Source organism: Nonomuraea turcica (genome assembly GCF_030718205.1).
In the GTDB taxonomy this organism is placed as follows: Bacteria; Actinomycetota; Actinomycetes; order Streptosporangiales; family Streptosporangiaceae; genus Nonomuraea.
Genome location: NZ_JAUZQF010000002.1, coordinates 1 through 56519, shown reverse-complemented (window position 1 = coordinate 56519; position 56519 = coordinate 1). Strand labels below are relative to the sequence as shown.

Here is a 56519-nt window from a genome sequence, read left to right as displayed (position 1 = left end):
CATCGTCTTCCCGCGCTAACCCCTCTCCGCCCACAGGTCCGGCAGGTACTCGCATCCGTGCCGTTCGAAGAGCTCCCGCAGCCGTTCCCCCGAGCGGTCCGGCACCGAGTGGACCTCCTCGATCAGCCGCACCGTCCCCGGCGACATCACCACCAGGTATCGGGCCGGCGAGCGCGACGGGTTCCAGAACGTGTGGGGCACCCCCGCGGGCCCCACCACCGCCGCTCCCGCTTCGGCCTCCACCTCGTCGTCGCCCAGCCGGAACCTCAGTGTGCCCTCCAGCACGTACCAGATCTCGTCATCGCGTAAATGCCGGTGCGGCGGGGCGATGTATCCGGGGGTCGAGCCGGGGTCGCTCCACTCCGCGACCAGGAACGACCCCTCCATCCGCCCGGCCGTCTGCCCGAGCAACGCCTCCGCTTTGAGCAGGCTCATGGCCGGTACGTTCCGAACCACCAGCTGTTGCCGTGCGGGTCCGTGCAGCCGTACTCGCGCGACCCGTACGGCTGGTCGACCAGCTCCATGGTGATCGAGGCCCCCGCCGCCTTGGCACGGTCATGGTGGGCATCGACGTCGGCGACCGCGACGTAGATGCCGGGCCCGCCGGGCCGCCCTTCGCCGATCATGATCAGGTCGTTGCCGACGAGCAACTCGGCGTGGTTGACCTTGCCTTCGTCGTTCTTGGACGCTTCGTGCACCCGGAACCCGAACGCGCTGGTCAGGAAGTCGATCGCGGCCTGGCAGTCCTCGTAACGGGCTAGTGCGTAAACGGTTCGCTCCATGACGCTCAGGATGCCCGGCCCGCACCCTCCGGTCTTGGATAAATCTGACCTGGCGTCGTGTCCCCGAGCACCCGGAACTCCCGGTTCATGTGCGCCTGGTCGTAGAAGCCGCACTCCGCCGCCACCTGCGCGATGGGGGTGCCGGAGTGCAGCATGCGCATGGCCCGCCCGAACCTGATCACCCGGGCCACCGTCTTCGGCGGCAGCCCGATCTGGTCCTGGAAACGCGCCACGAGGTGCCGGTGGCTCCAGCCGAGCGACTCCGCCAGCGAAGCGGCGCTCAGCCGGCCGCCCGATGCCAGCAGCCGCGCCCACGCCCACGGCACCTCGGGCCCCAGCGGAGGCTCCTCATGGATGCGGGCCGTGAGCAGCCGGTCGGCCAGCGCCAGCCGCTCCCGCCACGACGGCGTCTCGGCCAACCGGCCCACCACCATATCCGCCCACGGCCCCAGCAGGTCCCCGACCGGTACGGTCAGGTTCGTCAGATGCCGGAGCGGCAGGCCGTAGAGGCGCCTGGCCCCGAACGGCGTGAGCACCACCTCCACGCCCTCGCAGGGCCCGCTCACGCGGGTGACGGTGAACCGGTCGCCCAGCCCGCCCGTGAACGCCGTGAACCGCTCCCCGCCCACCTCCATCGGCGCGCCGAACGCGAGGATGAGCACGGCCCCCGGCATCGCGGCCTCCGACCGCGTGATCGGGGAGCCGTAGTGCTCGCGGTAAGCGCACAGCCGCGTCACGTAGGGGCGCAACGCAGCGCTGGGGGCGGCCTCCACCATGGCCGGCCCCAGCGTGCTCATGTGTCCAGACTAGAGTCCGGTGTGCGTGGCGAGGAAGGTCAGCGTGTCGGCCGACAAGTCGACCGTGCGGCTCACCGCGCGTGCCCCGTGCCCCACCTCGGCCTCGTTACGCAGCAACACCGGCCGCTCCGCCGTGGAGACATGCTGGAGCGCCGCGCACATCTTCCACGCGTGCAGCGGGTGCACGCGCGTGTCGGACTGGAAGACGGTGAACAGCGTTGCCGGGTACGTCACCGCCTCCTGGACGTGGTGGTAGGGCGAATATCCCAGCAACCAGCCGAATTGCTCGGGGTCCTCGGCGCTGCCGTACTCGACGTTCCAGGTGGCGCCGAGGCCGAACTGCTCGTACCTGATCATGTCGAGCAGCGGCGCGGAGCACACCACGGCCGCGTAGAGCTCGGGGCGCTGCGTCAGCGCGGCGCCCACGAGCAGGCCGCCGTTGGAGCCGCCGGAGATGCCGAGCTGGGCGGACGTGGTCACCCCGGTCTCGATGAGGTGCTCGGCGGCCGCGTGGAAGTCGTCGAACACGTTCTGCTTATGGGCCAGCATGCCCGCGCGGTGCCAGTCCTCGCCCTCCTCGCCGCCGCCGCGCAGGTTGGCGATGGCGTAGACGCCGCCGGCCTCCACCCAGGCCAGGACCGACGCCGAGTAGCCGGGGGTCATCGACAGCCCGAAGCCGCCGTAGCCGTAGAGGATCGTGGGCCGCGGGCCCGAGCTCTCCTCAAGTGGAGAGATGATCAGCATGCGGACGTCCGTGCCGTCCTTCGACTGATAGACGACCTGCCGGGTGCGCACCTCCGGCACCTCGACGGCCCCCGGCGAGGCCGCCCACAGCGTCGTCTCGCCGGTCCTGGCGTCATAGCGCTGGATGGTGGGCGGCGTGGTGTTGTCGGTGTAGCCGAACCAGGCCTCGTGGCCGCCCTCGGGGCGCTCGGAGATGCCGCCGATCGTGCCGAGCCCGGGCGTGGGCACCTCGCCGACCCGCTCGCCGGTCTCCAGGTCGTGGACGGTGATCTCGCTGATCGCGTGACGGGTCCAGCCCACCAGCATGACCGGGCGTTCGAGGTCGTCGAGGATCGCGAAGTCGCTCAGCACCGCCTCGGGGTCCTCGGGGATCAGCTCGCGCCAGGTGTCGTAGCCGGGCGTGGCCGGGTCGGTGACGCACACCCTGGCCCTGGACGCCTCGCGATCGGTGTGCACGTAGAGCCTGCCGTCGCGGCCGAAGGCCAGCCCGGTCTGCGCGTCCACGCCTTCCTGGACCACCGTCAGCTCCGGCCGCTCCAGCGGGGAGGCGGTCAGGTCGGCCACCCAGAGGTCGTTGCGCGGCGCGGTGCCCTCGTGCGCGGACACCTGCAGCCAGCGGCCGTCCCGCGAGACCGAGACGCCGTAGTAGTTGGTCATCTTCAGCCCCTCGCCGAAGATCATCACGTCGTCCTCGGTGGAGGTGCCGACGCGGTGCAGGTAGACGCGGCGGTGGAACTGCGTCTCGTTCTCCGGCACCTCGGTGCTCGGCAGCCTGCGCACGTAGTAGAACGCCTCGCCGCCGGGCATCCAGGCGATGGGGGAGTAGCGGCAGCGGTCGATCGGGCCCTCGACGCGCGTGCCCGTCGCCACGTCCATGACGTAGAGCGCCGACTCCTCGTCGCCGCCGACCGAGATCTGGTAGGCCAGCAGGCGCCCCTCCTTGTCAGGCTGCACGGCGTCGAGCGTGGTCAGCCCGGACGGGTCGATCCCCATGGGGTCGACCAGCGCCCGCTCGGTCCCGTCCGGCTCGACGACGTAGTAGACGGCGTGCTCCTGGTCGGGGGTGCGGCGGCTGAAGAAGCAGCGTCCGCCGCGCCAGGCCGGCGTGCCGACCGAGCCGGACCTGAGCAGCTCGGCGATGCGGCTCTTGAACCGCTGCGGGCCCCTTCCGCGGGAGAACAGCTCAGCCTGCGCGAGGAGCCATCCCTTCGTCTCCGGACTGTCGGGGTCCTCAAGCCACCGATAGGGATCCGGAACGGGCGTTCCGTGCAGGATGTCGACGGTCTCTTCGCGGCGTGCAGTTGGATACGGCTCTCGCGTCATGCACGGAACCCTACTGCCAATGGGGAGGGGTAAAGCGCTGGTGAAGCGGGCATAAAACGTATCGTGCGTCCCTCTAGTCATTCCGGACGGATGTTTTTGGGGTGGCGGGGACCACGGTGCAAACGCCAGACTTGGTGACAGGACGGTGCCGTGGTGACCATCCGCTGGGCCGTCCGGCGGAGGTCCACGTGACGGAAGCACGAGTGCCCCAGGAGGGGCCGACAGGCGGGACATGCCGCGGCATGTCCCCTTTGATACGCGCGCAGCAGGGAGAGGCACGATGACGCGCCAAGTCCTGCTGCTCAATGCCACTTACGAGCCCATGACCACCCTCTCGCTGCATCGTGCCATCGTGCTCGTGCTGCGGGAGAAGGCCGACATCGTGCATCGCGACGGCAGGGGCGCGGTGCTGCGCTCGGCCAGCTGCACGCTCGATGTGCCCTCGGTGATCAGGCTCCGCAGATACGTCCGCATCCCCTATCGGTCGCGCATTCCCCTGACCAGGGCGGCGCTCATGCGTCGTGACAACTACCGCTGCGCCTACTGCGGCCAGCGGGCCGAGACCATCGACCACGTCATCCCACGGTCCCGGGGTGGCGCCCACACCTGGGAAAACTGCGTCGCGTCCTGCACGACGTGCAACCATAGGAAGGCCGACAAATACCTGGAGGAGCTGGGGTGGACGCTACGCGTCAGCCCTGCGGTGCCACGGGGCGCCCACTGGAGGCTGATCGGCGCGTCGCTCGTCGGAGACCCCCTGTGGGCGCCCTACCTCGAGGCCGCCGCATAAAGGGGCCTCGAAAACGGCTTTGAACGAGGCGGTCCCGGCCTGGCACCATGCCAGGCATGTGGACCTTCACCTCGGACGTCGAGGCCTACGCCGCGGTCGCCGAGCCCTTCCTGCTCGGCGACCCGGTGGGCAACACCGTCGCGCTGACCGTCCTGGCCAATCTGAGGGCCGGCATGTCCGCCAAGGACGCCCGTTTCGGCTGGTGGACGGTGGACGGCGAGGTGCGCGGGGCGGTCTTCCACACCCCGCCCTACCCGATCGGGCTCGCCGTCATGCCGGTCGAGACCGTCGCGCCGCTGGTGGAGGCGCTCGATCGCGACATCCCCACGCTCGTCGGCCCGGTGCGGCTCACCGACGAGGTCGCGCGCCTGATGGGGCCGCCCAGCCGGGTCCTGTCCGAGCGGCTCTACCGGCTCGGCACGCTGCGGATCCCCGGCGTGCCCGGCCGTGGCCGGCTCGCCACGCCCGCCGACTATCCGCTCCTGGTCAGCTGGCATCAGGCCTTCGGCGAGGAGGTGGCGCTGCCCGATGGCGATGCCGCCGACCGCGTCGCCCGGCGGATCGCGGCCCGGGAGTTGTTCCTGTGGGAGGCGGACGGCGTGCCGGTCTCGCTCGCCGCGCTCTCGCCCGCGGCCGGCGGCGTCTGCCGCATCGGCCCCGTCTACACGCCTCCGTCGTGCCGCAAGCGCGGCTACGGCTCCGCCGTCACGGCCTATGCCAGCCAGGCCGGGCTGGAGGAGCGCTGCGAGCAGGTCGTGCTCTTCACCGACCTGGACAACCCCACGAGCAACGCCATCTACCAGGCGATCGGCTACGAGCCCGTGTCCGACTACGCGCATATCGCCTACGCTTAGTCCATGCCGCGTTACGACTTCCGCTGCCGCGCCTGCGGCTCCACGTTCGAGGTGTCCCGTCCCATGTCGGCCTCCGACGACCCGGCGGCCTGCCCGGAGGGCCACGACGACACGGTGAAGCTGCTGTCCACCGTGGCCATGACGGGCGGCGCGGCCGCGCCCCGGGCGACCGGAGGCGGCTGCTGTGGCGGCGGCTGCTGCTCCTAGGACGAGACCGTCGTCTCCGCCCGGGTCGTCAGGGCGCTGACCGCCACCTTGGCCAGGTGTTCCACGGTGGCGACGCCGGTCTCCATGTCCGGGCTGCGCTCCGACAGGACGGCGATCAGCAGCTCGTCCCCGCGCACGCGGAGCCGTCCCACGCTGTTGATCGTCCACAGCCCGCCGTGCACGTGAGCCGGCAGCCATCCGTTCTTCAGCGCCTCGCCGCCGGCCGCGCTGACGCCCCACGCCTGCTCGGGCACGACCGATGACATGAGCTTGAGCGCATACCGCCGGTGCAGCTCCGACAGCGGGCCGCTCGGGTCCGTGAGCCGCTCCAGGACCTTCACCTGGTCGGACGGGCGGCTGCGGGTCGATCCCCAGGAGAGCCCCGCCCCGGGCCGCGTGTGCTGGACACCGAGCGTGCGCAGCACCCGGGAGAGCCCGTCCTGGCCGCCGATCATCATGTAGAGCTCGTGCGCGCAGTCGTTGTCGCTGTTGCGGATCATGCGGTCGGCCAGCCGGTGCTCGTAGGCGGTCAGCCTCCGTCCCTCGCGCTGCTTGTCCAGCAGGAACGCCAGCAAGATGTCCACCTTGGCCACGCTGGCCAGCATGTACGGTGTGCGCTCGCGAAAGGCGTACCTGATGCCGGTCGTCTTGTCATAGACGGCCACCGAAGCCCGGCCGGGCCGCTGGCGCAGGTAGCGCTCCAGCGCCCGGTCGAGGGCGCGCCGCCTGTCCGGCGGCAGCGCGCGCTCGACGACGACAGGCGCCTGCGCACGGGGCACCACGGTGACCGGGTGCGGTGTCCCGGACGACGGAGCGGCGCACCCGGGCGCCATGATCAGTAGGGCAAAGGGCCAGATCCCCCGTACGCGCATGGCGGGAGCCTGTCACCCCCGACCCCAAAGGCCGGGGGTGCGAACGGTCAAGAGCAGGCCAGTTTCTTTACGCGGCCCTGCTGCGCCGGCGGCGCTGGAACGGGAGGAACCGGTCGGCGAGATGCGGACGGGACGGCGTGAGCGTGGGCTCGACCGCGATGATCCGGTCGAACCGGAAGGCCCTGATCGCCCGGCGCATCCTGCACACCCCGACCAGATACCAGTATTCGCGGTGGACCAGACACGTCACCGGCTCGACGTCACGGCTGGTGACGACGCCCGAGGCGTCCTGGTAGTGCAGGCGGATCATGAGGCGGCTGGTGATGGCGTCGGCCATGAGCCTGGCCCTGGAGGCGATCTCCACGGGCAGCGGCTCGGTCAGCGTCGTGAGCGTGGTGGTGATGACGTCGTCGTCGAGCTCCAGGTGCTCGAACGCGTGCTGGAGGCCGCGCCGGGCGGTGACGGCCTGGGGGCCGGCTCCGAGGTGGGCGAGGGAGAGTGCGAGGGCGGCGATCTCGGCGGTCGTCAGCGGGCGAGTATCGTGCTTCACGACTGTCGTCATACCCCAACAATAGGGATGACCACCGACATTTTTCGAAAGTCTGTGCGGCAGGCGAGAACCCTGTCACCTGCCGCACAGGCCGCTCTTACTTCGACAGCTGCGACAGGTCGCGGGAGGCGCCCGTCGAGGCGGACGTCGTCATCGCCGCGTACGCCTGCAGCGCCACGCTCACCGGCCGGTTGCGCTCCCGCGGCCGGTATCCCCCCAGGTCGGCCAGCAGCCGCTCGCGCCGGGCCGTCAGCTCGGCCTCCGGGACGCGCAGCTCCATCGACCGGTTGGGGATGTCGATGTCGATGATGTCGCCATCCTCGACCAGCGCGATCGCGCCGCCCTCGGCCGCCTCGGGCGAGGCGTGGCCGATCGACAGCCCCGACGTGCCGCCGGAGAAGCGGCCGTCGGTGATCAGCGCGCAGACCTTGCCCAGGCCCTTGCCCTTCAGGAACGAGGTCGGGTAGAGCATCTCCTGCATGCCGGGCCCGCCCTTGGGACCCTCGTAGCGGATGACCACTACGTCGCCCGCCTTGACCCGGCCGCCCAGGATGCCCTCGACCGCCTGCTCCTGCGACTCGAACACCACGGCGGGCCCGCTGAACGTCCAGATCGACTCGTCGACGCCGGCCGTCTTCACCACCGCGCCGTCCCGCGAGATGTTGCCGTAGAGCACGGCCAGCCCGCCGTCCGCGGTGTAGGCGTGCTCGAGGTCGCGGATGCAGCCTGCCGCCCGGTCGAGGTCGAGGTCGTCCCAGCGGTTGTCCTGCGAGTATGCCTTGACGGTGCGCACGTTGCCGGGCGCCGCGTGCCACAGCTCCACGGCCTCGGGCTTCGCCGACGGCGACTTCACGTCCCAGGCGGCCAGCATGTCGGCGAGCGTGCCGCCGTTCACGGTGGGCACATCGCGGTGCAGCAGCCCGGCCCGGTCGAGCTCGCCCAGGATGGCCGGGATGCCGCCGGCGCGGTGGACGTCCTCAACGTGGTACTTGTTCGTGGCCGGGGCGACCTTGCACAGGCAGGGCACGCGCAGCGAGATCTCGTTGATCTCCTTGAGCCCGAAGTCCACCTGCGCCTCGCGGGCCGCGGCCAGGATGTGCAGGATCGTGTTGGTCGAGCCGCCCATGGCGACGTCGAGGGTCATGGCGTTCTCGAACGCCTCGCGGGTGGCGATCGAGCGCGGCAGCACCGACTCGTCGCCGTCCTCGTAGTAGCGGCGGGTGATCTCCACGAGCTGGCGGCCGGCGTCCTCGAAGAGCGTCTTGCGCGCCTTGTGCGTGGCCAGGATCGTGCCGTTGCCGGGCAGCGCCAGCCCGATGGCCTCGGCCAGGCAGTTCATGGAGTTGGCGGTGAACATGCCGGAGCAGGACCCGCACGTGGGGCAGGCGCTCTCCTCCATCTCCAGCAGCTCGGCGTCGGAGACGGAGTCGTCGGCGGCGGCGATCATCGGGTCGATCAGGTCGAGCTTCTTGCCCGGGGTCTTGCCGGCCTCCATGGGGCCGCCGGAGACGAAGATCGTCGGGATGTTCAGCCTGAACGCCGCCAGCAGCATGCCCGGCGTGATCTTGTCGCAGTTGGAGACGCAGATCAACGCGTCCGCGCAGTGCGCCTCGACCATGTATTCCACGGCATCGGCGATCAGCTCGCGCGACGGCAGGGAGTAGAGCATGCCGCCGTGGCCCATCGCGATGCCGTCGTCCACGGCGATCGTGTTGAACTCGCGCGGGATCGCCCCTGCCTCCCTGATGGCCGCCGAGACGACGTCGCCGACTTCCCTGAGATGCACGTGACCCGGCACGAACTGGGTGAAGCTGTTGGCCACCGCGATGATGGGCTTACCGAAGTCGCTCCCGGCTACGCCGGTCGCCCGGAGCAGGGCCCGGGCACCGGCCATGTTCCTGCCGTGGGTGACTGTACGTGACCTGAGGGCGGGCATTGGGCTTCTCCCATCGCTAGCAAGTCTTCACATGTTACGACCACCGCCCGGCAACTGAGACAACCGTCCACGCATCGGACGGCCGGTTACCGGATCGTGGCGCAACCGAAGCCAGGCCAAGATGACGCCGCGCACGGTGGGAGTGCCGGACGCGTCGTGGGGAGTGGTCAGTCCTCGCCGTAGCGGGCGGGAAGCTCCCTGGCGGCGATGTCGTAGATCCGGTCGATCTCCATGGCGGTCAGCGCCCGCTCCCGCTTGGTGATCCATTTGCGGGCGCGGTCACCCTGGTAGACGTCCACGCCGCGGATCGTCATGATCTTCCAGGGCACGGCCGGGCCGTAGATGGCGAGCGAGGGCACGACCGACACCTCGCGGCCGAACGACCTGCTGATCAGCTCGCCTGCCTGCGACGCCTCCCACTTGGCCTCGTTGAGCCTGGCCTTCTGGTCGAAGGGGCCGTGGAAGAGCTTTTTGCCCATCTGCACGCGTACGGGAAGGCGTTTGTCCCACTTCTCGGAGTCGACCGCGTACACGCCGGTGGGGCCCACCACGAGGTGGTCGATCTGGGCCTCGCTGTTCGGGATCGCCCGGGCGTGCAGCGTGCGGTAACCCAGGCGCTCCAGCTTGCGCAGCTGTGCCTCGGTGCGTCGCTCCGCCACGGACGCGCGCCGCCAGGCGGGCACGGAGGAGTTGGAACGCGCGCGGTAAACCGCCTCCAGGATCGCCGCGACCACGCCCGCGGTCACGCCGACCCGCCAGTCCCCCACGAGGAAGCCCACTACCAAGGCCACGCCGACGGCCGCCAGCAGGCGGTTGCGCAGGCGGCGGAAACGCGGTTGCTGCAGCAGGCTACGCACGGACGCGCGCTCGACGGGCGCGTAGGTGGAGGTGGGCGCCGATGGCTTCGCGGCGGCGGTCTGCTCGCTTTCTGGCCGGTCGCTCACCCAGATAGGTGACGCGTTGTGACCGTCTTCTCGCTGTTTGTCGGAGTCCACGTCACTCACCGTAGCCCGCACATCTGACTGATTCCTAGTGTTGCCCTGTCCATAGTTTTATGGCCCAGCTCATCGTGTTCTACGCCCGGTTTCGGGGTATTACTAACGTTCTTCTCTAGAGAAGCTTACGGGTCGTACAAGATCCTAACCCTTCGCCCGTATGGGGTCTGGCCGGACTCGCTCACGAGGTTTACGTTCATGGTGTGGACGGCGCGGCAGAGATCCTGCTCTTTCTCTTCGGGGTTTCCATGGGGCTGTTCGTGCTGATCAGCCTGCTGGTCATGGTGCCTGGACGCAGCGTGCAGCGGAGGGTGGAGTCCGGCCCCGTGTGGCTGGGCGGCCCGTCGGGCAGCGAACGCGGCGTGAGCACCTCGGGCCTGGTGCTGGCCGACCGGGTGGCGCACTGGGCCACCGTTCCCGAGGCCGACTGGGTGGCCGCGGCCGAGACGGCGGAGCCGGGCCGGCACGTCGGCGGCGCGTCCGCCGGATGGTGAGGCTGACGATGCGAGGACTGACCACCGCTCAGGCGGACGACATCAGGAAGGCCCTGCGGGCTGCCGAGCAGCGCAGCGGGCTCCGGTTCGGGCTGTTCCTCGGGGAGCCGGTCGGCGGGCGGCGGCACTTCGCCGAGCGCCTGCACGCCGCCCTCGGCGAGGAAGCGGACGACGCCGTGGTGATCCTGGTGGACGTCAAGGGCCGAGGGCTGGAGATCGTGACGGGAGAGCGCGCCAGGCGGCGGCTGAGCGACAACGCCTGCCGCCTCACCGCCATGTCCATGGCCACCGCGTTCAGCGTCGGCGACGTGATCGGTGGCATCTTGTACGGCATCGCGTCTCTCGGCGAAGCATCGACATCTCGCCGCCCCTAACCCAAACCAGCATTCGTTACGGTCGCCCAGCGTCACCGCGCGCCTGAGAACAACCATCCTTTACGGTCGCCCAGCGTCACCGCACGCGCCGTAGCCCCTGCCGTCTGTCATGGCCGGTCGTGAAGGCTCACGGGTTGCTCGCCGTGACGGAGCGTCTAGTTGACCGGCTCCGTGGTTCAGAGCCGCTCCAGCAGCGTGACGATGTGGCTGCTCACGCCGTTCAGCAGTGTGGCCGGCTGGATTTCGGCGGCGGCGATCGCGGAGAAGAGGGACGGCAGGCCTGGCAGGGGGAAGCCGTCGTCCTTCATGGTGGCACCGCCTATCGGGTTCTTGTCCAGGGCGGTGCGGCTGCGTTCCCAGGCGTCGAGGACCTCTTCGGGTGAGGGGACGCCGAAGCCGTGGCCTACCGGTGCCGCGTGGCGCAGCCTTACCAGCGGGGTGTCGGCGAAGGACAGGGCCGTGCGGGCGCGCAGCTGGAGGTCGGCGTAGGGTTCCGGGGCGATCCAGTCCATGGCCGTGCACGGGTTGCGGCAGGCGGCGACGCATACGGCGAGTGCTCCGGCCACCTGGCTGTGCTGGCGGTCGAAATACGCGCGCCAGCCCTCGTTCGGCTCCGTGGAGACCCGCAGCGTCCGGTTGGTGGCGGACTGCTCGGACTTGGTGTGGTCGCACTCGCGGTCGCCGATCACGCCGAACCTGCTGCCGGTCGCGCTCAGCCCTTCGGGCCAGCGGGCGGGGTCCCCGGCATGGCCGAGCTGTGGCTCGAACGCCAGCAGCGGCAGGTATTCGCTGGCGATGTGCACGGCGGCGATCATCGGGCTCAGCTCGCGACGGTGCCAGCGTACGGCGATCACCTCGAGCAGCAGCCCATAGGCCGGCCGCAGGGACTCCAGCGCCCCCCGCGGCTGCTCGCGCGGCGTCTGCGGCATGTGGCAGGCCCGCGCCCGCCGCCGCAGCTCGGCGGGCACCACCTTCGCCTCGACCGCGAAGTCCTCCGCGTCGAGCGAGAGCAGCCGTTGCCCGAACTCGCACACCTCGGAGATCTCCGCCGCCGGCGCGAGCGCTCCGAGGTCGGCGAAGGCGTAACGGCGGGCGAGGGCGATCAGGAGGTCACGAGTGGTATCCACGCGACGACTTTCTCACGAGCGAGAAGCGATTACGGACATGGCTCACGTATGCACTGAATGTCGCTCGTCGGCTTGCCCTCGGTGGGCTCGGACGACGGTTCCTCGGGCCCGGGCGTGGTCGGCTCCTGAGACGGCTCCTGCGTGGGCTCGGACGTCGTGGGCTTGGAGGTGGGCGAGCTGGTCGGCTTGGTCGGCGTGACCGTCGCCGAAGGGCTCGGCGCCGGGGTCGTCCCCCTGGTCGGCTTGGAGCCTGGGGCCCGCCTGGTCGGTGGTGCGGACTGTTGCCTCGTCGAGGGCGGCGTGGTGGGCGCGGCCGTGACCGAGGTGCCCCGCACGGTCGGCGGCACCTCGTCGAGGACCGTGGGCGTGACCGGGCGCAGCCAGACGGCGCCTGCCACGGCGGCCGTCACGACCACGGCGGCTGCCGCGGTGAGCGCCGCCCTCATGGCACGGCCGCGGCGCGGCGCGGGTGCCGTGCCGGGTGTGGCCAGCGCCCTGCGCGCGGCCTCGGCTATCAGCGCAGCCGATGGCCAGCGCCGGTCCGGCGCCTTGTCCAGCGCACGCTCGACCACCTGCCGCGGCCCCGGCGGCACCTCGGCGGGCAGGGGCGGCACGGGAGAGTTGAGATGCTTGAAGATGATCTGCACGGGCGTGTCGCCCTGGAACGGCAGGCGACCGGTCAGGCACTCGTAGGCCACCACGCCCAGCGCGTAGACGTCCACCGCCGGCGTCACCTCGCTGGCGGTGGCCATCTCCGGCGCGCAGTAGCCCGCCGAGCACAACATCGTGCCGGTGGCCGTCAGGTGGCCTGCCGAGACCGAGTGGGCGATGCCGAAGTCGGTGAGCGCCACGCCGCCGTCGGGCCTGATCATGAGGTTGGCGGGTTTGACGTCGCGGTGCACGATGCCCTGCGCGTGCGCGGCGGCCAGCGCGTCGCCGACCTCCGCGACCAGGCGCATGGTGGCCTCCACGCCCAGCGGGCCACGTCGCAGCACGCGGTCGAGCGACTCGCCCGGCACGTGCTCCATGACCAGGAAGCTCACCTGGCGGCCGTTGACGTCGGCGATGCCGTAGTCGTAGACGTCGACCACGCCGGGGTGGGTCAGCGTGGCCATGGCCCTGGCCTCGTTCTGGAAGCGCTGGGCGAACGTCGGGTTTTCGGTCAGGGCCGGGATGAGCACCTTGACGGCGACGGCGCGCCGAAGAACCGTGTCGTCGGCACGCCACACCTCGCCCATGCCCCCACCGCCGAGGCGGTGGGCCAGCATGTAGCGGTCATTGAGGGTGGTCCCCGCGCCTAGCACGCCATCGAGGCTAACACCGGGCGTTCGCTGACATGGCCAAACTCGGGGGAGCGTAACGGCGATGTGGCCGTAGGTTTCAGAAGGAGCCGGTGGTCGTGCCGCCGTTGCCGGTGGCGGGGGTGGTGAAGGAGGTGTTGGCGCCTGGTTCCCACAGGTCAGCGGTGTCGGGATAGCCGGATTCCTGGCGTTTGACGCACTTCCACTCGACGGCGGTGCTCGGCGGCAGTGTGCCGATGGTGCCGGTCCAGGTCGGATATGCCGTGGGTGACAGCTTGACCGCGCTCGCCACGGACCAGGACCCGAGCTGTGGGGTGCTGCCGACGGCGTAGACCGACTGGCCGGGAGCGGTGGTGCCGTTGTCGCACCTGAACGTCATCGACGCCGGCGCCTGGCCGAGCGTGAACGCGAACGTCTTGGCCGTGGTGACGCTCGCGCTCGCCGCCTTGGCGACGATGAGGTTGCCGCCCGCGTTGTACCAGCCGCCGGCGGCCGCGTCGAAGGCGGTCTTGGTGGCGTGCTGGGTGAGCGGGGAGCCGTTCAGCGTGACGGCCGACGCCTGGGTGCCGGCGACCAGCTCCACCACGGTCGGCCTGCTGGACGGCGCGCCGCTGTAGTCGCCGCTGGAGGCGGCGACGGTGACGGTGGCCGTGGCGCCGCTGAGCTGCTGGCTGATCTGTGTCGTGCGGACGGAGCCGCTCTGGTACGCCGTCGTGGCCCCGTCGTCCTCGTGAAGGGTGAAATCGGTGGACGTGGTGTCCGGGTACACGCGGGCGATCAGCTCGTTCCTGGTCGTGCCGTCGGTCCGCTTGCCCATCGCGTTCATGGTCTTGTCGTCGACGTGCGCCTTCGGGATGATCGCCCCCGCCCGGGCGAAGGCAGGCAGCCGGAACACCCCGTTGACCCACAGCGGGCGGTCGGTGAACCACTGGCCGGAGCTGGTGAGCTTCTCGCCGGTGGCGTAGTCGTACCAGGTGCCGGCGGGCAGGTAGACGTCGCGGTCGCGTTCGCCGGCGCCTGCCACGACGCCGACGAGCAGGTCACGGCCGATGAGCTTCTGGTGGCCCATCTCGCGGACGTTCGGGTCGTTCTGGTGGTAATGCACCAGCGGCGGCACCACGGGCTCGCCGAAGCGGTGGGCGCGGTGGGCCAGCGAGTAGTAGTAGGGCGCGAGCTCGTACCGCTGGCGTAGGTTGGCCAGGTTGCTGGCCTTGTGGCCGATCTTGTCGGGCGAGGTCTGGGCGCAGTTGCACAGGTTCTCCGTGTGCGGGCGGACCGGCACCTCGAACCAGGCGCCATTGGCGAACCACTGCGTGTAGAGCTCGTTCAGGTCTGAATTCAGCATTTCCCTGCGGAAGCCGCCGATGTCGGAGCCGAAGTAGTCGATGCCCGACATCGACATGTGCATCTGCACGTTCTGCTGCTGGGCCAGCGCGGTCAGCTTGGAGCCGATGTCGGCCGACCACATGGCCACGCCGTGCCGCTGGATGCCGGCCGCGCCCGAGCGGGCGAGCATGAACGGTCGCTTGGTGCCGGAGGCGTATCCGCGGGCCACGCTCTCGGCCCACTTGAGGTTGTAGACGTTGTGGTAGTCGGCGTGGGCGTGCTTGCCGGGCAGCACGCCGGAGGTCCAGTCGCCGGCGTCGTACATCTCCGGCTCGCCCAGGTCCAGCCAGTGGCCCTGGACGCCCTGGTCGGCGAGGGGTTGCCGCTTGAGCGTGTGCCAGTAGTCGGCGGCCGCGTCCTGCGTCCAGTCGATCATGCCGCCCCGGCCCCACCAGTCGTTGGTCGTCAGGTAGACGGGGGCGCAGCCCGGGCAGCCCGATCTGACGAGATAGCCGCGCGCGGCCAGGTCGGCGTGTTCGGGCAGGTTCTTGCCGACGTACGACTCCTCGATGGTCATCAGGCCGATGCCCTTGTTCGTCGCGTAGTCGTTGATCGTGGCGGAGGTGTTGGGGAAGGCGGTCGGGTCCCACGAGAGCGTGCCCATGCGGGTGTTGTCCGACCCGGCCGTCACCCCGCCGAACCACGGCAGATCCAGCACGAACCCGTCCACCGGGAACGTGTCCGCCCGCAACCCCGCGAGCCGGTTGTCGATCTCGGCCCAGTTGTCGTAGCCGAACTCCGACACCCACATGCCGAACGCCTTCTTCGGCGGCACCGGCGGCCTGCCGGTCAGCTCCATGTAGTCCTTGCGCAGGTCCGGCAGGTCGGGCCCGGTCATCGTGTACCAGCGGAGCTGGTCGCCCCAGGTGTCCACCGTCCAGGGGGAGCCGGTCAGGTTCCACTCCTGCTTGTAGACCTGGTCGAGCAGGAGGCCGTAATTCAGGTTCGACGCCCCCACCGCGAAGAGCACCGGGATCTGCGTGTTGCCGACCGGGCCGTTGTCGGTGTCGAAGACCATGGCGTTGCCGTAGGCGCCGCCGGGGGAGCGGGTGCGCCCCACCCAGTCGCCATCGGCGCTGCCGCCCATGAAGAACTGCTCGCCCAGGCCGTAGGCGTTCTGGATCGAGCCCTTGGTGATGCTCAGGCCCTTCCACGCCTGGGCGAGGTTGCGCGGGCACGCCTCGTAGAGCAGCCTCGCCGGGTCCGAGACCTTGACGCACAACGTCCCGGCCGTGACTTCGACCTTCATAGCGGGCGTGGTGAGCGTGTTGCCCGACTGGGTGAAGCTGGACGGGCCCAGGTAGTCCTTCTTCGCGACCTGCGGCGTGGTGAAGATCGAGTCGTTCACGCCGGGGCTCGTCCCGTTGGCGAGCTCGAAGTGCACGAGGTCGTCGTCGAGGAACTCCACGATCAGGTACGCCGGCCCGCTGGTGAACTCCACCCGCTGGACCGCCGCCTGCGCGGAGGACGCCACGAGGGAGGGCATGAGCAATGCCGCTAAGAAGACGAGCGCGCGGGTCATGGCGCCCCCCATCATCGGGCCACCACCAGGTTGTCGAGGTTGATCCCGCCGGTGTTCGCCGTGTCATAGGCGATCTTGACGGTATGGGCGCCCGCGGTCAGGGACGTGGTGAGCGTGGCGGTGCCCCACGTGTCCCAGTTCGCCAGCGCGGGCAGTGACAGCGTGCCGGCGGACACGCCGTCCACGTAGACGGTCCTGGTGGCGTTCACGGTGGTCGAGTAGCGGAACGTGAGCTGGTGGCTGCCTGCCGCGTCGGCCCTGACCTGGAACGTCACTGCGTCGCCGGAGGTGGCGAAGCCGTCGGCGAAGCCGGTTCCCGTGTAGCCGGCGTGGTCGGTGTTCGTCGAGGTGCCGCTGCCTGTCGCGAACTCGGCCTCGTAGGCGCTCTTGTTCACGCCGTTGAGCGTGATCGTCCGGGTGGCGGCGGCGCTCGCCAGCTTGACGTGGGTGAGCTGCTGGACCGGGTCCCACCACCAGCCCTCGGCGGCGGCCTTGAGGTCGGCCAGCGAGGCGCGGGCGCCGAGCTCCGTCGCGCCCGTGACGGAGGCGGGCTTGGTGCTCGCCACCTGCAGGGTGCTGGTCGTGGTCAGCGGCGGCACGGTGACGGTCACCGCGTGCCCGGCCCAGTTCTCCGCCGAGGTGAGGGTGCGGGTGGCGTTCGCGCTGTCCTCGAAATATGCGTACGAGGTGGTGCCCGACGGATATATCCGGAAGGTCAGGTTGGTGTAGGTGTCCACGCTGTTGCCGATCTCGCCGCCGAGCTGGTAGTCGGCGTCGAGGTTGAGCGGGATGATCGCGCCCGGCTTGGCGTAGACCGGGATCGTGTCCAGGCCGGCCTGGTAGGTCTTGGTGCCGGGGCCGGTGAAGCGGCCGCCGTTCCACAGGTCGTACCACTCGCCGGCGGGCACGTACACGTTCTTCGAGGTCGCGCCCTGAGCGGTGATCGGCGCGACGAGCAGCTGCGAGCCGAACATGTACTGCTGGTCCAGGGCTGCGGCCGTCGCGTCGCCGGGGAAGGCGAAGCTCATCGCGCGCATCATCGGCACGCCCGTGGTCGCGCTCGCCTTGGCCTCGGTGTAGAGGTAGGGGATCAGGTTCATCCGCACGTTGGCGAACCTGCGGAAGGCCGGCACCACGCTCGCGTCGCCGGTGCGGGCCTGCACGTTCCACGGCGTGCGGGCCTCCGACGTCCCCGGATCGGCCTTCTCCGAGTGATACTGCATGATCGGGGAGAACGTCGCCTGTGCCGCCGAGCGCAGGTAGAGCTCCGCGCTCGGGAAGGTCCCGGTGAAGCCCGCCAGGTCCCAGGCCGTGTACGGCACCCCCGACTGGCCCGCGCTGAGCTGCGCCCTGACCGCCTCCTGGAAGGCGGAGAAGCTGGAGTTCTGGTCGCCGGCCCAGAAGATCGACCTGGTCTGGGCGCCTGCCGTGCCAGCCCGGCTGAAGACCGCGCCATCCGGCCGCTTGCCCTTGACGTAGGTGTTGTATGCGCCGGTGTAGCTGTTGGGGTAGGCGTTGTGCATCTCGTCGCCCTTGCGGCCGTCGGCGAACTGCACGCCCCTGCCGAAGACGGCCTCGCTGCCGTCGGTTTTGAAGCCGTCGATGCCGATCTCGTCGATCAGGTAATCGCGTTTGCTCATCCACCAGGCGGTCGCGGCCGTGCTGGTGAAGTCGGGGACCATGCTGTCGCCGAACCACTGGCCGGTCGGGATGCGATAGGGGCCGTTAGCGGGATTTTTCGCGACGTAGCCCTGCGATTCCGCGTATGCCTTGTCGTTGAGGTGCTGCTGCGGAGCGGTCGGCGGATTGGTGTCGAAGTTCTCCTTGAACACCGGGATCTGCCAGAGGATCATCTTGATCCCCTTGCTGTGGGCGTTGTCCACCATCGCCTTCGGGTCCTGCCACGCCGTGCCGGCAGGGAAGATCAGGTCGCCGTAGGAGAGCTTGCCGCTGCCCGGCTTGGGGGTGTACGTCGCGCCGTGCCACACGTAGAAGGTGGCCTCGTCACTCCACTGCTCCAGCACCATCGCCGTGTGCGGGATCTTGTACGCCGCCACGTTGGCCAGCGCGGCGTTCACCTCGGCCTGGGTGTTCCACTCGTTGGCCGACATCCACACGCCGAAGGCCCACTTCGGCGGCAGCAGCGGACGGCCCGAGGTCGCCGTGTAGTCGTCCAGGATCTCGGCCGGCGTGCCCGCGTAGAAGTGGTAGTCCAGCGTCGAGTCGAGGCCGCCGCCGGTGTCCACCGTGAATCCGGCCAGGTCGGGCAGATGCGTGCTGAGGTTGAAGATCGCGTACCGGCTGGTCGGGAGGTAGACGCCGTAGCCGGCCGAGTTGAGGAAGAACGGCACACTCAGGTAGGTGCGCCGGGTGGCGCCCTGGTCCCTGTACTGGTTGTAGACATAATTGTGCACATCGGTGCCGCGCTGGTCGAGCCGGTCGTAACGCTCGCCGAAGCCCTCGAAGCGCTCGCCGGCCGGGGACATGAAGTGGTCCTCGATCTTGGTGATCGTGGTGGCGCCGTCGCTGGCCCAGCCGATGTTCCTGAACGTCGCGGGATCGTACTGGCGGGTGATCAGCGTCGTGCCGTCGCCCTTGTAGACCGACAGCCGGTACGGCGACTTCTGGATCTTCAGGACGAGCGAGCTGGTGGAGATCATGAGCGTGCTCGCCGAGTCGGTCACCGTATAACCGGATACTCCGGAAATGTTCAGCCCCTGCCCGCTGGGGGCGATCTGGGTCCTGAACCGGTCGAGCGCCGGGAACGCGAAGCGGATCTTCGGCGTGAAGCTCCCCGCGCTGTCCCCGGTCGTGACGTCCACCGACGTGCCGTTGTTGGTGAAGCCGGTCACGTTCGTCACCGTGCTCCAGGAGGTGACCGTGAACGTGAACGGGCCGACGCTCTTCTGCCCGCCCCCGTTCACGTCCGCGTTGACCGTGTAGGAGATCTTGTCGCCCCGGGCGAACGTGCCTAAGTTGATCTTCCAGTAGCTGTTGCCGCCGCTGTTGTAGTCCCAGGCCGCGCCGATCGGGGTCTGGTTCGCCCCGTTCTTGGTCCACGTGACCCAGACCGTCTGGCCCGGCTCGATCGGCCAGGTCGTGGCCTTGATCTGGACGGCCTCGCCGGCCATCGGGTCACGCGGCACCCGTTCCGTCGGCTCGGCCGAGTAGAGATCGTCGATTCCGGTCGGACTGTGGTGCACCCCCGCGAGCGCGAGGGCGGCGGGGACGGAGACGAAGGACGCTGACAAGGCGATCACCACCACGATGACGGCCGACCGTAACCGGCTCACGGATACTCCTTCTCAGGCAGCGAACACGGGGGAGAGGCGGGACCAGTGCTCGGCGGCACAGAGGACGGGCGGGCGGTCGAGCGGTGCGGGCAGGCGTACCTCCCTGCCTCCAGAGAGGGCACGTCCTGTCCAGACGTCGATCCACTCGCCTTCTGGTAGATAGACGGAAATTTCCGAAACGTCAGGCTCGGTGACGGGCGCGACGAGCAACGTGTCCCCGAGCTTGTACTGCAGCGGATAGCGCCACACGTCCGGGTCGTGCGGGTGGTCGAAGAACAGCCCGCGCATCAGCGGCGCCCCGCCGCCCACGGCCTGCCGCGCCTGCTCCGCCAGGTACGGCACCAGCCGCTCGCGCACCTCCACGAGCCGCCTGAACACCGGGATCACCCGCTCGTCCCCGGTCCGGTCGGCCACGTTCCACGGCGTGCGGTCCCTGATAGGCGTGCGGTGATGGTTGAACTCCGAGTGGTACTGCATGATCGGCATGAACGCCGCCGCCCCGGCCGCCCGCAGGTACAACTCGGCGTCCGGCACCTCGCCGGAGAACCCGGCCAGGTCCCATCCCCAGTACACGATCCCGCAGGCCGAAGCCGTGATCCCGGCCCTGACGGAGGACCGGAACGCCTCCCACGTGGAGTCCTCGTCCCCGGCCCAGAAGGCCCCGTGCGGCTGCGACCCGGCGAACCCGGCCCTGCTGAACGTCACCGGCGCCTTCCCGCACGCCCGCAGCAGATCGCCGAAGGCGCGGGCGTAGTGGACGGGGAAGAGGTTGTTGCCTTCCGCGCCGTCCCGCCCGTCGGCATACCGCAGGTCGTGCCCCCAGGCGTGCTCACCGCCGTCGGTCTTGAACCCGTCGATCCCGACCTCCTCGACCAGATAGCGGCGCTTGGCCGTCCACCAGTCGCGGACCTCCTGCGACGACAGGTCGGGCATGAGCGCGAGCGGGAACCACCACCCTCGGTTCCGGTACGGCCGGCCGTCCGCCTCCCGCACCCCGTACCCGTGCTCGACGAGCTGCCGGGCGTCGACGGCGGCCTGATGCCGGGGATGCGGGCGCATCTTCTGCAGCGGGATCTGCCAGAGCAGCACCTTGATGTCGCGCTCGTGCAGTTCGTCCACCATGCCCTTGGGGTCGGGCCATGGGCCGTCGGCCGGGAAGGTGTAGTCGGCCAGGCGATGTGGCTCCTCCGACGCCTCGTACGCGGCCCCGCGGAAGGCCGTGAACGTCGTCTCGTCGCTCCACGCCTCGATGACCAGCGCGCCGACGGGGATCCCGTGCTCGCGGTGCCGGTCCATCTCGGCCATCACGCGTTCCTGCGTGTTCCACTCATTGCCGCTGGCCCAGAGCCGGAACACCCACGACGGCAACTCGGCCGGCCGCCCGACGTCGTCCAGGAACCCGCGGAGCACGTCCGCAGGCTCGAGCCCGTCGTGGAAGCGCACGCCGAGCGTGCCGTCGCGCCCCACCTCTGCCTCCACCAGCAGCCGATCGCCGACGTCGTACCAGGTGCGCCGCGATGTCGCCACGTGCAGCCCCCAGCTCACCTCCCCGCCCACGACCAGCGCGAACGGCATCGGCAGGTAGGTGCGCCCGTGCCGCCCCTGCGCCTTGTACTGCTCGAAGACGACCGCGTCGAGCCGAGCTCCGTCGCGCCCGCGCTGATCCACGGCGTCGAACCGCTCGCCGAACCCGACCACGTGCTCCTCGGGCGCGAGCGCCACCTCGAACCGCACCCGCAGCACGCCGTCGGCGTCGGCCAGCCACCGCACGCTCCCGGGCACGATCCGGTCGGCGCCCCTGACGTCCAACTTCCCGCCGTCGTCCGACCAGCTCGCCGCCGATACCTCGAACCACCGGCTGGTACGGCTCCCGCCGCCGGCCAGGGTGGACCGGAAGCGGTAGGAATAGCGGCGCCCTGCCTCTAGGACCGGCGTCCGCACGGCCCACGATCCGGCGGCGGCGCGAGCGGCCCTGGCCTGCGCGGCGGCAAGATGCCCGCCATCGACCGCTCCGTCGGCCCCGCCGGCCCCGCCGACCGCGCCAGCACCCAGAGCACCGCCAGCACCGCCAGCACCGCCACCTTCAGCACCGAGGCCGTCAGCAGCGAGGCCGTCAGCACCGATAGCTCTATGAGCGCCGCCAGCCATGCTCGGCGCGCTAGCACCGCCAGCCGTGTCCGGCGCGCCAGCACCGACAGCCATGTCGGGCGCGCCAGCCCCAGCCGTGCCCGGCGCGCTGGCGCCCGGCTCCGCCTGCGTACCCGCGTCCTGGCCGGCCTGCGGCTCGGCGTTTCGAGGGTGCAGCGACAACTCCAGTGGCGCGCCCCCGTCCACGACCCACTCGCAGACGACCGCCTCAACACCCGCCGAGGCCCGCACCCGCAACTCCACCGCCTCGCCGTCGAGCGGCCGGGCGGGCACCCGCTGGTCCTCGGTCGTCGCGTACGGATGCCCCGACCCGAACGGCCGATGCCTCATGCTCATGCCCGCACCCCCAGCTCGTCCGCGAGGATCAGGTACATCCCGTGCGACCACAGCAGCGGCGTCGCCACCGGCCCCCACCGGTCGAGCCACTCCTGCAGCCGCCCAGGCGCCAGCAGCAGGTCCGACACCTGCTCGGGCAGATCCCCCTCCTGTGTCGCCTGAGCCGCCATCCAGTCCAGATAGCGGCGGGCCTCGGCAGGCCGCCCCGCCGCCGCGTGGTTCCAGCCGAGGAACCCGGCAAGCAGCACCCACCGGCCCCCGCCGTAGAAGGTGTCGGCGAGGTAGCGGTACACGCCGCCGTCCCTCGCCAGCTGCCGCTCGACCTCGGCAACCGTCGCCGCCCCGACCGGATGCCCGGCCGGATACAGCCCGAACGGCTCCACGCACGCCAGCAGGCTGCCGTCCACGGCGTCGCTCCCGAGCCACTTACGCAGCCGCCCGCCGGTGACACCCTCCCGCTCGACCAGCTCGGCGACGCCCTCGACCGCCTCCAGCGCGGCCGCCTCCTCCGCCGAGCTCAGCACGCCGAGCGCGACGGCGGCCCGCAGGCCCCCATGGATCGAGCCCAGCGTGGCCACGTGCCGCTGCTCCACGTGCTCCTCCCACCAGTCGTAGCAGGGCAGATGCCAGAACGCCGTTAGATACCTAGCCGCCGCCCTGACCCCCTTCTCGACCCCGGGCACCGCCCTGCCGTGCCGTACGGCGTGCTCGCGCAGCGCCCAGAGCCAGGTGCCGTACCCGTCGAGCTGGAAGTCCCACCAGTCGTCCGCGCCGTCCATCCCGTCGAGCGTGAAGCGGGTCGGCAACATCTCCGAGACGAGCACGCTCTCACCGCGCGCGGCCCGGGAGACCAGCGAGTCCACCTGGCCCGCCCGGTCGCCGACCACGCGGGCGCACCAGGCGTGGAAGGCGTCCGCCCCGGCCACGTCACCGTGCCTGCTCACCCCCTCGGCGATGAACGCCCCGTCCCGCAGCCAGGAGTAGCCGCGGTAGGCGGAGAAGGTGGGCGAGGCCGGATAGGCCCCGGTGGGCGACTGCAATCTCGTGATCACGTCGAGGCTGTGCGCGACGAGGGACAACAGGTTCTCTCCTTACCAAAGCGCGTAGCGCGGACCCAGATCCTTCGCCATCTTGAACAGCTCGCGGCGTCTGCGCTGGGGGCTCCCGTCGATGGCGGGACGGGAATCCTCGTCCTTCACGGTGAGGTGGAGGTCAAGAGAGCAGGGCGTCGACGTCGGCGGCCGCGGCCTTGAGCGCGTCCTCCACGGACGTGCGGCCGGCGGCGGCCTCGGTCAGCTGCTTGGTCACCGCGTCCTGCATCTCCTGCTGACGCTTGATGACCGGCGGCAGCGCGATCGACTTGAGGGAGTCGAACACGGCCTGCCGGTTGGCCGGCTTCGGGTCCTTGAGGTAACCGGAGAGCACCTGCTGGTCGGCGACCGGCGGCAGCTCCCAGGACGACTGGATGCGGGTGGTGGCGGCGACGTTCGACGACGACAGGAAGCGGGCCCACGCGTAGGCGTCCTTGCCGGCCTTGGTGCCGGACGAGACCGCGACGGCGTTGTGGAAGACCGCGCTGGCCTTGCCGGCGTCACCGGGCTCGACGACCACGTCCCACTCGAACGGCACGTCCTTCAGGCCCGCGAACTGCCAGATGCCGTTGTGCCACATGGCGAGCTTGCCGGACTTGAACAGGTTCGTGTCGTAGTCGGCGGTGCCGCCGATCTCGGCCTCGGTCGGCATCGACTTGCCGACCTTGCCGATCAGCCACGTGGCGGCCTTGACGCCCTCGGGGCTGTTGAAGGCGGACTTCTTGCCGTCGGCCGACAGGAACTCGCCGCCCGCCTGCTTGAGCGTCTTGTAGAACTCGAAGAACTGCACCGGCTGGAAGTCGCCGTACACGCCCTTCTTCCTGTCGGTCAGCTTGGCCGCGGCGGCCTGCTCGTCGGCCCACGTCCAGTCCGCCGTGGGCTCGGCCACCCCGGCCTTCTTGAAGAGGTCCTTGTTGTAGAAGAGCACGACCGTGGAGAAGGAGGCGGGCAGCGCGTATTGCTTGCCGTCCCGCTTGAACGCGTTGAGCGACTCCTGCGCGTAGACCAAGGTGTCGCCGTCTCCGCCCACCGTGCCCAGGTCGAGCAGGGAGCCCGCGCTGGCGTAGGTGACGAAGTTCTCGTAGTTGAGCTCGAACGCGTCCGGCGCGGTGCCGCCGGCGATGCTGGTCTGGAGCTTGGTGAAGTACTCCTCGAAGGGCGCGGTCTCGACGACCACGTCCACCTTCGGGTTCTCCTTCTCGAAGGCCTTCTCGATCGTGTCGAGGTCCTTGAGATGGTCGGGGGCCGCGGAGAAGGTGAAGTAGCGCACGGTGGTCTTGCCGTCGGCGCCGGAGGGCGCCCTGGTGGCCGACCCTTGGGAGCAGGCGGAGGCGAGCAATGCGAGGGCTGCCACGGTGGCGATGGTGACTTTTCTGGTCATGGGGGGATTCCTTTACTTGAGCCCGCTCTGCGCGACGCTGGCGATGACGTGCTTCTGCGCGAAGACATAGAGGATGAGGATCGGTACGACGCTGATCACCGACCCCGCCATGACCACGTCCCACTGCGTGGTGAACTGGCCGTGCAACGTGGCCAGGCCCAGCGGGAGCGTCATGAACTCGGGCGACTTGATGATGATCAGCGGCCAGAGATAGCTGTTCCAGCTGGCCATGAAGCCGAAGATGGCGAACGTGGCCAGCGCCGGCCGGATCAGCGGCAGCACCACGTACAGGAAGATCCGGAAATGGCCGGCGCCGTCCAACACCGCCGCCTCGTCGAACTCCCGCGGCACCTGGTTGATCGCCTGCCGCAGCAGGAACACCCCGAACGCCGAGGCGATCGTCGGCGCGAGCAACGCGAAGTACGTGTCGACGAGACCGAACGTGCGCATCTCGATGAACAGCGGCACGACCAGCACCGGCAGCGGCATCATCAACGTCGCCAGGTATACCGCGAACAACGCGCCCCGGCCGGGGAACGGCAGCCGGGCGAACGCGTAGGCGGCCATCGCGCTGGTGATGAGCTGCAGCAGGGTCGAGGCCGCGCCGATCCAGGCGCTGTTGGCCACGATCCGCCAGAACGGCAGCGTCTCGAGCAGCTTGCCGTACGCGTCCAGGCTCGCGCCCTCGGGCGTGAAGTCAGGCGGTACGGCCAGCACGGCGTCGCCCGGCGTGATGGAGGTGATCACCGCCCACGCGAACGGGAACAACATCACCAGCGCGCCCAGCCCGACCAGCAGGTAGCGGAGGATCCTACCCATACGTCACCCACCGCTTCTGCACCCGGACCTGCACGATCGTCACGATCAGCACCACCGCGAACAGCAACCAGGACAGCGCCGAGGCCGCGCCGGCCCGGCCGTACCTGAAGGTGAGGTCGTAGATCTGCGACACGACCACCTGCGTCGCCCCGCCGGGCCCGCCCCCCGTCATGATCTTGACCTGGTCGAAGACCTGGAAGCCGTTGATCAGCGAGATCACGACCACGAAGAACGTCGAGGGGGACAACAACGGGAGCGTGATGTGCCGGAACCTGCGCCACGCCGTGGCGCCGTCGACCATGGCGGCCTCCTGGTACTCGCGGGGGATCGCCTGCAGCCCGGCCAGCAGGATGATCATCACGAAGCCCAGGTCCTTCCAGGCCGAGGCGAGGATGATCGACGGCATCGCCCAGTCAGGGTCGGTCCACCAGCCGGGGCCGCTGACCCCGAACAGGCCGAGGGCCCAGTTGACGATGCCGCTGGCCGGGTTGAGCAGCCACTTCCACATCAGCGCCACGACGACCCAGCTGGTGATCACCGGCAGGAAGTACACCCCGCGCAGGAGGCTCCGCCCGGCCATCGCCCGGTTGAGCAGCACCGCCAGGCCCAGGCCGCCCACATAGACGAGCGGCAGATAGCCGGCGATGAAGTACAGCGTGTGCAGGAAGGCCGCCCGGGTCTCCGGATCGCCGATCAGCTCGATGTAGTTGCCCAGGCCGACCCAGCGCATCTCGGTGATGAGGTCCCATTCGTGCAGGCTCGTCCAGAGCGAGCCGAGCATGGGGATGATCGTGTAGAGCGTCAGGGGGACGAGGCTCGGCAGCAGGAACACCGCGACTGTCCCGGCGTACCGCCAGCCCTTGCGCGGTTTGGCCCGCTCGTGCGTGGCCCGCGCTTTCGGCGGGGCCGCGGTGAGGGTCATGAGGTCGTCTCCTCGCTCGTGCGGGCGGATGGGGCGCTCATGGGGTGGCTCCGATCAGCCGGGCACGCACCAGGCGGCCCTGCTCTCCCGCCGCGCCCGCCGCGTCGAACGGGGTCGCCAGCACCAGCGCCGCCGCCCCCTGCGCCCAGCTCGTGTCGTCCCAGCTCTCCACCTCGACGGAGATGTCGCGCCGCCCCGGGTAGAGCTGCGCCCTGAGGGCCTGCTCGAAGCCGTCCCGCCAGAGCGGCCAGTCCGCCGTGCCCTCGCCGAGCACGACCACGACCTCCGGATCCACGACGTTGATCAGCCCGGCGGTGGCCCGCCCCAGGATCGCGCCGGCCTCCTCGAACACGGCACGAGCCACCGGGTCGCCGCCCGCGGCGGCCCGCCCCAGCGCCGCCACCGCCCCGAGCGGATCATGCCCGCCGCGCCCGTCCCTCCCGTCGGGCGCGGCGGGTGCGTCCGCGCGATCGCCGGATTTGGCGCGGGCCGCCGCGAGCAGGCCCGCCGATCCCACGAACGCCTCCAGGCAGCCGCGGGCGCCGCAGCCGCACACCGGTCCCTCCGGGTCCACCGGCAGGTGGCCGAACTCGCCCGCGCCGCCCCGCGCCCCCCGGTACACCCTGCCGTCGGTGACGATCGCCGCGCCCACGCCGCGGCCGATCGTCACCACGAGGAAGTCCCGGTGCGTACGCCCCCGCCCATACAGCCGCTCGGCCACCGCCAGCGCGTTCACGTCGTTCTCCACCAGCACCGGGAGCCGCAGCCGCCGCCGCAGGCGCTCGCCGACCGGCATCGCCTGCCACCCCAGCGTCGGCGCGTTCACCGTGCCGGCCGCCTGGTCCTCCACGCTGCCCGGCACCCCGACGCCGACCCCCAGGAGCGGTGGACCGTCGCCCGGCACCGCCGACTCCACGGCCGCCGCCAGCTCGTCCAGCGCATCGGGCCCGGACGGGTCGAACGGCCGCTCCCACGACCCCAGCACCTCGCCGTCCAGGCGAACGTCCACCAGCACCAGATGATCGGCCGTCACCTTGACGCCCAGCGCCCGCCCGGCCCCGCCCACCAGCCCGAGCCGCACGGCGGGCCGCCCGCCACGCGACGGCTTGAGGTCGAGCTCCTCGAGCATCCCGTGCCCCATGAGCTCGCGGGTGAGCTGCGTGACGGTGGCGGGGCTGAGGTCCAGCTCGCGGGCTATCTCGGTCCGGCTCAGCGGCCCGCCGGTGCCCAGCAGGGCCAGGATCGCCGTCCTGGTGAGATCGCCGCGGTCAGTGGCTGCCATGAAGATTCGGGACTTTCTTTAGAAGTAAAGTTAGTACCGAAATATTGTCGTCCGGGCGCGCCCTGTCAAGAGCCGGAAACATCACGGAAACGCAAAAGGCCCCCGCCAGGCATGGCGGGGGCCTTCAGCTGAGGATCAGGCGGACGTGGCGTCCTTCTCGCGGTTGCGCAGCGCGCGGCGGACGCCGTCGGCGCCCTCCAGGATCATCCTGCGCAACGCCTGCGGCGGCTGCTCGTCGGCCAGGTAGTCCTCTGCGGCCTGCACGGTCGCCTGCTCGATGAGCAGCGAGGGGAAGCACCCCACCGCGAACGACGACGCCTGGTCGAACGTCCACTCCTTGTAGATCCGCCCGACCTCGGCGAAGTATTTCGCACGGAACGGCTCGAGCAACTCGGGGTGGTGCGGGTCCTGGAACCCGCCGATCGTGGTCCTGGCGATGGCGTTGGCCAGCTTGCCGCCCACGATCCGCTCCCACGCCGCGTTCTTGGCCTCGGCCGTCGGGATCGCGGCCCTGCACTGCGCGGCCGAGCGCTCACCCGTCGCCGTAGGGTCCCGCTCCAGCTCGGCCTCGATGTCGGGCTCGCCCCGCCGGCCGCCGGTCACCAGCGCGTGCAGCAGTGTCCAGCGCAGGTCGGCGTCCACGCTCAGCCCCTCGGGCACCTCCGTGCCGTCCAGGATGCTCTGCAGCAGGTCCAGGTCCTCCGCCGACGTGGCCACCGGCGCGAACGCCTGCAGGAACGCCAGCTGGCGGTCCGAGCCCGGCTCCGCCGTGCCGATCAGCGAGCGCAGCTCACCGGCCAGCAGCGCCAGGCCCTCCGGCCGCCACGCCGGGTCCGCGTACTGCTGGGCGGCCATGCGCGCCTGCCGCAGGATTGTCTGCAGCACGGTGATGTCCGTGACCGTGCCCGCGCCCGAGACCACCAGCTTGACGTAGTCGCGCGTGGACATCTCGCCGTCGCGGGTCATGTCCCAGGCCGCCGACCAGCACAACGCCCGCGGCAGCGACTCGGTGAACGTCACGATGCCGCCGTCCACCAGCGTCCGCAGCGAGTCGTCGTCGAGCCGGACCTTGGCGTAGGTCAGGTCGTCATCGTTGAGCAGCACCAGGTCGGGCTGCTCCTCGCCGACCAGCTGAGCCACGTTCGTCCGCGCGCCGACCACGTCGAGCTCGACCCGCCTGGTCCGCGTCAGCTTGCCGTCCACCAGGGAGTAAAGGCCGATCGCGATGCGGTGCGAGCGCAGCGTCGGGTAGTCGGCCGGCGCCTCCTGCAGCACCTCGAACCGGGTGAACCGGCCGCCGGACACCTCGAACGAGGGCCGCAGCGTGTTGACCCAGGAGGTCTCCAGCCACTCCTTCGACCAGGCGGGCAGGTCCCGCCCCGAGGTGCGCTCCAGGGCGTCGAGCAGGTCCTTCAGCTCGGTGTTGCCCCAGGCGTGCTCGGCGAAGTAGTCGCGCACGCCGGCCAGGAAGTTGTCCAGCCCCACGTACGCGACCAGCTGCTTGAGCACCGAGGCGCCCTTGGCGTACGTGATGCCGTCGAAGTTGACCTCGACCGCCTGCATGTCCGGGATGTCCGCGGCGATCGGATGTGTGGACGGCAGCTGGTCCTGGCGGTAGGCCCAGGCCTTCTCCACGTTCGCGAACGTCGTCCACGCGCCCTTGCCCCACCGGGTGGCCTCGGCCTGGGCGAGCACGGACATGTACGTGGCGAACGACTCGTTCAGCCACAGGTCGTCCCACCAGCGCATGGTGACGAGGTCGCCGAACCACATGTGCGCCATCTCGTGCAGGATCGTCTCGGCGCGCCGCTCGACCACCGCGTCGGTGACCCGGGAGCGGAAGACGTAGTCCTCCAGGAACGTCACGCAGCCCGCGTTCTCCATGGCGCCGGCGTTGAACTCGGGCACGAAGAGCTGGTCGTACTTGCCAAACGGGTAACGCACGCCGAACACCCGGTGGAAGAAGTCGAAGCCCTGCCGGGTGATCTCGAAGAGGTTGCCGGCGTCGAGGTGCTCGGCCAGCGAGGCCCGGCAGTAGAGGCCGAGCGGAATGCCGTCGTGCTCCGAGGTGACCTTGTGGTAGGGCCCGGCCACCAGCGCCGTGATGTAGGTGGACATGACCGGCGTGACCGCGAACTCCCACCGCTTGGCGGCGTGCACCGTCCCGTGCTTGCCGGCCTGCTCCGGCAGGTCCTCCACGTCGACGGCGGCGGCGTTCGAGATCACCTCCCAGTCGGCCGGGGCCAGCACGGTCAGCTGGAACGTGGCCTTGAGGTCGGGCTGGTCGAAGCACGCGTACATGCGGTGGGCGTCGGCCGTCTCGAACTGGCTGTGCAGGTAGACGCGCTGGTCGACGGGGTCGACGAAGCGGTGCAGGCCTTCGCCGGTGCGCATGTAGGCGCAGTCGGCGTCGATCCGCAGCTCGTTGGACTCGGCCAGTGAGGGGAGCGGGAAGCGGCCCTTCTCCGCGTCGTATGCGGTCACGTCGAGGTCCCGGCCGTTCAGCGTCACCTTGCGCACCTGCGCGCCGTGCAGGTCGATGAAGGTGGACGCGCCCGCGGTGGCGCTGCCGAAGCGGACCGTCGTGACGCTCTCGAAGCGCTCCTCCCCTTCCGTCAGGTCGAGTGCGACCTCGTACGACTCGACCTTCAGCAGCCGGGCGCGCTCGCGTGCCTCGTCCCGGGTCAGGTTGCCTGCCAAGTTGCGCTCCTTTTCACCACTTCGTCGGGGTTGTCCGTCATCCTGTCACGGTGGGAATAGGACCCGAACCCCTTCAGGTTATGGCCAGACATGGCTGAGAAGATTCCCGTGGACCTCTGGTTCGACCCCGCGTGTCCGTTCGCCTGGGTCACCTCGCGGTGGTTGCTCGAGGTCGAGCAGGTCCGCCCCATCGAGCCCCGCTTCCGATTCATGTCACTGCACTTCCTCAACGAGGACAAAGACGTTCCGGAGGACTACAAGGCCCGGGCTGCCAAGGCCATGGGATCGATCAGGGTGGTGGCCGCGGCCGCGGCCAAGCACGGCGAGGAGTACGTCGGGCAGCTCTACACCGAGCTCGGCACCCGCCTGCACAACCAGGGGATGAGCAAGCAGCCCGAACGCCTGCGCGAGGTCAACGAGGCCGCGCTCGACGCCGTCGGCCTCGACAAGAACCTCGCCGACGCGATGGAGTCCGAAGAGTGGGACGAGACCATCCGCGCCTCGCACGACGAAGGCATCACGCTCGTCGGGCAGGAGGTCGGCACGCCGATCATCCGCGTGGGGGCCAACGCCTTCTTCGGGCCGGTCATCACCAAGATCATCAGGGGCGAAAATGCCGGGAGGTTGTGGGACGGCGTGCTGGCGGTCACGGAGTTCGATGACTTCTTCGAGTTGAAGCGCACCCGTACCCGCAGACCGGTCTTTGATTGACCAATCCATTTTGTCAGCGCAATAGCCATACCCTGGCGGGGGAAAAGAAGCTGGTAGCGGTGTAGAAGACTTATCCCGCGCGGAGACCGGCCCTCGCGGCCGGTCCCCGGCACTGTCAGGATGGTGGCCATGCGTCAGCTGTATATCGGCGGCTCCTGGACCGCGTCGGCGTCCGACGAGCCCATCGAGGTCGTGAACCCGGCCACGGAAGAGATCATCGACCGCGTGCCCGCAGGCTCCCCCGACGATGTGGAATCGGCCGCGAACGCCGCGCGACGTGCCTTCCCCGTCTGGTCGCAGACGGCCGCCGCCGAGCGCGGCAAGCTCCTCGCCGACGCGGCCGAGCTGCTGAAACAGCGTTCCGACGAGATCGCCAAGACCATCGCGACGGACATGGGCTCGCCGCTGGGCTTCGCCCTCAAGGTCCAGACACTGATGCCCGCCGGTGTGCTGGCCTCCTATGCCGCGCTCGCCGAAGGCCACCCGCGGGAGTCCCGTGTCGGCAACTCGCTGGTCGTCAAGGAGCCGATCGGGGTGGTCGCGGCGATCACGCCGTGGAACTATCCGCTGCACCAGATCATCTGCAAGGTCGGTCCCGCGCTGGCCGCCGGGTGCACCGTCGTGCTCAAGCCGAGCGAGGTCGCGCCGCTGGCGGCGTACGCGCTGGCGGAGATCTTCGACGAGGTGGGCCTGCCCCCGGGCGTGTTCAACCTGCTCAGCGGGCGTGGCCCGGTCGTGGGCGAGGCCATGGCCGCCCATCCCGAGGTGGACATGGTCTCCTTCACCGGCTCTACGGCCGCAGGACGCCGGGTCGCCTCGCTGGCCGCCGAGTCGGTCAAGCGGGTCGCGCTCGAGCTCGGCGGCAAGTCCGCCAACGTCATCCTGCCCGACGCCGACCTGGAGACGGCCGTCAAGGTCGGCGTGGCCAACTGCTTCGTCAACGCGGGCCAGACCTGCTCGGCGTGGACCCGCATGCTCGTCCACCGTGACCAGTACGACACCGCCGTCCGCCTGTCCGTCGAGGCCGCGGGCAAATACACCGTCGGCGACCCGTTCGACGAGTCCACCAGGATCGGCCCGCTGGTCTCCCAGGTCCAGCGCGACCGGGTGATCCGCTACATCAACCGCGGCCAGGAGGAGGGCGCCCGGCTGGTGGCCGGGGGGACCGAGCGGCCGCACGAGCGCGGCTACTACGTCGAGCCCACCGTGTTCGCGAGCGTGGAGCCCGGCATGACGATCGAGCAGGAGGAGATCTTCGGCCCGGTGCTGTCGCTGATCCCCTACAGGAACGAGGACGAGGCCGTCAAGATCGCCAACGACACCAAATACGGCCTGGCCGGCGCGGTCTGGTCGGGCGCCGAGGACCACGCGGTCGCGGTCGCCCGCCGGCTGCGCACCGGCCAGGTCGCCATCAACGGCGGCAAGTTCAACCCGCTGGCCCCCTTCGGCGGCTACAAGCAGTCCGGCGTGGGGCGGGAGCTCGGCGAGCACGGCCTGGAGGAATACCTGGAGATCAAGTCGCTCCAGCTCTAGACGATCAACCCGCCGCTGGCGAGGAGATTGTGGCCGGTCACCCACCGCCCGTCGGGACCGGCCAGGAACGCGACCACCGCCGCGATGTCCTCGGGCCGCCCGAGCCGCTGCAGCGCCGTGAAGGCCTGGGTCTGCGCCAGCGCTTCCGGCGGATTGGCGTTCCGCAGCATGTCGGTGTCGGTGGCGCCGGACGAGACGACGTTGACGGTGATCCCGCGCCCGCCCAGCTCCCGCGCCGCCACCTTGGCGAACTGCTCGATCGCGCCCTTGCTGCCGCAGTAGAGCGCCAGCGCGGGCGCGGGCACCTGGGTGTTGAGCGTGGAGATGTTGACGATGCGCCCGCCGTCGCGCATCGTCCGCGCCGCCCACTGCATGGCCAGGAACACCGCGCGCGTGTTCACCGCGAACGCCCGCTCGTAGTCCTCGTCCGTGACCTCCGCCATGGGCTTCTGCCCGGCGGTGGTGGCGGCGTTGTTGATGAGGATGTCCAGCCCCGGCAGCCGCGCCTCCGCCTCGGCGAACAGCCGCTCCAGATCGTCCTTGCCGCCGAGATCCGCCCGTACGGCCTGCGCGCCGGTCTCCTTGGCGACCTGCCGCGCCGCTTCCTCCGAGTGCTCGTAACAGAAGACGACCTCGGCGCCGTCCTCCCGCAGCCGCTCCACGATCGCCTTGCCGATGCCCCGGGAGCCTCCTGTGACCAATGCGCCCTTTCCCGAAAGTACGCTCATGGCCCCAAACCTACGCGTTGAGGACGATCTTGCGTGCTTCGTTCTTCGGGAGGCGGTCGACGTACAGCTTGCCGTCGAGGTGCTCGGTCTCGTGCTGGAAACAGCGCGCCAGCGAGCCGCGGGCCTTGATCCGCACCGGCCGCTGCAGCCGGTCGAGCCCTTCGACGGTCACGCCCACGGCGCGCGCCACCGGGGCGTAGATCGGCAGGCGCGTCCGGCGGTCGGGCACCGACAGGCATCCCTCCTCGTCGACGATCTCCTCGGGGTCGTCGACCGTCAGCGTCGGGTTGATCACATGGCCCTTGCGCTTGTTGATGTCGTAGACGAACAGCCGCCGCGACACGCCGATCTGCGGGCCGGCCAGCCCCACGCCGTTGACCGCGTACATCGCCTGGAACATCTCCTCGATCAGGCGGCGCAGCTCGCGGTCGAAATCCGTGACCGGCTCGGCGGGCGTGCGCAGGACGGGATCGCCGATGACGCGGATCTCTCGCATGGGTTCCTGCCTTCGTAAGGACTGGACAACCGATCAGATCCTTACTCTAGCCCGCGAACCCCAGCGCCGGGGCTGTGGAAGACTGGTCGGGTGCGTGTCTACATCGGTGCCGACCATGCCGGCTATGAGCTCAAGAATCACCTGGTGTCCTGGCTGAAGGATCACGGGCACGAGGTGACCGACTGCGGTCCCTTCGTCTACGACGCCGAGGACGACTATCCCGCCTTCGTGCTGCGGGCCGCCGAGGGCGTCGCCGGCGACCCCGCCAGCCTCGGAGTCGTGATCGGCGGCTCGGGCAACGGCGAGCAGATCGCCGCCAACAAAGTGCGCGGCATTCGCGCGGCCCTGGCCTGGAGTGAGGAGACGGCCGGCCTGGCCCGCGAGCACAACAACGCCAATGTGATCAGCATCGGTGCGCGCATGCATCCCATCGAGGACGCCACCAGGTTCGTCGAGGTCTTCCTGACCACGACGTTCACCGGCAGCGAGCGGCACAGCAGGCGGATCGCCCAGCTGGCCACCTACGAGACGATCGGCCAGCTGCCCTCGCTGCCGTGACCATCCGATCTCATCGGCTCTTGCCCTTGGTCTCGCGCCTGGGCATCTCATCGCGCAGGGGCCGCCGATCGGCGGCCTCCTGCTGTTCCTTCGACGGTCTCGACACGTCACGCGCCCGCATGGCGATGGTCGCGGTGATCTGTAAGCTTTGCAGCGCCATTGTTCGACCCTACGTCAAAAGACCCGGCCGGCCCACGGTTTGGGACTCCAGGACATGGCCGTGGCCAGCGACCGCACCGCGCCCTGCCGGTGCTCGCGCAGCAGCCCCGCCTCCAACTGCTGGACGAGCTGCCCGTCGCCCATGTAGGCCGACCCGAGCGCGGCCACCGGCACGGTCAGGTCGGGCTCGTCGTCGACCGGCTTGCATGCGGCGCCCGTCGTGTCCGCGGTCAGCCGCCAGCGGCCCGCGTTCCACGGGCACACCTCGTCCTCCACCTCGATCACCAGGTCCACCGGCGCGGCATAGGCGCGGCCGGCCAGCGCTCGGTCCACCTCGACCACGCGTACCCATAGCTCGTCGCTCCAGCCGGCGCGCAGCTGCCGCTGGTCGGCCAGCAAGGAGATCAGCGGGTCGTCCACCGGCCTGACCGCCCGCACCGTCGTGATGAGGTCGCGATCCAGGACACTGCGCCACAGCAGGGCGTAGGCCGCCGGGTCCGCCGCCTCGAGCTCCTGCAGCTGCAGCTCCCCGGTAGGCAGGTCGTGGTCGTCCCAGGAGCCCTTGACCCTGAACACCGCGTAGCCGCGCACGCCCCGATCGTCCTCGGCCAGCACCGCGCGCAGCGGGCCCGACCCCCGCTGGTCGAACTCCTCATCCGCCAGCGTGCTGTCCCAGAAGGCCGCGTTGCGCTCGTAGCGCCCCGGCCGGGCGGTCACCACGGACGCGTACACCTTCTCGAGCTCGGCGCGCACGGCGGCGGGCTTGGCCACCCTGATCCGCAGCGATGGGTCGACCGGCGCGTTCTTGACGAACGCCGAGGCGCGCTTGCTGATGCGGAACGTCAGCATGCTGGCGGCCCTGCCGTACCCGAACCTGCTGTAGATCACCGACTCGGAGGCGTACAGTGCGGCGACCGGCTCACCGCGCTCGCGGATGTCGGCCAGTTGCCTGCGCATCATCGAGGACAGCACCCCGCGGCGGCGGTGCGAGGGCAGCACGCTGACGGAGGTCACGCCGCCGACGGGCAACTGCCCGCCGGGCACCGTCATGGTGAAGCTGAGAACCGCGGTGACCCCGACCATGAGATCACCATCGAAGACGGCGAGCGTGCGGTCGAACTCCGTCTCGGCCTTCCACCGCTCGGCCTGCTGCGGCTGCGGGGTCCAGTTGAACGCCTCTTCGAGAACCCGTGTGAACGCCGGCCACTCGGTCTCATCGATGGGACGGATCGGATACGTCATCAGTCCACCGTAGGAGCGCGCAAAGGGGGAAGGCCACTGAATATCCGTCCTTAATGATCAAGGTGTTGGTCAAGTGGGCTGCCCAAACACGGGCCAGACCGATACAGTCAGGCGCATCATGAGTTCCCGTCCGGCGCCGCTGATCCCGCCACGGGTCCGTGCGGTCCTCGTACGGGTGCCCTTCCTCGTGCCCATTGTCCGATTCGTTCGCAGAGGCCCGCTGGCCCGCGATCGCAACCTGCTCATCGCCCTGTCCACGCTCGCGATCGTCATCGGCGCGCTGGCCGCGAAGGTCTCGACCGAGTGGTTCTCGCCTTCGCTGCTCATCCTCGTCACCCTGCTCGGCGGGCTCCAGTTGCGGCTGCGCAGCCTGATCAAGCTGCTCGTGGCCGTGGGCGCCGCGCTCGGCTTCATCGCGATCACGCTCGGCCTGGCCCGGATCGGGCTGGGGCTGACCGTGACGATCGGATTCACCACCGTGCTCGCGCTGCTCATGGCCCGGACGAGGGGCAAGCTCGGCGTGCAGGGGCTCCGCGGCGACGCGATGCTGCTGGAGCTGCGCGACCGGCTCAAGAGCCAGGGCGAGCTGCCTCCGCTTCCCAAGGACTGGGGCGCCAAGGTGGTGCTCAAGCAGGCTGGCGGGTCCTCCTTCGGCGGGGATTTCCTGGTCTCCATGCGTGACGGGAACACCGTGGAGATCGCCCTCGTGGACGTGTCCGGCAAGGGCGTGGACGCGGGCACCAGGGCGCTGCTGCTGTCGGGCACGTTCGGCGGCCTGCTCGGCTCGGTCGACGACTTCCTGCCCGCCTGCAATACCTACCTGCACCGCCAGCGGGGCGACGAGGGCTTCGTGACCGCCGTGCACCTGCGCCTCGACCTGGCCACGGGCGACTACACGATCACGTCGGCCGGGCATCCGCCGGTGGTGAAGTTCGACGCGGGCACCGGCAACTGGCAGGTTGCCTCGGCCAAGGGCGTGGTCCTCGGCGTGGTGCCCGACCTGCACTGCGAGCCCGACAGCGGCACCCTGCGCAAGGGCGACGCGCTGCTGCTGTTCACCGACGGGTTGATTGAGCAGCCCGGCCGCGACATCGACGCCGGGCTGGACCGGCTGCTCGGCGAGGCGGAGCGACTGCTGCCGTCCGGCTTCCGCGACGGCGCCAGAGCCCTGGTCAACGCCATGGCCTCCGGCCACAACGACGACTGCGCCCTCGTGCTGATCTGGCGCCCGTAGCAGTCTGCCCGGCGCCGCCGAGCCATGCCTGGCTTCACCGGCGCCACGTCGGGCCGGGGGAGTTCGACTACCCTGGGGCTGTCGGGACCGTCCGCCTTGCCCTGGAGCGCGCATAGATGAACTGGCTCTATTTGGTGGGGATCATCATCTTCCTGCTCGGGTTGATGTTCTCCATCGCTTTGCACGAGGTCGGCCATCTCGTGCCCGCCAAGCTCTTCGGCGTCAAGGTGACCCAATACATGGTCGGCTTCGGCTCGACCGCGTGGTCCCGGCGTAGGGGCGAGACCGAATACGGCATCAAGTGGATCCCGTTCGGCGGCTACATCCGCATGATCGGCATGCTGCCGCCGCGTCCCGGCGACGACCCGGCGAAGGTCAGGAGCACCTCGACGGGCCCGTTCCAGGCCCTCATCGAGTCGGCCCGCGACGCCGCCCAGGAGGAGGTCCAGCCCGGCGACGACGACCGTGTCTTCTACCGCAAGAAGTGGTGGCAGAAGGTCATCATCATGTCCGGCGGGCCGCTGATGAACTTCGTGCTCGCGTTCGTCTTCTTCAGCATCCTGCTGGTCGGCATCGGCCTGCCGAGCTGGGCCCCGGTCGTGTCTCCCGAGACCAACACCTGCGTGATCCCGATCTCCGAGCAGCGCACCACGTGCAAGCCCGGCGACCAGCTGACCCCCGCGGCCCAGGCCAAGATGAAGCCCGGCGACCGCATGGTCTCCTTCGACGGCCAGAAGATCAACACCTGGGAAGACGCGACCCGCCTCATCCGCGGCCACGGCCCCGGCCCGGTCCAGCTCGGCATCGTCCGCGACGGCAAGGCGATGACGCTCAACGTCACCCTCATCGCCCAGGACCGCCCCAACCTCCAGGACCCCCAGAAGATCGACAAGAACGTCGGCTTCCTCGGCGTGCTGCCGACGGAGGTCATGGAGCGCCAGAGCATGGGCGAGGTCGTCGGCTACATGGGCGCGCTGACGGCCCGCGTGGCAGGCTCCCTGCTCAACCTGCCGGAGAAGATGGTCGGCGTCTGGCACGCGGCCTTCTCGGGCGAGGCACGCGACCCTGAGGGCCCGGTCGGCGTCGTGGGCGCGGGCCGGATGGGCGGCGAGATCCTCGCCTCCGACCTGTCCAACGAGAAGAAGATCGCCATCTTCGTCAACCTGCTGGCCGGCTTCAACCTGGCGATCGGCATGTTCAACCTCATCCCGCTGCTGCCGCTCGACGGCGGCCACATCGCCGGGGGCCTGTGGGAGGGCATCAAGCGGGCGTACGCCAAGATCATGCGCCGTCCCGAGCCGAAGTACGTGGACATCGCGAAGGTGCTGCCGTTGACGTACGCGATCGCCATCGTCATGATGATCATGGCGGGCCTGCTGGTCTACGCCGACCTCGTCAACCCCCTCACGCTGACGGGCTGACGCGGCCGTGGACGCCGCGCTGGACCGGCTGCGCGCGCTCTGCCTGGCCCTGCCGGAGGTCACAGAACGGCTGAGTCACGGAGAGCCGACCTGGTTCGTCCGGGATAAGAAGACGTTCGTGATGTTCGCCGACCACCACCACGACGACCGCCTGGCGTTCTGGTGCGCGGCCCCGGCTGGGGCGCAGCAGGAACTGGTGGCCGAGGATCCCGAGCGCTTCTTCCGGCCGCCGTATGTGGGGCATCGTGGCTGGCTGGGCGTTTATCTGGATGTGCCGGAGGTGGACTGGCCGGAGGTGGCCGAGATCGTCGCCGACGCCTATCGCCAGATCGCCCCGAAGTCGCTCATCGCCCGCATGCCCTGAGATGTGTGCTTTCATGCGCCGCGCTGCAGCCGGCCTGCCGCCCTCGCCGGCCTCCCCGGCTGTGTGGGGCGAATGCACAAGGGCCGCCTCCGGATCGGATGCGGCCCTTGAGCTGGTCGGGGCGACAGGATTTGAACCTGCGACTTCTTGCTCCCAAAGCAAGCGCGCTGCCAAGCTGCGCCACGCCCCGTCTCGCCGAGTGCGCATGCGCTCCGGGACTCCGGTACGCTTACGCCCTGACGACCGGATGAAGTCTAGACCAGAGTTCGACCGGTTCGCGCGGACGTAGCTCAATGGTAGAGCCCTAGTCTTCCAAACTAGCTACGCGGGTTCGATTCCCGTCGTCCGCTCCAAGCACCAAAAGGCCAGGTCAGCCGCATGAGGCGACCTGGCCTTCGTGTTCTCCGCACTTTCTTCAGCGATCGAGTGACGGATCAGCCCCTCGTCTGCTCGATCACCTGAATCCAGGCGTGCCGCTTACGCACCACGAAGCGGACCCGATCCCCGTTCCGCAACACGATCGCCAGGCCGTTCGGGACGATCCCGAGGGTGTTGACCGGCGCGGTCGACACGATCTCCTCGATGGGCCACGCCCAGACGCCCCTCTGGGCGTTCACCGCATGCGAACGGAACACGAGCGACCGGCTGGTCAGCCACAGGCGGCCGCCCACCGCCTCAGGCCCCGCCCACAGGTTCGCCACCCCCTTGTGCACCACGGTTTCGCCAGGGGCGGGTAGGAAGTTCGTGTCACGGTAGACCTTCGCCAATTCCTGCTCATCCATGCGCACATCCTCAGCGCATCAGGAGCACGCCTTCAAGGCTGCCGCGAGATCGGCGATCGTAAGCTAGGGACGATGCGTGCGCGACCGATCTCCCGTGACGTCCTCATCGAGGAACTGGCCGAGCTCATCTCCGGGCGGCCGGGGGAGGAATGGGTGCGGGTGGCCGCGGACGGGGCGCCCGCCGCGCGTCCTCAGACGCTCGCTGACGACCTCGTGGCGCCGCTCCGGTCGCGCGGGCGGCCCGTGCTGCGGGTGTCGGCGGGCGACTTCCTGCGGCCCGCGTCGCTGCGCCTGGAGCACGGCAGGACCGATCCCGACGCCTTCTACGAGGACTGGCTCGACGTGAAGGGCCTGCGGAGGGAGGTGCTCGAGCCGCTGGAGGCCGGGGGATCGGGGCGGGTGCTGCGGGCGCTGTGGGACAGCCGGGTGGACCGGGCGTACCGGGAGCCGTACCAGCAGCTGCCCCCGGGCGGCGTGGTGCTGGTCGACGGGACGTTGCTGCTGGGACGAGGGCTCGCGTTCGACCTCAGCGTGCACGTGTGGCTGTCGGCGGGGGCTCTGGAGCGGGGGACGCCTGAGGAGGAGCGGTGGCGGCTGCCCGCGTACGAGCGATATGAGCATGAGGTCCGCCCGCAGCAGGCGGCGGACGTGGTGGTGAGGGCCGATCATCCGGATCGGCTCGCCGTCCTGGTCCTCGGCGACCGAGCACGGCCCGGCGGCTCGTAGCACGGCCCAGCAGCCCGTAGCCCGGCCCGTCGGCCCGGCGCGCTGGGATGCTGGAATGCCGCGCGTTCCCGGCGCAGACTGGGGCAATGATCCCCAGCAACTGGTACAACATCGTGCCCGACCTGCCCGCTCCACCGCCTCCGCCGTTGCATCCCGGCACCAGGCAGCCCATCGGGCCGGACGATCTGACTCCGCTCTTCCCCATGGAGCTGATCGCGCAGGAGGTCAGCGGGGAGCGGTTCGTCGCGATCCCGCAGGAGGTGCTCGACGTCTACCGGCTCTGGCGGCCGACGCCGCTGATCCGGGCGCGGCGCCTGGAGAAGGCTCTCGGCACGCCGGCGAGGATCTACTACAAGTACGAGGGCGGCTCGCCCGCGGGCTCGCACAAGCCGAACACGGCCGTGCCGCAGGCCTACTACAACGCGCGCGAGGGCGTACGGCTGCTCACCACCGAGACGGGCGCCGGGCAATGGGGATCGGCGCTGGCGTTCGCCTGTTCCCAGTTCGACGTCGAATGCCAGATCTGGATGGTCCGCGCCTCCTACGACCAGAAGCCGTACCGCCGCTCCCTCATGCAGGTGTACGGCGCCACCGTGCACGCCAGCCCGTCCTCCGTGACGGGCGCGGGCAGCAAGGTGCTGGCCGACCACCCCGACTCGCCGGGCAGCCTGGGCATCGCGATCAGCGAGGCCGTCGAGGTGGCCGCGGCGACCCCCGACGCCCGCTACGCGCTCGGTTCGGTGCTCAACCACGTGCTCATGCACCAGACGGTGATCGGCGAGGAGGCGCTCGAGCAGCTCCCCGAGATGCCCGACCTGATCATCGGCTGCACGGGAGGCGGCTCCAACTTCGCCGGCTTGACCTTCCCGTTCCTGCGGGAAAAGCTGGCGGGACGGATCTCGACCGTGTTCCGTGCGGTCGAGCCCGCCGCCTGCCCGTCGTTCACCCGCGGCGTCTACGCCTACGACTTCGGCGACACCGCCGGGCTCACGCCGCTGCTCAAGATGCACACGCTGGGGCATTCGTTCGTGCCTGACCCGATCCACGCGGGCGGCCTGCGGTATCACGGCATGTCGCCGCTGTTGTCGCACATGTACGAGCTGGGCCTGTTCGAGGCCGTCACCCGATCCCAGAACGAATGCTTCGAGGCCGGCGTGCGCTTCGCCAGGACGGAGGGCATCGTGCCTGCCCCTGAGCCCACGCACGCGCTCGCCGAGACGATCGCCGAGGCGCTGCGCTGCAAGGAAAGCGGCGAGGAGAAGGTCATCCTCACCGCGCTCTGCGGCCACGGGCACTTCGACCTGGCCGCCTACGATCGTCACCTGGCCGGGCAACTGGAGGACTACACCCTCCCGCAGGACCGCATCGACCAGGCCCTCACCGAACTACCGGGGTGAAATCGGGTGGCCGCCGGGCAGAGGCGGCCACCCGGGTCAGCGTGCGGTGGGCCGCTTGCCGTGGTTAGCCTTCTTCTTCTTGCGTGCTTTGCCCTTGCGTGCGCGCTTGGCCATACGCTCGCCTCCGATGATCGGGTGCTACGGCATTGATCCCTCACCGTCTCTCGCCTGCGCCGACCAGGCAAGCGACGCCACCCGACCTAACATTCCCCGAACTAATCCGTGTCATAATTTGGTGGAATCTGTTGGAAGGAGGGGGCATGCTCGCACAGCAGCGTCAGCAAGCGATCCTCGAACGCGTACGCAGCGACGGCGGTGTCCGGGTGGCCGACCTCGTCCGCGAGCTCGGCGTCTCCGACATGACCATCCGCCGCGACCTCGAGGTGCTGGCCGAGCGGGGCCTGCTGGAAAAGGTGCACGGCGGCGCGACCGCCCTGGGCCCGGGATCGACTGAGGAGCCGGGCTTCACCGCGAAGTCCGCCCGCCAGCAGCAGGAGAAGCAGGCCATCGCGCGCTGCGCGGCACAACTGGTGCGCCCCGGCACCGCTGTGGCGCTGTCCGCGGGCACCACCACCTGGGCGCTGGCGCACCACCTGATCGGTGTGCCCGAGCTCACGGTGATCACGAACTCCATCCCCGTCGCCGACGTTTTCCACCGCAATCCGCGCGCCGACCGCACGGTGGTGCTGACCGGCGGCGTACGCACGCCATCGGACGCCTTAGTGGGCCCGGTGGCCGTGGCCGCCATCCGCCGCCTGCACGTGGACACGCTCTTCCTCGGCGTGCACGGGATGAGCGTGCGGGCCGGGTTCACCACGCCCAACCTGCTCGAGTCCGAGACCGACAGGGAGCTGGTGGCGGCCGCCAACCGCCTGGTCGTCCCGGCCGACCACACCAAGTGGAACACGGTGGGCATCAGCACCATCGCCGAGCTGAGCGAGGCCGACGTGGTCATCAGCGACGCGGGGCTGTCGGAGGAAGCACGTACGCACCTGGCCGAAACGGCCGGGGAACTGATCATCGCGGAGGGCTCACTTTGAAGCGCACCATCACCAACCTGGCCGACGGCCGAGAGCTGATCTACTTCGACCGGCGGGACGACGCCGACAGGAGCGCGATCGACCGGCGGACGCTGGACCCCCGGCCGGTGGCCTCTGAGCTGCGCTACGACCCGCTGACCGAGGAGTGGATCGCGATCGCGGGGCATCGGCAGACGCGGACGCACCAGCCGACCGGCACGGCGGCCGAGTGCCCGCTGTGCCCGTCGTCGGAGACGCGCTCGACGGAGATCCCGGCGTACGACTACGACGTGGTGGTGTTCGAGAACCGCTTCCCCTCTTTTTCCGAAAATATCGGGACTTATGGGGAAGTGGGTGGGCTGAGTGAGGTCCGTCCGGCCGTGGGCCGCTGTGAGGTGGTCTGCTTCACCTCCGAGCACTCCTCGTCCTTCTCCCGATTGTCCGACGCCCAGGTCGAGCTGGTCATGGAGGCATGGGCCGACCGCACGGCCGAACTGTCCGCCATCGAGGGCGTGGAGCAGGTCTTCTGCTTCGAGAACCGGGGCTCGGAGATCGGCATCACGCTCGCGCACCCGCACGGCCAGATCTACGCCTATCCGTACGTCACCCCGCGGACAAAGCTGCAGCTGGGCGCCGCCTCTCGCTACAAGGGAAATCTGTTCGCCGACGTGCTGGCCGCCGAGCGCGCCGCCGGCACGCGGGTGGTGGCGGCCAACGAGCTGTGGACGGCTTTCGTGCCCGCCGCCGCGCGCTGGCCGTTCGAGGTGCACCTCTACCCGCACCGGCAGGTGCCCGACCTGGCGGCGCTGACGGAGGCGGAGCGTGCCGCGTTCGCGCCGCTGTACACGTCGGTGCTGAAGGCGTTCGACGGGCTGTTCGGGGTCGTGATGCCGTACATCGCGGCCTGGCACCAGGCGCCGGTACGAGAGGGCCGTGAGCTGGCTTACCTGCACCTGGAGCTGTTCACCATCAGGCGGGCGCCGGAGAAGCTGAAGTATCTGGCGGGGTCGGAGTCGGCGATGGGGGCCTTCGTCAACGACGTGCTGCCGGAGGAGGCCGCACGCATGCTTCGATCACGAGTAGATCACTAATAGATTTCTACTTAAGGTCGCATGACCCGTGATCTACCACTAATATCCCGATAAGCACTGGCCGTAACGGCCGGTGCCCGCCTAATCCCGGGCGAGTTGCCCGGGAGCCGGGGACCCATCGCACGTGGGGTGAATCCACTTCGGTGGTAGGGATCTCCCATGCCCGAACCCGTCAGCTAACCCGGCCGGCAGAGGGAGAGGAAACATCTACGTGGCGGCTGCCCTGATTCGCTCGGGAGCTCCGCTCCCTTCGCCGTCCCTCGCGAGTCTTGCCATCAGCCTCATCACCGCCGCCGCCGTCGCCTTCTTCCCGGCGACCGCGGCGTCGGCGGCCCCCAAACCGACGGAGTCCGAGCTCCGCGCCCAGCTCAAGCAGCTCAACAGCAAGGTCGACAAGCTCATCGAGCAGTACAACCTCAAGCGCGTCGAGCTGGCCAAGGCCCAGCAGGCCGCCAAAACGGCCAATGAGCGCCTGGCCACCGCGGAGCAGACGCTGGCCGCGGCCGAGCAGCGCGTCGCCGAGATCGCCCGGCTTCGCTACCAGAACGGCAACCCCCCGGTGCCGGGTTTCATGCTGCCCGCGAGCGGCGGCAGCGCGGCCGTGCTCAACCAGCTGACCGTCGAACAGCAGGCGTTCGTGCAGGGTGTGGCCAAGGCCCGTGACGACAAGGAGAAGGCCGCCAAGGACGCCGCCGCGCTGGCGGCCGAGATCCGCGGGGATGCGGCCGAGGTGGACAAGCAGCGTGACGAGGCCGAGGACGTCATCGAGGACATCAAGAAGAAGCTCCAGGACCTCGTGCCGTACGGCACCGGCCGCAAATCCGACGGCAGTTGGGCCCCCGAACTTCCTTCCGGCTCCGACAACATCACTCCGCGCACCCGGCTCATGCGCGAGCAGGTGGGCAAGAACTTTTCGCTGCCGTACACGGTGGGCTGCTTCCGCTCGGGCTCCAGTGGCGAGCACCCGCTCGGACGCGCCTGCGACTTCATGATGAGCACCGGAGGCTCGATGCCGACGGCCGCGAACCTCGCACTGGGCGACCGGATCGCGGAGTGGGCGATCAAGAACATGGACAAGCTCGGCGTCAAGTACGTGATCTGGAAGCAGCGCATCAACCACGGCTCGGGCTGGAGCGGAATGTCGGACCGCGGCAGCATCACCGAGAACCACTTCGACCACGTGCACATCTCCATGCACTGAAAGCCGCACACCAGGCCGAAGGTAAGGTCAAGGCTCGTGATCGACTCCCGTACCCCACCACCCCTCACCGGCGACGAGCTGACGGTGCTCAACAACTGGCTCGAATGGCACCGCGCCACCCTCGCCGTCAAATGCGCGGGCCTGTCGGACGAGCAGTTGCGCCTGCGCTCGGCCCCGCCGTCGACCCTGTCCCTCCTCGGCCTGGTCAGGCACATGGCGCACGTCGAACGCTCCTGGTTCCGCCGCGTGCTGAACGGCGAGGACATCCCCAAGCTGTGGGACAAGGACCGCGACAACGACGCCGACTTCAACGACGTCGACACCGCCTCGGCCGAGGAGGCGTTCGCCACGTGGCAGGACGAGATCGAGCGCGCCCGCGCCATCTCGGCCGCCACGCCGCTGGACGCCGTCGGCGACCGCAACGGCCGGGACTGCACGCACCGCTGGATCCTCGTCCACATGATCGAGGAGTACGCCCGCCACAACGGTCACGCCGATCTTCTACGCGAGCGTATCGACGGCGTTACCGGCGAATAACGGTCCCCAGCCGCTCCGCCGTCACCCCTGACGGAAGACGATCGCGGTGCCGAGCGCCTCGCGGGCGGGCACGAAGATCTCGCCCGCGGCGGTCTCACCGACCGTCATCCCGGCCTCGCCCAGGAACCGCCCGGTGGCCGCGACGTCCCGCACCGCCACCGCGTACGCCGCGAACCCGGGCAGCGCCACCGCACCTTCGCCCGGCAACAGCGCGTCCAGCCGGGACGCGCCGACCAGCGTGATGCGAGCACCGTCGTCGCCGAGCGCGAACGTCCGCACGAGCCCGTCCCGCGATGCCGTACGTGCCACATAGCGCTCATAGCGCCGCTCGGCCTCGGCCAGCTCGTCGTCGGCCACACACAACACGCATTCGACCAGCTCGACCGCGCCATTGGGATGGTCGGCGGCCTCATGCGCGGAGGCGTTCTCCGCCAGCCCGACCCGTCCCTCCGGCACGAGCCCCGGCTCGGCGCCGTCGATCTCCAGCCACCGGACGGGCTCCATCCGCACCCCGTCCGCCGTCTCGACCGGCCGCTGGGCCGCCTGCACCCCGCCGTGCCCGACGCCGCCGGCCGTCAGCCGGCCGGCGGCGCCGTCGATGCCGAGTGCGTCGAACATCAGGATGTGCACACCCTCGAAGCGCCGCAGGCACGCTTCCAGGTTGGCCGCCGTGCCGCGGATGGCCTCCTTGAGCGCGGGCAGCCGCTCCGCGGGCGCCCGCAGCGGGATCAGCCGCGCGTCGCCGGGAACCCGCCCCGCCCCGGCGACGGTGACCAGCTCGAGGAAGCCACCGGTGAGGTACGCGTGCGTATTGCCCACCCCGACCGGCTCGGGCGGCTCGCCCACCACGGGGTACGCGGGCCCCGGCAGCGCGAACCCCATCCGTCTGTATCGCTCGAGCGCCTGCCCCATGTCATGCACCACGTGCCCCACGTGGTGCAGCCCACGGATGTCATGTCCCATCGCCGCCTCCATAAGCCGCGTCACGGAAGTCACGGGAGAGCCCTTCGAAGATCTCGATCACCCGCTCGGCCACCGGCGCGCAGTCGGGCAGCCGCTCCGGCTCGAACGTCCTGCGCAACGTGTCGGCCAGGACGCCGGCCTTCTCCTCCAGGCCGAGCGTGACCTCGGCCGGCAGCAGCGGCTCGACGGCGAAGAACCCGAACACGATCGTCGGCAGCGGATAGTCCAGGTCCTCGGGTCGCAGACCCTCCCGCAGCAACCCGTGCCGGGCGAGCACACCCAGGTATTCGTGCGAGGCGAGCAACTTGGCGCCCTCGAGCGGTTTCCTCGCCGGGCTGGCGAGGAACTTGTCGAGCATCTCGGCGTCCCTGGTGAAGATCGCCCGCAGCACCGGCCGCCGCATCGCCTCCAGGAAGAACCGGCGCATGTACCGGTGCAGCGCGATCTCGTCGGGATCCGCCCGCATGCCCGCGACGACCGCCTCCAGCATGGCCACCGCCTCCCTGGCGCCGACCGCGAAGAACAACTGCTCGCGGGTACGCCAGTGCAGGTAGATCGTGCCCTTGCCGACCCCGGCGCGTTTGGCGATCTCGTCGATCGTCACCCGCCGGTATCCCCAGCGCAGCAGCAGTTCCTTGGCCGCGTCGAGGATCCGGTCAGCCCGCCCGCGGTGCTCGGCATCCACAAAGGCCTCCTCGTGACTGTTGACCGATGACCAATTTAGCACTTTGGTCACGAGCGAGAACACGGAGATGCCGTAGCGGGTGATCTAAAGGTTGGGTCAGGATTCCGTGCGGAACAGCGCCCAGACGGCCTTGCCGCCGCGAGCCAGGGGGTCCCAGCCCCAGCACTGGCTGTACGTTTCGACGATGTAAAGGCCGCGCCCGTTCTCGGAGATGAAATCCGGCTCCTTGGGCCGCGGCACCTCGTCGCTGGGGTCGGCCACCGCGAGCAGCACGTGCGGCGCGACCCGCATGAGCAGCAGCTCGATCTCTCGCCGCCCGGCCGCGTACATCGCGTACCTGACGGCGTTCGTCACCAACTCCGACACCACGAGCGCGGCGTCGTCGCTCAGGTCGTGCAGTCCCCAGCCCTGCAGTGTGGAGCGGGTCACGTCCCTGGCGGTCTTCACCGAGTCGGCCTGAAAGGGCAACGGGCACGCGGTCGTGTACGGCTGGCCGCCGCCCGAGAGCAGGTGGTCGAAGCCCACTTCGCGGGTGATCTGCAGGCAATCGGCAGTGGCCAGAGGATCCTCCACCATGCCGCCGATACCTCCCCGTTCAGCCTTGGTTAGTGCATGTTTGGCCCAATATGCACTAAGCCATCATGGGTCACGACCGCTGCGGCTGCAAGACCCAAATGCACGTGCAGCTGCAATGTGCAATAGCAAACACCGTTTTTGGGCATGGATCCCGGAATCGGACACGAGGTTGAGACCTTGTCATTCAAGGCGATGTGGTGTCACTGTGTGTGCGGACCTTGATAGGAGGCAAAGTGACGCAGAACCAGCCGGGTTCCGGGCCGACGGCGCTGCGCATCCTCCTGGGCTCCCAGCTGCGCAAGCTCAGGGAAGCGAAGAACGTCACTCGTGAGGAGGCCGGCCACCTGATCCGTGGCTCGGAATCCAAGATCAGCCGCATGGAGCTGGGCCGAGTGGGGTTCAAAGAACGCGACGTGGCCGACCTGCTGACTCTGTACGGGGTCGTGGACCAGCAGGCCCGCTCCGCCGTGCTCGACCTGGTCGCCACCGCCAACGAGCCGGGTTGGTGGCACCGGTTCAACGATGTCCTGCCCACGTGGTTCCAGGCGTACGTCGGCCTCGAAGAGGCGGCCGCCAGGATCAGGACCTACGAAGTCCAGTTCGTGCCGGGACTGTTGCAGACCAAAGAGTACGCAAGGGCTGTGGTGACCGCCGGTGCGGCGGGCATTGGGGCTGAGGAGATCGCCAGGAGGGTCGATCTCCGGCTGGAGCGCCAGAGGATCTTGGACAAGCCGGACGGGCCGGTCTTCTGGGCGGTGATCGACGAGGCCGCGCTCCGGCGGCCGATCGGCGGAACCGAGGTGATGAGGGCCCAGCTGGAGCACCTCATCGACCTCATGCGCCAGCAGAACATCACGATCCAGATCATGCCGTTCAGTTTCGGCGGGCACAGTGCCGAGGGCGGGGCGTTCAGCATCTTGCGCTTCCCCGATCCCGACCTGCCCGACGTCGTGTACGTCGAGCAGCTCGCCAGCGCGCTCTACCTGGACAAGCGTGAGGACGTGGACCGATACACCGAGGTGATGGAGCGGCTGTGTGCCGTGAGCACCACCCCCGATGAGACGATCGAGCTACTGCGGACGATCTCGGAGGAGTTCTGACGGCGGCGGGCGTCGTTGTTGGGTGTGCATCTGCCCTAGACTGGACCATCGGCGTTGGATGCGGCCGTGGCAGAGCATGCCCCAACACCGCACATGTGGGCGCGGCGCGTGGGCCGTACCGATGGACGCGCCCGCGATCACTCGTAGCTTGATCAAGGAGACCATTCCGTGAAGACCGCTGTCGAGGAGCTCAGCCCCACGCGGGTCAAGCTCACTGTCGAGGTGCCGTTCGACGAGCTGCGCCCGAGCATGGATGCGGCATACAAGAAGGTCGCGCAGCAGGTGCGCGTCCCCGGGTTCCGGCCTGGCAAGGTTCCGGCCCGCATCATCGAGCAGCGCTTCGGCCGGGCGGTAGTGCTGGAGGAGACCCTCAACGACGCGGTGCCCAAGCTGTACGGCCAGGCCGTCGACGAGGTCGACGTCTTTCCCGTCAGCCAGCCCGACATCGAGGTCACGAAGATCGAAGACGGTGAGCAGATCGAGTTCACCGCCGAGGTCGACATCCGGCCCAACTTCGAGGTGCCCGACTACGCCGGCATCGAGGTCACGGTCGACTCCGCCGAGGTTTCCGACGAGGACGTCGACACGCAGCTCGACGCGCTGCGCCAGCGCTTCGCGACGCTGACCGGCGTCGAGCGCCCGGCCGCCAATGGCGACTTCGTCGTCATGGACCTGCGCGCCGAGATCGACGGCACGAACATCGAGGAGCAGCAGGCCAGCGAGGTCTCTTACGAGGTCGGCGCAGGCTCCGTGCTGCAGGGCCTCGACGCCGCGCTCGAGGGCATGTCCGCCGGCGAGGAGAAGAGCTTCAAGACCGAGCTGGTCGGAGGCGAGAACGCCGGCGAGGAAGCCGACGTGATCATCACCGTCAAGTCGGTCAAGGAGAAGGTCCTGCCGGAGCTGGACGACGAGTTCGCCCAGCTGGCCAGCGAGTTCGACACGCTCGACGAGCTCAAGGCCAGCATCCGCGAGCAGGCCCGCCGCAACAAGCTCATCGACCAGGTCGTGCAGGCCCGGGAGAAGTCGCTCGACGCGCTGCTCGAGCAGATCGACATCCCGCTGCCGGACAGCGCGCTCAAGGCCGAGGTCGACGCCCGCAAGCACAACCTCGACCACCAGGTGGCCGAGAGCGGCCTGAGCCGCGACGCCTACTTCCGCCTCTACCAGACGACGGAGGAGGAGCGCTTCGACGAGTTCGAGAAGAACTCCGCCCGCGCGCTCAAGGTCGGCTTCGTGCTCGACAAGATCGTCAAGGCCGAGGAGCTGGGCGTCTCCGAGCAGGAGCTGACCAACTTCGTGGTGCGCCGCGCCATGGAGATGGGCGTCCAGCCCAACGAGCTGGCCAAGCACCTGGCCGACAACGACCAGCTCACGCTGGCCATGGTCGAGATCGTCCGCGACAAGGCCAAGTCCGTGATCGGCGACGCCGCCAAGATCGTGGACACCGAGGGCAACGACGTCGACCTCAAGGCGATCTACACCGAGATCAACGGTGAAGAGCCTGCTCAGGAAGAGGCTGAGGCCGAGGACAAGCCCGAGGCGTAAGCTTCCGCCCTTCGCCGGGCACTACGAAGCCCCTGGATCGGATCGGTCCGGGGGCTTCGACGTTCCGGCGCCCCCGCGCCCGCCGCCACCGCTGCGGGCGATGCTTCCGCCCCTTCGCGCGCCCGCCGCCACCGCTGCGGGCGATGCTTCCGCCCCTTCGCGCGCCCGCACAAGACCCGCGGGCACCGTGGCTGCCAGGGACGGCCCGGCCGCCAGGCGACGCTGGGGGCGCTCAGAGGGCCCATGAGGAGCGCCAAGGGCGCGAGGCCCTCCTCGACCGGCCACCGCCTCCTGGTCGGCGAGGACCGCCGTCTGAGGGCTGCCAGGGGTGGTCGCCGGCTGGATGGCCCGGACACCCGGGCGCAAGGCCCCGAACATGCGCCGTCAGCGAACAGTACGGGGGACCGGGCATGACCTGTAGGCGGCGCGCGTTAAGGTCACAAGCAAAGCCAATCGATTACGACGCATCGGAAGGTGACGCTGTGACCAGCCCGCCGACCTTCTATCAGCCTGAGTCTCGAGGCCGTGAGAACGGCTCCGCCTTCCGGCTTGAAGACCAGCTTTACCAGCGCCTGCTCAGGGAGCGCATCATCGTGCTCGGGCAGGAGGTCAACGACGAGATCGCCAACCGCATCTGCGCCGAGCTGCTGCTCCTTGCGGCCGACGACCCAGAGCGCGACATCACGCTCTACATCAACTCGCCGGGGGGCTCGGTGAGTGCAGGCATGGCGATTTACGACATGATGGAATACGTGCCGAACGACGTATCGACGGTTGTGATGGGCATGGCGGCCTCGATGGGGCAGTTCCTGCTCACCGCCGGGGCCAGGGGCAAGCGCTTCGGCCTGCCGCACGCCCGTGTCATGATGCACCAGCCGTCCGGCGGCATCGGCGGCACCGCTGCCGACATCGCCATCCAGGCCGAGCAGATGCTCTACGTGAAGAAGACGCTGGCGGAGCGGATCGCCTTCCACACGGGGCAGCCGCTGGACCAGATCGAGGCCGACTCCGACCGCGACCGCTGGTTCACGGCGGAAGAGGCCAAGGACTACGGCTTCATCGACCACGTCGTCCGTAGCGCACGACAGGTGCCCTCACAGGGCCCGGTTTCCTAGGGGGAGCTGACATGAACATCGAGAGCCGTTACGTTCTCCCCTCCTTCGTCGAGCGCACGTCATACGGCGTGAAGGAGATGAACCCGTACAACAAGCTCTTCGAGGACCGCATCATCTTCCTCGGAGTGCAGATCGACGACGCGTCGGCCAACGACGTGATGGCCCAGCTGCTGACGCTGGAGTCGCTCGATCCCGACCGTGACATCAGCATCTACATCAACTCGCCCGGCGGCTCCTTCACGGCCATGACGGCGATCTACGACACGATGCAGTTCGTCCGGCCGGAGATCCAGACCGTCTGCCTCGGCCAGGCCGCCTCCGCGGCGGCCGTGCTGCTGTCCGGCGGCACCCCGGGCAAGCGGTTCGCGCTGCCCAACGCCCGGGTGCTGATCCACCAGCCGTCCACCGAGGGCGGCGGCCAGGGAAGCGACATCGAGATCCAGGCCAGGGAGATTCTGCGCATGCGGACTCTCCTGGAGGACATCGTGGCCCAGCACACGGGCAAGACCTCCGCCGAAGTCCGCAAGGACATCGAACGCGACAAAATTCTCAACGCGGACGAGGCAAAGGCGTATGGTCTGATCGATGACATCATCCCGTCCAGGAAGAAACGAGCTCAGGCCGTAGCTTCCTAGACGAGACGTGACGCACCGGGGCGCTGCCCAATAGGGCACGTTCCGGTGCGACTCGCCGCTAGGGGGCTCACTGAGGGCCCAGAAGACGGTAACGTCGAAACCTGAGCGGTTCGGCCAAGTCCGGAGGATGTCCGGAGACACTGCTCGCAAGAGCAGGGCGGTCCCACGCAAAGGAGTATCTGGGGTGGCACGCATCGGCGACGGGGGAGACCTGCTGAAGTGCTCTTTCTGCGGAAAGAGCCAGAAGCAAGTCAAGAAGCTCATTGCCGGTCCAGGCGTCTACATCTGCGATGAGTGCATCGATCTCTGCAACGAGATCATCGAGGAGGAGCTGTCGGAGTCCTCCGAACTCAAGTGGGACAACCTGCCCAAGCCGAGGGAGATCTACGAGTTCCTCGACGCCTACGTCATCGGTCAGGACAAGGCGAAGAAGGCGCTCTCGGTGGCGGTCTACAACCACTACAAGCGGGTGCAGTCCGGCGACCGGGGCAGAGACGACGGCCTGGAGCTGGCCAAGAGCAACATCCTGTTGCTCGGGCCGACGGGCTCGGGCAAGACGCTGCTGGCGCAGACCCTCGCGAAGATGCTCAACGTGCCCTTCGCCATCGCCGACGCCACCGCGCTCACGGAGGCCGGCTACGTCGGCGAGGACGTGGAGAACATCCTCCTCAAGCTCATCCAGGCCGCCGACTACGACGTCAAGAAGGCCGAGACCGGCATCATCTACATCGACGAGGTCGACAAGATCGCCCGCAAGAGCGAAAACCCGTCGATCACGCGTGACGTCTCAGGCGAGGGTGTTCAGCAGGCGCTGCTGAAGATACTGGAGGGCACCACGGCCTCGGTGCCTCCGCAGGGCGGCCGCAAACACCCGCACCAGGAGTTCATCCAGATCGACACGACCAACGTGCTGTTCATCTGCGGCGGCGCGTTCGCGGGTCTGGAAAAGATCATCGAGTCGCGGATCGGCAAGAAGGGCATCGGTTTCAACGCCATCATCCGGTCGAAGGAAGAGGTCGACACGGCCGACATCTTCGCCGACGTGATGCCGGAGGACCTGCTGAAGTTCGGCATGATCCCCGAGTTCGTGGGCCGTCTGCCGGTCATCACCTCGGTGCACAACCTCGACCGCGAGGCCCTTATCCAGATCCTCACCGAGCCGCGCAACGCGCTGGTCAAGCAATACCGCAAGCTGCTGGAGCTCGACGGCGTGGAGCTGGAGTTCACCGACGGCGCGCTCGAGGCCATCGCCGACCAGGCCATCCTGCGCGGCACCGGCGCCCGCGGCCTGCGCGCGATCCTGGAGGAGGTGCTCCAGTCGGTCATGTACGAGGTGCCCTCCAGGCAGGACGTCGCCCGGGTGGTCATCACCCGCGAGTCGGTGCTCGAGCACGCGATTCCGACTCTCGTACCACGCGACCAGCTCGCCGCGAAGCAGCAGCGCACGCCTCGCGAGAAGTCGGCCTGAGCCGTCCTCCCCGCGCACCGAGCGCCCCGTGGCAGTCCGCCACGCGGGCGCTTTCGGCGTATTGGGCCCTCTTCACCTCAGGGTGGGCCGTCATACGCCATGCCCCCAGTGCCCCGCCTCCGGGGCTTGGGGCCTTTTCCGCTCGTACGCCTCCCTAGAATTGGTCACTGTGACAACGCCAGAGCTGCCTACGCAATACACACCGGCCGACGTCGAGACCCGGAGCTATGACCGCTGGGTATCCGAAGGCTACTTCGGCGCCGATCCGGGCAGCTCGGGCGAGCCATACAGCATCGTCCTGCCGCCGCCCAACGTCACGGGCGTCCTGCACATCGGGCACGCGCTCGACCACTCCATCCAGGACGCGCTCACGCGCCGCGCCCGTATGCAGGGGCGCGAGACGCTCTGGCTGCCCGGCATGGACCACGCGGGCATCGCCACACAAAACGTCGTCGAGCGTGAGCTGGCCAAGGAAGGGCTGTCGCGGCACGACCTGGGACGCGAGGCGTTCGTCGAGCGGGTCTGGCAGTGGAAAGAGGAGTCCGGTGGCCGGATCCTCGGCCAGATGCGCAAGCTGGGCGACGGCGTCGACTGGTCACGCGAGCGCTTCACCATGGACACGGGTCTGTCGCGTGCGGTGCAGACGATCTTCAAGAGGCTCTTCGACGACGGGCTGATCTACCGCGCCGAGCGCATCATCAACTGGTGCCCGCGCTGCCTCACCGCGCTGTCCGACATCGAGGTCGAGCACAGCGAGGACGAGGGCGAGCTGGTCTCGATCCGCTACTCCGACGAGATCGTCGTGGCCACCACACGAGCCGAGACCATGCTCGGCGACACCGCCGTGGCCGTTCACCCCTCGGACGAGCGTTACGCCCACCTGATCGGCACGATGGTCGAGCTGCCGCTCACCGGTCGCATGATCCCCGTGGTCGGCGACGAGCACGTCGATCCGGCCTTCGGCACCGGCGCGGTCAAGGTCACCCCCGCCCACGACCCCAACGACTTCGAGATCGGACGGCGTCATTCCCTGCCGTCGCTGACCGTCATGGACGAGCGCGGCGTGATCACCGCGCACGGGCCGTTCCAGGGGCTCGACCGCTTCGAGGCCCGGCCGGCCGTCGTGGCCGCACTGCGCGCGGACGGCAGGATCGTCGCCGAGAAGCGCCCCTACGTGCACTCGGTCGGCCACTGCTCGCGCTGCAAGACCGTCGTCGAGCCGCGGCTGTCGCTGCAGTGGTTCGTCAACGTCGGGCCTCTGGCGAAGGCGGCCGGTGACGCGGTTCGCGACGGGCGGACCCGCATCCACCCGCCGGAGCTGGCCAAGCGTTACTTCGACTGGGTCGACGACATGCACGATTGGTGCATCTCCCGCCAGCTGTGGTGGGGGCACCGCATCCCGGTCTGGTACGGGCCCGAGGGCGATGTCGTGTGCGTGGGCCCCGACGAGGAGCCGCCCGCCGGCTACACGCAGGACTCCGACGTCCTGGACACCTGGTTCTCCTCCGCGCTGTGGCCGTTCTCGACGATGGGCTGGCCGGACGCCACGCCGGAGCTGGCCCGCTTCTACCCGACGTCCGTGCTCGTCACCGGCTACGACATCCTGTTCTTCTGGGTGGCCCGGATGATGATGTTCGGGCTCTACGCCATGGACGGCGAGCCGCCGTTCCGCGTCGTGGCGCTGCACGGAATGGTCCGCGACCAATACGGCAAGAAGATGTCCAAGTCGTTCGGCAACGTGGTCGACCCACTCGACTGGATCGAGCGCTTCGGCGCCGACGCCACCCGCTTCACGCTGCTGCGTGGTGCCAACCCCGGCGCCGACGTCGCGGTGAGCGAGGAATGGGCGGTCGGCTCACGCAACTTCTGCAACAAGATCTGGAACGCCACCAGGTTCGCGCTCATGAACGGCGCCGCTGTCGGGTCGCTCGACGGCGCCGACCTGACCGCGGCCGACCGGTGGATCCTGTCGCGCCTGCAGACCGTGGTGACGGCCGCGGACACCGCCTTCGAGGACTATGAATTCGCCAAGGCGGCCGACCTGCTCTACCACTTCGCGTGGGACGAGGTCTGCGACTGGTACCTGGAGCTGGCCAAGATCCAGCTCGGTGAGGGGCTCGACCACACGCGGCTGGTGCTCGGCCACGTGTTCGACGCGTTGCTGCGGCTGCTTCATCCGCTGGTGCCGTTCGTGTCCGAGGAGCTGTGGCGGGCCGTCACGGGCGGCGAGTCGATCGTCGTGGCGCCGTGGCTGGTCGCCGACTCCCGCTACGCGGACGCCGCCGCCGAGGCGGAGATCGACGCGCTGCAGGAGCTGGTGACCGAGGTGCGCAGGTTCCGCTCGGATCAGGGGCTTAAGCCGGGCCAGAAGGTGGCCGCCCGGCTCGGGCTCGCCGGCACGCCGCTGGCGGATCAGGAGACGGCGGTCCGCGCGTTGCTGCGCCTGACGCAGCCGACGGAGTCGTTCAGCGCCACAGCGCGGCTCTCGGTGGGCGACGTGACGGTGGAAATCGACACCGCCGGCGCCATCGACGTCGTCGCCGAGCGCAAGCGGCTGGAGAAGGACTTGGCCGCCGCGCGCAAGGAGGCCGCCCAGGTGGCCGCCAAGCTGGGCAACGAGCAGTTCATGGCCAAGGCGCCGGACGACGTGGTGGCCAAGGTCAGAAGCCGGGCCGAGCAGGCATCCGCCGACATCGCGCGGCTGGAGGCACAGCTCGCCGGGCTCGGTGTTTGAACCGTACGTACGCGGGGAAGGTCCATTCGTTACCGAAGATGGACCTTCCGCGCCGTTGAGGCTGCTACAGTTTTCAACGCAGGGCTGGTTAGCCCTGGCATCCCTCCGAACGAACCCCGGCTTCGGGTTGCTCCCGCCATGCGGTTGGACAAGAGCCGAAAGTCAGGGTAAGTTAGGAGAGTTGCCTCGAAGAGAGGCAGGTCCGGAAGCTCCCGGATCGGGCGGTTTGACAGGAATCGTCCGGATCTGGTAGTCTGAAGGAAACGAAGTATGAGGGAGCCTCCACACTTGGATCTCGAGAGATCCTGGTGGGGATGTACGCGTCCGTTTCTTGAGAACTCAACAGTGTGTTAAAAGCCAGTGCATGTGCATCACACATGTATGACCCCGTCATTTTTGACGGTTATTGCTTGGATGATTCATCCGAACATGATCATTGTTTGGAGAGTTTGATCCTGGCTCAGGACGAACGC

The 56519-nt window shown here is 69.2% G+C and carries 52 protein-coding genes, 2 tRNA genes and 1 riboswitch (1 of these 55 running past the window's edge); of the genes, 25 read left to right on the top strand and 29 right to left on the bottom strand.

Annotated elements, in window-relative coordinates; all coding sequences use genetic code 11:
- A protein-coding gene (gene purU / locus Q9G87_RS06005; protein ID WP_371825738.1) for a formyltetrahydrofolate deformylase crosses the window boundary here: on the top strand, positions 1-19 show its 3' portion. Its footprint begins 836 nt before the window's first position; only the last 19 of its 855 coding nucleotides appear in the window; its start codon lies beyond the left edge, outside the window; it ends in the stop codon at positions 17-19.
- Here the strand turns inward: purU and Q9G87_RS06000 are convergent.
- The 4 genes from Q9G87_RS06000 to Q9G87_RS05985 are packed head-to-tail and all read right to left on the bottom strand — an operon-like array spanning position 16 to position 3646.
- Complete coding sequence (locus Q9G87_RS06000; RefSeq protein ID WP_305915186.1) at positions 16-435, bottom strand: cupin domain-containing protein; 420 nt, start codon at positions 433-435, stop codon at positions 16-18. The genes purU and Q9G87_RS06000 overlap by 4 nt on opposite strands.
- Positions 432-782, bottom strand: coding sequence for a VOC family protein (locus Q9G87_RS05995; RefSeq protein WP_305915185.1), 351 nt, complete (start codon positions 780-782; stop codon positions 432-434). Before Q9G87_RS05995 ends, Q9G87_RS06000 begins: the two co-directional genes overlap by 4 nt.
- Positions 783-787: 5 nt before the next feature.
- Complete coding sequence (locus Q9G87_RS05990; protein ID WP_305915184.1) at positions 788-1579, bottom strand: helix-turn-helix domain-containing protein; 792 nt, start codon at positions 1577-1579, stop codon at positions 788-790.
- A 9-nt stretch (positions 1580-1588) separates the two neighbouring features.
- Positions 1589-3646: a prolyl oligopeptidase family serine peptidase gene (locus Q9G87_RS05985; protein ID WP_305915183.1), complete on the bottom strand. Its 2058-nt coding sequence runs from the start codon at positions 3644-3646 to the stop codon at positions 1589-1591.
- Positions 3647-3926: 280 nt separating this feature from the next.
- Between Q9G87_RS05985 and Q9G87_RS05980 the strand changes: the two genes are divergently transcribed.
- From Q9G87_RS05980 to Q9G87_RS05970, 3 genes are read left to right on the top strand one after another with little or no spacing between them, the layout of a single operon-like run.
- Positions 3927-4436 carry an HNH endonuclease gene (locus Q9G87_RS05980; protein ID WP_305915182.1) on the top strand — a complete coding sequence of 170 codons (510 nt, stop codon included), beginning with the start codon at positions 3927-3929 and terminating at the stop codon, positions 4434-4436.
- 56 nt (positions 4437-4492) lie between these two features.
- Positions 4493-5290: a GNAT family N-acetyltransferase gene (locus tag Q9G87_RS05975; protein WP_305915181.1), complete on the top strand. Its 798-nt coding sequence runs from the start codon at positions 4493-4495 to the stop codon at positions 5288-5290.
- 3 nt (positions 5291-5293) lie between these two features.
- Positions 5294-5497 carry an FmdB family zinc ribbon protein gene (locus Q9G87_RS05970; protein ID WP_305915180.1) on the top strand — a complete coding sequence of 68 codons (204 nt, stop codon included), beginning with the start codon at positions 5294-5296 and terminating at the stop codon, positions 5495-5497.
- Here the strand turns inward: Q9G87_RS05970 and Q9G87_RS05965 are convergent.
- The 4 genes from Q9G87_RS05965 to Q9G87_RS05950 all read right to left on the bottom strand — a co-directional run bounded on the left by Q9G87_RS05965 (position 5494) and on the right by Q9G87_RS05950 (position 9850).
- On the bottom strand, positions 5494-6369 hold the full coding sequence (locus tag Q9G87_RS05965) for a serine hydrolase (protein ID WP_305915179.1): 876 nt from the start codon (positions 6367-6369) through the stop codon (positions 5494-5496). The genes Q9G87_RS05970 and Q9G87_RS05965 overlap by 4 nt on opposite strands.
- 67 nt (positions 6370-6436) lie before the next feature.
- A complete protein-coding gene (locus Q9G87_RS05960) occupies positions 6437-6931 on the bottom strand; it encodes a helix-turn-helix transcriptional regulator (protein WP_305915178.1) in 495 nt (164 codons plus the stop codon).
- 85 nt (positions 6932-7016) lie between these two features.
- Positions 7017-8855 carry a dihydroxy-acid dehydratase gene (gene ilvD, locus Q9G87_RS05955; protein WP_305915177.1) on the bottom strand — a complete coding sequence of 613 codons (1839 nt, stop codon included), beginning with the start codon at positions 8853-8855 and terminating at the stop codon, positions 7017-7019.
- Positions 8856-9022: 167 nt separating this feature from the next.
- Positions 9023-9850 (bottom strand): nuclease-related domain-containing protein, encoded by an 828-nt coding sequence (locus Q9G87_RS05950; RefSeq protein WP_305915176.1) that lies wholly within the window; start codon positions 9848-9850, stop codon positions 9023-9025.
- 203 nt (positions 9851-10053) lie between these two features.
- Here Q9G87_RS05950 and Q9G87_RS05945 point away from each other — a divergent pair, with 203 nt between their 5' ends.
- The gene (locus Q9G87_RS05945; RefSeq protein WP_305915175.1) at positions 10054-10344 is read left to right on the top strand and encodes a hypothetical protein; all 291 of its coding nucleotides are present in this window, start codon (positions 10054-10056) and stop codon (positions 10342-10344) included.
- An 8-nt stretch (positions 10345-10352) separates the two neighbouring features.
- Positions 10353-10718, top strand: coding sequence for a TPM domain-containing protein (locus tag Q9G87_RS05940; RefSeq protein ID WP_305915174.1), 366 nt, complete (start codon positions 10353-10355; stop codon positions 10716-10718).
- Positions 10719-10894: 176 nt separating this feature from the next.
- Here Q9G87_RS05940 and Q9G87_RS05935 read toward each other — a convergent pair whose 3' ends face one another.
- From Q9G87_RS05935 to pepN, 11 genes are all read right to left on the bottom strand, one after another.
- Positions 10895-11845, bottom strand: coding sequence for a hypothetical protein (locus Q9G87_RS05935; RefSeq protein ID WP_305915173.1), 951 nt, complete (start codon positions 11843-11845; stop codon positions 10895-10897).
- 29 nt (positions 11846-11874) lie between these two features.
- Entirely contained in the window at positions 11875-13149 is a 1275-nt protein-coding gene (locus Q9G87_RS05930; protein ID WP_305915172.1) for a serine/threonine-protein kinase, read from the bottom strand.
- 76 nt (positions 13150-13225) lie between these two features.
- Positions 13226-16054 (bottom strand): TIM-barrel domain-containing protein, encoded by a 2829-nt coding sequence (locus Q9G87_RS05925; protein WP_305915171.1) that lies wholly within the window; start codon positions 16052-16054, stop codon positions 13226-13228.
- Between the two features lie 11 nt (positions 16055-16065).
- Positions 16066-19347, bottom strand: coding sequence for a TIM-barrel domain-containing protein (locus Q9G87_RS05920; protein WP_305915170.1), 3282 nt, complete (start codon positions 19345-19347; stop codon positions 16066-16068).
- 12 nt (positions 19348-19359) lie between these two features.
- Complete coding sequence (locus Q9G87_RS05915) at positions 19360-21831, bottom strand: glycoside hydrolase family 31 protein (protein ID WP_305915169.1); 2472 nt, start codon at positions 21829-21831, stop codon at positions 19360-19362.
- Positions 21828-22910, bottom strand: a complete 1083-nt coding sequence (locus tag Q9G87_RS05910) for a glycoside hydrolase family 15 protein (RefSeq protein ID WP_305915168.1) — start codon at positions 22908-22910, stop codon at positions 21828-21830. The genes Q9G87_RS05915 and Q9G87_RS05910 overlap by 4 nt, the downstream gene beginning before the upstream one ends.
- Before the next feature lie 133 nt (positions 22911-23043).
- A complete protein-coding gene (locus tag Q9G87_RS05905) occupies positions 23044-24303 on the bottom strand; it encodes an ABC transporter substrate-binding protein (protein WP_305915167.1) in 1260 nt (419 codons plus the stop codon).
- 12 nt (positions 24304-24315) lie between these two features.
- Positions 24316-25122 (bottom strand): carbohydrate ABC transporter permease, encoded by an 807-nt coding sequence (locus Q9G87_RS05900; protein ID WP_305915166.1) that lies wholly within the window; start codon positions 25120-25122, stop codon positions 24316-24318.
- On the bottom strand, positions 25115-26044 hold the full coding sequence (locus Q9G87_RS05895) for a carbohydrate ABC transporter permease (protein WP_305915165.1): 930 nt from the start codon (positions 26042-26044) through the stop codon (positions 25115-25117). The genes Q9G87_RS05900 and Q9G87_RS05895 overlap by 8 nt, the downstream gene beginning before the upstream one ends.
- A gap of 37 nt (positions 26045-26081) precedes the next feature.
- Positions 26082-27326 (bottom strand): ROK family transcriptional regulator, encoded by a 1245-nt coding sequence (locus tag Q9G87_RS05890; protein ID WP_305915164.1) that lies wholly within the window; start codon positions 27324-27326, stop codon positions 26082-26084.
- 135 nt (positions 27327-27461) lie between these two features.
- Positions 27462-30026 (bottom strand): aminopeptidase N, encoded by a 2565-nt coding sequence (pepN, locus tag Q9G87_RS05885; protein ID WP_305915163.1) that lies wholly within the window; start codon positions 30024-30026, stop codon positions 27462-27464.
- Positions 30027-30116: 90 nt separating this feature from the next.
- Here pepN and Q9G87_RS05880 point away from each other — a divergent pair, with 90 nt between their 5' ends.
- The gene (locus Q9G87_RS05880) at positions 30117-30737 is read left to right on the top strand and encodes a DsbA family protein (protein ID WP_305915162.1); all 621 of its coding nucleotides are present in this window, start codon (positions 30117-30119) and stop codon (positions 30735-30737) included.
- Positions 30738-30866: 129 nt separating this feature from the next.
- Positions 30867-32270 (top strand): aldehyde dehydrogenase family protein, encoded by a 1404-nt coding sequence (locus Q9G87_RS05875; protein ID WP_305915161.1) that lies wholly within the window; start codon positions 30867-30869, stop codon positions 32268-32270.
- Here Q9G87_RS05875 and Q9G87_RS05870 read toward each other — a convergent pair.
- Together Q9G87_RS05870 and def are read right to left on the bottom strand one after the other, a co-directional pair.
- The gene (locus Q9G87_RS05870) at positions 32267-32998 is read right to left on the bottom strand and encodes an SDR family oxidoreductase (protein WP_305915160.1); all 732 of its coding nucleotides are present in this window, start codon (positions 32996-32998) and stop codon (positions 32267-32269) included. The genes Q9G87_RS05875 and Q9G87_RS05870 overlap by 4 nt on opposite strands.
- 10 nt (positions 32999-33008) lie before the next feature.
- Positions 33009-33494: a peptide deformylase gene (gene def, locus Q9G87_RS05865; protein WP_305915159.1), complete on the bottom strand. Its 486-nt coding sequence runs from the start codon at positions 33492-33494 to the stop codon at positions 33009-33011.
- A 90-nt stretch (positions 33495-33584) separates the two neighbouring features.
- Here def and Q9G87_RS05860 point away from each other — a divergent pair, with 90 nt between their 5' ends.
- Positions 33585-34052, top strand: a complete 468-nt coding sequence (locus tag Q9G87_RS05860; protein WP_305915158.1) for a ribose-5-phosphate isomerase — start codon at positions 33585-33587, stop codon at positions 34050-34052.
- A 10-nt stretch (positions 34053-34062) separates the two neighbouring features.
- On the opposite strand, the gene Q9G87_RS05855 is transcribed toward Q9G87_RS05860, so the two are convergent.
- Complete coding sequence (locus Q9G87_RS05855) at positions 34063-34212, bottom strand: hypothetical protein (RefSeq protein ID WP_305915157.1); 150 nt, start codon at positions 34210-34212, stop codon at positions 34063-34065.
- 14 nt (positions 34213-34226) lie between these two features.
- A complete protein-coding gene (locus tag Q9G87_RS05850; protein WP_305915156.1) occupies positions 34227-35453 on the bottom strand; it encodes a GNAT family N-acetyltransferase in 1227 nt (408 codons plus the stop codon).
- 118 nt (positions 35454-35571) lie between these two features.
- On the opposite strand from Q9G87_RS05850, the gene Q9G87_RS05845 reads away from it, so the two are divergent.
- From Q9G87_RS05845 to Q9G87_RS05835, 3 genes are all read left to right on the top strand, one after another.
- The gene (locus Q9G87_RS05845) at positions 35572-36687 is read left to right on the top strand and encodes a PP2C family protein-serine/threonine phosphatase (protein ID WP_305915155.1); all 1116 of its coding nucleotides are present in this window, start codon (positions 35572-35574) and stop codon (positions 36685-36687) included.
- A 116-nt stretch (positions 36688-36803) separates the two neighbouring features.
- Positions 36804-38108: a M50 family metallopeptidase gene (locus Q9G87_RS05840; RefSeq protein WP_305915154.1), complete on the top strand. Its 1305-nt coding sequence runs from the start codon at positions 36804-36806 to the stop codon at positions 38106-38108.
- Between the two features lie 7 nt (positions 38109-38115).
- Positions 38116-38472, top strand: a complete 357-nt coding sequence (locus tag Q9G87_RS05835) for an MmcQ/YjbR family DNA-binding protein (RefSeq protein ID WP_305915153.1) — start codon at positions 38116-38118, stop codon at positions 38470-38472.
- A 113-nt stretch (positions 38473-38585) separates the two neighbouring features.
- Here Q9G87_RS05835 and Q9G87_RS05830 read toward each other — a convergent pair.
- Positions 38586-38662, bottom strand: a tRNA-Pro gene (locus Q9G87_RS05830).
- Between the two features lie 89 nt (positions 38663-38751).
- Between Q9G87_RS05830 and Q9G87_RS05825 the strand changes: the two genes are divergently transcribed.
- Positions 38752-38825 (top strand) — tRNA-Gly (locus tag Q9G87_RS05825).
- 81 nt (positions 38826-38906) lie between these two features.
- Here Q9G87_RS05825 and Q9G87_RS05820 read toward each other — a convergent pair.
- Positions 38907-39254 (bottom strand): hypothetical protein, encoded by a 348-nt coding sequence (locus Q9G87_RS05820; protein WP_305915152.1) that lies wholly within the window; start codon positions 39252-39254, stop codon positions 38907-38909.
- A gap of 72 nt (positions 39255-39326) precedes the next feature.
- Here Q9G87_RS05820 and Q9G87_RS05815 point away from each other — a divergent pair, with 72 nt between their 5' ends.
- A complete protein-coding gene (locus Q9G87_RS05815; RefSeq protein ID WP_305915151.1) occupies positions 39327-39980 on the top strand; it encodes a nucleoside/nucleotide kinase family protein in 654 nt (217 codons plus the stop codon).
- 86 nt (positions 39981-40066) lie between these two features.
- Entirely contained in the window at positions 40067-41377 is a 1311-nt protein-coding gene (locus Q9G87_RS05810; RefSeq protein WP_305915150.1) for a TrpB-like pyridoxal phosphate-dependent enzyme, read from the top strand.
- A 36-nt stretch (positions 41378-41413) separates the two neighbouring features.
- Here Q9G87_RS05810 and Q9G87_RS60570 read toward each other — a convergent pair whose 3' ends face one another.
- Complete coding sequence (locus tag Q9G87_RS60570; RefSeq protein ID WP_371825749.1) at positions 41414-41491, bottom strand: 50S ribosomal protein bL37; 78 nt, start codon at positions 41489-41491, stop codon at positions 41414-41416.
- 146 nt (positions 41492-41637) lie between these two features.
- Between Q9G87_RS60570 and Q9G87_RS05805 the strand changes: the two genes are divergently transcribed.
- The 4 genes from Q9G87_RS05805 (at position 41638) to Q9G87_RS05790 (ending at position 45225) form a co-directional block, all read left to right on the top strand.
- On the top strand, positions 41638-42417 hold the full coding sequence (locus tag Q9G87_RS05805; protein ID WP_305915149.1) for a DeoR/GlpR family DNA-binding transcription regulator: 780 nt from the start codon (positions 41638-41640) through the stop codon (positions 42415-42417).
- Positions 42414-43487 carry a galactose-1-phosphate uridylyltransferase gene (galT, locus tag Q9G87_RS05800; RefSeq protein WP_305915148.1) on the top strand — a complete coding sequence of 358 codons (1074 nt, stop codon included), beginning with the start codon at positions 42414-42416 and terminating at the stop codon, positions 43485-43487. The genes Q9G87_RS05805 and galT overlap by 4 nt, the downstream gene beginning before the upstream one ends.
- 68 nt (positions 43488-43555) lie before the next feature.
- Positions 43556-43692: riboswitch (cyclic di-AMP (ydaO/yuaA leader) on the top strand.
- 6 nt (positions 43693-43698) lie between these two features.
- Complete coding sequence (locus Q9G87_RS05795; RefSeq protein ID WP_305915147.1) at positions 43699-44688, top strand: coiled-coil domain-containing protein; 990 nt, start codon at positions 43699-43701, stop codon at positions 44686-44688.
- A 36-nt stretch (positions 44689-44724) separates the two neighbouring features.
- Positions 44725-45225, top strand: coding sequence for a DinB family protein (locus Q9G87_RS05790; protein WP_305915146.1), 501 nt, complete (start codon positions 44725-44727; stop codon positions 45223-45225).
- 21 nt (positions 45226-45246) lie between these two features.
- Here the strand turns inward: Q9G87_RS05790 and Q9G87_RS05785 are convergent, their stop codons facing one another.
- The 3 genes from Q9G87_RS05785 to Q9G87_RS05775 form a co-directional block, all read right to left on the bottom strand.
- A complete protein-coding gene (locus Q9G87_RS05785) occupies positions 45247-46188 on the bottom strand; it encodes a VOC family protein (RefSeq protein WP_305915145.1) in 942 nt (313 codons plus the stop codon).
- The gene (locus Q9G87_RS05780) at positions 46178-46873 is read right to left on the bottom strand and encodes a TetR/AcrR family transcriptional regulator (protein ID WP_305915144.1); all 696 of its coding nucleotides are present in this window, start codon (positions 46871-46873) and stop codon (positions 46178-46180) included. Before Q9G87_RS05780 ends, Q9G87_RS05785 begins: the two co-directional genes overlap by 11 nt.
- A 96-nt stretch (positions 46874-46969) precedes the next feature.
- Positions 46970-47449 (bottom strand): ATP-binding protein, encoded by a 480-nt coding sequence (locus Q9G87_RS05775; RefSeq protein ID WP_305915143.1) that lies wholly within the window; start codon positions 47447-47449, stop codon positions 46970-46972.
- A gap of 233 nt (positions 47450-47682) precedes the next feature.
- Here Q9G87_RS05775 and Q9G87_RS05770 point away from each other — a divergent pair, with 233 nt between their 5' ends.
- The 6 genes from Q9G87_RS05770 to Q9G87_RS05745 all read left to right on the top strand — a co-directional run bounded on the left by Q9G87_RS05770 (position 47683) and on the right by Q9G87_RS05745 (position 56046).
- Positions 47683-48549 carry a helix-turn-helix domain-containing protein gene (locus Q9G87_RS05770; protein WP_305915142.1) on the top strand — a complete coding sequence of 289 codons (867 nt, stop codon included), beginning with the start codon at positions 47683-47685 and terminating at the stop codon, positions 48547-48549.
- A 168-nt stretch (positions 48550-48717) separates the two neighbouring features.
- The gene (tig, locus tag Q9G87_RS05765) at positions 48718-50094 is read left to right on the top strand and encodes a trigger factor (RefSeq protein WP_305915141.1); all 1377 of its coding nucleotides are present in this window, start codon (positions 48718-48720) and stop codon (positions 50092-50094) included.
- A 482-nt stretch (positions 50095-50576) separates the two neighbouring features.
- Positions 50577-51209 (top strand): ClpP family protease, encoded by a 633-nt coding sequence (locus Q9G87_RS05760; protein WP_305915717.1) that lies wholly within the window; start codon positions 50577-50579, stop codon positions 51207-51209.
- 11 nt (positions 51210-51220) lie between these two features.
- Entirely contained in the window at positions 51221-51844 is a 624-nt protein-coding gene (locus Q9G87_RS05755; protein WP_305915140.1) for an ATP-dependent Clp protease proteolytic subunit, read from the top strand.
- Between the two features lie 184 nt (positions 51845-52028).
- Complete coding sequence (gene clpX / locus Q9G87_RS05750) at positions 52029-53312, top strand: ATP-dependent Clp protease ATP-binding subunit ClpX (RefSeq protein ID WP_138691280.1); 1284 nt, start codon at positions 52029-52031, stop codon at positions 53310-53312.
- Between the two features lie 160 nt (positions 53313-53472).
- Positions 53473-56046: a valine--tRNA ligase gene (locus tag Q9G87_RS05745; RefSeq protein ID WP_371825737.1), complete on the top strand. Its 2574-nt coding sequence runs from the start codon at positions 53473-53475 to the stop codon at positions 56044-56046.
- Positions 56047-56519 lie beyond the last annotated feature (473 nt).

Excerpts from the sequence above, each read along its gene's own strand:
- Q9G87_RS06000 (WP_305915186.1), bottom strand. The coding sequence starts at position 435 with ATGAGCCTGCTCAAAGCGGAGGCGTTGCTCGGGCAGACGGCCGGGCGG.
- Q9G87_RS05995 (WP_305915185.1), bottom strand. The coding sequence starts at position 782 with ATGGAGCGAACCGTTTACGCACTAGCCCGTTACGAGGACTGCCAGGCC.
- Q9G87_RS05990 (WP_305915184.1), bottom strand. The coding sequence starts at position 1,579 with ATGAGCACGCTGGGGCCGGCCATGGTGGAGGCCGCCCCCAGCGCTGCG.
- Q9G87_RS05985 (WP_305915183.1), bottom strand. The coding sequence starts at position 3,646 with ATGACGCGAGAGCCGTATCCAACTGCACGCCGCGAAGAGACCGTCGAC.
- Q9G87_RS05980 (WP_305915182.1), top strand. The coding sequence starts at position 3,927 with ATGACGCGCCAAGTCCTGCTGCTCAATGCCACTTACGAGCCCATGACC.
- Q9G87_RS05975 (WP_305915181.1), top strand. The coding sequence starts at position 4,493 with ATGTGGACCTTCACCTCGGACGTCGAGGCCTACGCCGCGGTCGCCGAG.
- Q9G87_RS05970 (WP_305915180.1), top strand. The coding sequence starts at position 5,294 with ATGCCGCGTTACGACTTCCGCTGCCGCGCCTGCGGCTCCACGTTCGAG.
- Q9G87_RS05965 (WP_305915179.1), bottom strand. The coding sequence starts at position 6,369 with ATGCGCGTACGGGGGATCTGGCCCTTTGCCCTACTGATCATGGCGCCC.
- Q9G87_RS05960 (WP_305915178.1), bottom strand. The coding sequence starts at position 6,931 with ATGACGACAGTCGTGAAGCACGATACTCGCCCGCTGACGACCGCCGAG.
- ilvD (WP_305915177.1), bottom strand. The coding sequence starts at position 8,855 with ATGCCCGCCCTCAGGTCACGTACAGTCACCCACGGCAGGAACATGGCC.
- Q9G87_RS05940 (WP_305915174.1), top strand. The coding sequence starts at position 10,353 with ATGCGAGGACTGACCACCGCTCAGGCGGACGACATCAGGAAGGCCCTG.
- Q9G87_RS05925 (WP_305915171.1), bottom strand. The coding sequence starts at position 16,054 with ATGACCCGCGCGCTCGTCTTCTTAGCGGCATTGCTCATGCCCTCCCTC.
- Q9G87_RS05915 (WP_305915169.1), bottom strand. The coding sequence starts at position 21,831 with ATGAGCATGAGGCATCGGCCGTTCGGGTCGGGGCATCCGTACGCGACG.
- Q9G87_RS05905 (WP_305915167.1), bottom strand. The coding sequence starts at position 24,303 with ATGACCAGAAAAGTCACCATCGCCACCGTGGCAGCCCTCGCATTGCTC.
- Q9G87_RS05900 (WP_305915166.1), bottom strand. The coding sequence starts at position 25,122 with ATGGGTAGGATCCTCCGCTACCTGCTGGTCGGGCTGGGCGCGCTGGTG.
- Q9G87_RS05895 (WP_305915165.1), bottom strand. The coding sequence starts at position 26,044 with ATGACCCTCACCGCGGCCCCGCCGAAAGCGCGGGCCACGCACGAGCGG.
- Q9G87_RS05890 (WP_305915164.1), bottom strand. The coding sequence starts at position 27,326 with ATGGCAGCCACTGACCGCGGCGATCTCACCAGGACGGCGATCCTGGCC.
- Q9G87_RS05880 (WP_305915162.1), top strand. The coding sequence starts at position 30,117 with ATGGCTGAGAAGATTCCCGTGGACCTCTGGTTCGACCCCGCGTGTCCG.
- Q9G87_RS05875 (WP_305915161.1), top strand. The coding sequence starts at position 30,867 with ATGCGTCAGCTGTATATCGGCGGCTCCTGGACCGCGTCGGCGTCCGAC.
- Q9G87_RS05870 (WP_305915160.1), bottom strand. The coding sequence starts at position 32,998 with ATGAGCGTACTTTCGGGAAAGGGCGCATTGGTCACAGGAGGCTCCCGG.
- def (WP_305915159.1), bottom strand. The coding sequence starts at position 33,494 with ATGCGAGAGATCCGCGTCATCGGCGATCCCGTCCTGCGCACGCCCGCC.
- Q9G87_RS05855 (WP_305915157.1), bottom strand. The coding sequence starts at position 34,212 with ATGGCGCTGCAAAGCTTACAGATCACCGCGACCATCGCCATGCGGGCG.
- Q9G87_RS05850 (WP_305915156.1), bottom strand. The coding sequence starts at position 35,453 with ATGACGTATCCGATCCGTCCCATCGATGAGACCGAGTGGCCGGCGTTC.
- Q9G87_RS05845 (WP_305915155.1), top strand. The coding sequence starts at position 35,572 with ATGAGTTCCCGTCCGGCGCCGCTGATCCCGCCACGGGTCCGTGCGGTC.
- Q9G87_RS05840 (WP_305915154.1), top strand. The coding sequence starts at position 36,804 with ATGAACTGGCTCTATTTGGTGGGGATCATCATCTTCCTGCTCGGGTTG.
- Q9G87_RS05820 (WP_305915152.1), bottom strand. The coding sequence starts at position 39,254 with ATGGATGAGCAGGAATTGGCGAAGGTCTACCGTGACACGAACTTCCTA.
- Q9G87_RS05815 (WP_305915151.1), top strand. The coding sequence starts at position 39,327 with ATGCGTGCGCGACCGATCTCCCGTGACGTCCTCATCGAGGAACTGGCC.
- Q9G87_RS05810 (WP_305915150.1), top strand. The coding sequence starts at position 40,067 with ATGATCCCCAGCAACTGGTACAACATCGTGCCCGACCTGCCCGCTCCA.
- Q9G87_RS60570 (WP_371825749.1), bottom strand. The coding sequence starts at position 41,491 with ATGGCCAAGCGCGCACGCAAGGGCAAAGCACGCAAGAAGAAGAAGGCT.
- Q9G87_RS05805 (WP_305915149.1), top strand. The coding sequence starts at position 41,638 with ATGCTCGCACAGCAGCGTCAGCAAGCGATCCTCGAACGCGTACGCAGC.
- Q9G87_RS05785 (WP_305915145.1), bottom strand. The coding sequence starts at position 46,188 with ATGGGACATGACATCCGTGGGCTGCACCACGTGGGGCACGTGGTGCAT.
- Q9G87_RS05775 (WP_305915143.1), bottom strand. The coding sequence starts at position 47,449 with ATGGTGGAGGATCCTCTGGCCACTGCCGATTGCCTGCAGATCACCCGC.
- Q9G87_RS05755 (WP_305915140.1), top strand. The coding sequence starts at position 51,221 with ATGAACATCGAGAGCCGTTACGTTCTCCCCTCCTTCGTCGAGCGCACG.